This window comes from Pseudomonas sp. ADAK21 (assembly GCF_012935735.1).
Taxonomy (GTDB): Bacteria; Pseudomonadota; Gammaproteobacteria; order Pseudomonadales; family Pseudomonadaceae; genus Aquipseudomonas; species Aquipseudomonas proteolytica.
The window spans coordinates 687,742-745,412 of the sequence record NZ_CP052857.1 but is presented as its reverse complement, the minus strand read 5'-3'; the positions used below and the strand labels follow the sequence as shown (position 1 = coordinate 745,412).

51 protein-coding genes (1 of these 51 running past the window's edge) are annotated in these 57,671 nt (G+C 61.2%); 31 read left to right on the top strand and 20 right to left on the bottom strand.

Going from position 1 to position 57,671, the window contains the following annotated elements; translation table 11 throughout:
* Window positions 1-296 precede the first annotated feature (296 nt).
* From HKK57_RS03460 to HKK57_RS03450, 3 genes are all read right to left on the bottom strand, one after another.
* A complete protein-coding gene (locus HKK57_RS03460) occupies window positions 297-2,477 on the bottom strand; it encodes a hypothetical protein (protein WP_029297104.1) in 2,181 nt (726 codons plus the stop codon).
* A 209-nt stretch (window positions 2,478-2,686) separates the two neighbouring features.
* Window positions 2,687-4,912, bottom strand: a complete 2,226-nt coding sequence (locus HKK57_RS03455) for a putative bifunctional diguanylate cyclase/phosphodiesterase (protein ID WP_169389786.1) — start codon at window positions 4,910-4,912, stop codon at window positions 2,687-2,689.
* 141 nt (window positions 4,913-5,053) lie between these two features.
* Entirely contained in the window at window positions 5,054-5,422 is a 369-nt protein-coding gene (locus HKK57_RS03450; protein ID WP_169389785.1) for a YkgJ family cysteine cluster protein, read from the bottom strand.
* A gap of 247 nt (window positions 5,423-5,669) precedes the next feature.
* On the opposite strand from HKK57_RS03450, the gene HKK57_RS03445 reads away from it, so the two are divergent.
* Window positions 5,670-7,016, top strand: a complete 1,347-nt coding sequence (locus HKK57_RS03445) for a spinster family MFS transporter (protein ID WP_029297094.1) — start codon at window positions 5,670-5,672, stop codon at window positions 7,014-7,016.
* Between the two features lie 168 nt (window positions 7,017-7,184).
* On the opposite strand, the gene rapA is transcribed toward HKK57_RS03445, so the two are convergent.
* Entirely contained in the window at window positions 7,185-10,031 is a 2,847-nt protein-coding gene (rapA, locus tag HKK57_RS03440) for an RNA polymerase-associated protein RapA (protein WP_092234105.1), read from the bottom strand.
* A gap of 218 nt (window positions 10,032-10,249) precedes the next feature.
* Between rapA and HKK57_RS03435 the strand changes: the two genes are divergently transcribed.
* From HKK57_RS03435 to HKK57_RS03425, 4 genes are all read left to right on the top strand, one after another.
* Window positions 10,250-10,591, top strand: coding sequence for a hypothetical protein (locus HKK57_RS03435; RefSeq protein ID WP_029297088.1), 342 nt, complete (start codon window positions 10,250-10,252; stop codon window positions 10,589-10,591).
* 25 nt (window positions 10,592-10,616) lie between these two features.
* A complete protein-coding gene (locus tag HKK57_RS03430) occupies window positions 10,617-10,808 on the top strand; it encodes a hypothetical protein (protein WP_154906447.1) in 192 nt (63 codons plus the stop codon).
* A 143-nt stretch (window positions 10,809-10,951) separates the two neighbouring features.
* A complete protein-coding gene (ccoM, locus tag HKK57_RS27195; RefSeq protein ID WP_029297086.1) occupies window positions 10,952-11,068 on the top strand; it encodes a cytochrome c oxidase subunit CcoM in 117 nt (38 codons plus the stop codon).
* A 15-nt stretch (window positions 11,069-11,083) separates the two neighbouring features.
* Window positions 11,084-11,269 carry a hypothetical protein gene (locus HKK57_RS03425; RefSeq protein ID WP_154906446.1) on the top strand — a complete coding sequence of 62 codons (186 nt, stop codon included), beginning with the start codon at window positions 11,084-11,086 and terminating at the stop codon, window positions 11,267-11,269.
* A gap of 37 nt (window positions 11,270-11,306) precedes the next feature.
* Here HKK57_RS03425 and HKK57_RS03420 read toward each other — a convergent pair whose 3' ends face one another.
* Window positions 11,307-12,782 carry an inorganic phosphate transporter gene (locus HKK57_RS03420; protein ID WP_029297084.1) on the bottom strand — a complete coding sequence of 492 codons (1,476 nt, stop codon included), beginning with the start codon at window positions 12,780-12,782 and terminating at the stop codon, window positions 11,307-11,309.
* A 330-nt stretch (window positions 12,783-13,112) separates the two neighbouring features.
* On the bottom strand, window positions 13,113-13,313 hold the full coding sequence (locus tag HKK57_RS03415) for a hypothetical protein (protein WP_029297082.1): 201 nt from the start codon (window positions 13,311-13,313) through the stop codon (window positions 13,113-13,115).
* Window positions 13,314-13,850: 537 nt separating this feature from the next.
* On the opposite strand from HKK57_RS03415, the gene pcaR reads away from it, so the two are divergent.
* From pcaR to pcaC, 11 genes are all read left to right on the top strand, one after another.
* Entirely contained in the window at window positions 13,851-14,693 is an 843-nt protein-coding gene (pcaR, locus tag HKK57_RS03410) for a pca regulon transcriptional regulator PcaR (RefSeq protein ID WP_029297080.1), read from the top strand.
* Window positions 14,694-14,867: 174 nt separating this feature from the next.
* A complete protein-coding gene (locus HKK57_RS03405) occupies window positions 14,868-16,214 on the top strand; it encodes an MFS transporter (protein ID WP_029297078.1) in 1,347 nt (448 codons plus the stop codon).
* Window positions 16,215-16,445: 231 nt separating this feature from the next.
* Complete coding sequence (locus HKK57_RS03400; RefSeq protein ID WP_029297076.1) at window positions 16,446-17,303, top strand: CoA transferase subunit A; 858 nt, start codon at window positions 16,446-16,448, stop codon at window positions 17,301-17,303.
* On the top strand, window positions 17,303-18,082 hold the full coding sequence (locus HKK57_RS03395) for a CoA-transferase subunit beta (protein WP_029297074.1): 780 nt from the start codon (window positions 17,303-17,305) through the stop codon (window positions 18,080-18,082). The genes HKK57_RS03400 and HKK57_RS03395 overlap by 1 nt, the downstream gene beginning before the upstream one ends.
* Window positions 18,079-19,284: a 3-oxoadipyl-CoA thiolase gene (gene pcaF / locus HKK57_RS03390; protein ID WP_178121336.1), complete on the top strand. Its 1,206-nt coding sequence runs from the start codon at window positions 18,079-18,081 to the stop codon at window positions 19,282-19,284. The genes HKK57_RS03395 and pcaF overlap by 4 nt, the downstream gene beginning before the upstream one ends.
* Before the next feature lie 28 nt (window positions 19,285-19,312).
* A complete protein-coding gene (gene pcaH / locus HKK57_RS03385; RefSeq protein ID WP_169389784.1) occupies window positions 19,313-20,017 on the top strand; it encodes a protocatechuate 3,4-dioxygenase subunit beta in 705 nt (234 codons plus the stop codon).
* 1 nt (window position 20,018) lies between these two features.
* A complete protein-coding gene (gene pcaG, locus HKK57_RS03380) occupies window positions 20,019-20,585 on the top strand; it encodes a protocatechuate 3,4-dioxygenase subunit alpha (protein WP_029297068.1) in 567 nt (188 codons plus the stop codon).
* Between the two features lie 183 nt (window positions 20,586-20,768).
* Window positions 20,769-22,064 carry an MFS family transporter gene (locus tag HKK57_RS03375; RefSeq protein WP_029297066.1) on the top strand — a complete coding sequence of 432 codons (1,296 nt, stop codon included), beginning with the start codon at window positions 20,769-20,771 and terminating at the stop codon, window positions 22,062-22,064.
* A gap of 10 nt (window positions 22,065-22,074) precedes the next feature.
* A complete protein-coding gene (locus HKK57_RS03370; RefSeq protein WP_104911744.1) occupies window positions 22,075-23,439 on the top strand; it encodes a 3-carboxy-cis,cis-muconate cycloisomerase in 1,365 nt (454 codons plus the stop codon).
* A 10-nt stretch (window positions 23,440-23,449) separates the two neighbouring features.
* Window positions 23,450-24,241 (top strand): 3-oxoadipate enol-lactonase, encoded by a 792-nt coding sequence (gene pcaD, locus HKK57_RS03365; protein WP_092234121.1) that lies wholly within the window; start codon window positions 23,450-23,452, stop codon window positions 24,239-24,241.
* Window positions 24,242-24,482: 241 nt separating this feature from the next.
* A complete protein-coding gene (pcaC, locus tag HKK57_RS03360) occupies window positions 24,483-24,875 on the top strand; it encodes a 4-carboxymuconolactone decarboxylase (protein ID WP_029297061.1) in 393 nt (130 codons plus the stop codon).
* 47 nt (window positions 24,876-24,922) lie between these two features.
* Here pcaC and HKK57_RS03355 read toward each other — a convergent pair whose 3' ends face one another.
* From HKK57_RS03355 to HKK57_RS03330, 6 genes are all read right to left on the bottom strand, one after another.
* On the bottom strand, window positions 24,923-26,503 hold the full coding sequence (locus HKK57_RS03355) for a M91 family zinc metallopeptidase (RefSeq protein ID WP_169389783.1): 1,581 nt from the start codon (window positions 26,501-26,503) through the stop codon (window positions 24,923-24,925).
* Between the two features lie 167 nt (window positions 26,504-26,670).
* Window positions 26,671-27,570 carry a polysaccharide deacetylase family protein gene (locus HKK57_RS03350; protein ID WP_029297056.1) on the bottom strand — a complete coding sequence of 300 codons (900 nt, stop codon included), beginning with the start codon at window positions 27,568-27,570 and terminating at the stop codon, window positions 26,671-26,673.
* A gap of 84 nt (window positions 27,571-27,654) precedes the next feature.
* The gene (locus HKK57_RS03345) at window positions 27,655-28,905 is read right to left on the bottom strand and encodes an OprD family porin (protein WP_169389782.1); all 1,251 of its coding nucleotides are present in this window, start codon (window positions 28,903-28,905) and stop codon (window positions 27,655-27,657) included.
* 166 nt (window positions 28,906-29,071) lie between these two features.
* Window positions 29,072-30,529 (bottom strand): AdeC/AdeK/OprM family multidrug efflux complex outer membrane factor, encoded by a 1,458-nt coding sequence (gene adeC / locus HKK57_RS03340; RefSeq protein WP_169389781.1) that lies wholly within the window; start codon window positions 30,527-30,529, stop codon window positions 29,072-29,074.
* The gene (locus HKK57_RS03335; protein ID WP_029297050.1) at window positions 30,529-33,696 is read right to left on the bottom strand and encodes an efflux RND transporter permease subunit; all 3,168 of its coding nucleotides are present in this window, start codon (window positions 33,694-33,696) and stop codon (window positions 30,529-30,531) included. The genes adeC and HKK57_RS03335 overlap by 1 nt, the downstream gene beginning before the upstream one ends.
* A 3-nt stretch (window positions 33,697-33,699) precedes the next feature.
* On the bottom strand, window positions 33,700-34,839 hold the full coding sequence (locus HKK57_RS03330; RefSeq protein WP_029297047.1) for an efflux RND transporter periplasmic adaptor subunit: 1,140 nt from the start codon (window positions 34,837-34,839) through the stop codon (window positions 33,700-33,702).
* A 265-nt stretch (window positions 34,840-35,104) separates the two neighbouring features.
* On the opposite strand from HKK57_RS03330, the gene HKK57_RS03325 reads away from it, so the two are divergent.
* The gene (locus HKK57_RS03325; RefSeq protein ID WP_029297045.1) at window positions 35,105-35,737 is read left to right on the top strand and encodes a TetR family transcriptional regulator; all 633 of its coding nucleotides are present in this window, start codon (window positions 35,105-35,107) and stop codon (window positions 35,735-35,737) included.
* Window positions 35,738-36,071: 334 nt separating this feature from the next.
* Here HKK57_RS03325 and HKK57_RS03320 read toward each other — a convergent pair whose 3' ends face one another.
* Genes HKK57_RS03320 through HKK57_RS03310 form a run of 3 tightly spaced genes read right to left on the bottom strand, consistent with a single transcriptional unit; the run spans window position 36,072 to window position 38,646 of the window.
* Entirely contained in the window at window positions 36,072-37,127 is a 1,056-nt protein-coding gene (locus tag HKK57_RS03320; RefSeq protein ID WP_092234132.1) for an alkene reductase, read from the bottom strand.
* 26 nt (window positions 37,128-37,153) lie between these two features.
* Window positions 37,154-38,320 (bottom strand): MFS transporter, encoded by a 1,167-nt coding sequence (locus tag HKK57_RS03315; RefSeq protein WP_032858023.1) that lies wholly within the window; start codon window positions 38,318-38,320, stop codon window positions 37,154-37,156.
* 11 nt (window positions 38,321-38,331) lie between these two features.
* A complete protein-coding gene (locus tag HKK57_RS03310; RefSeq protein ID WP_029297039.1) occupies window positions 38,332-38,646 on the bottom strand; it encodes an ArsR/SmtB family transcription factor in 315 nt (104 codons plus the stop codon).
* Window positions 38,647-38,800: 154 nt separating this feature from the next.
* Between HKK57_RS03310 and HKK57_RS03305 the strand changes: the two genes are divergently transcribed.
* The gene (locus HKK57_RS03305) at window positions 38,801-39,382 is read left to right on the top strand and encodes an acyl carrier protein phosphodiesterase (protein WP_169389780.1); all 582 of its coding nucleotides are present in this window, start codon (window positions 38,801-38,803) and stop codon (window positions 39,380-39,382) included.
* Between the two features lie 27 nt (window positions 39,383-39,409).
* On the opposite strand, the gene HKK57_RS03300 is transcribed toward HKK57_RS03305, so the two are convergent.
* Both HKK57_RS03300 and olsB read right to left on the bottom strand, forming a co-directional pair.
* A complete protein-coding gene (locus HKK57_RS03300) occupies window positions 39,410-40,204 on the bottom strand; it encodes a lysophospholipid acyltransferase family protein (RefSeq protein WP_029297035.1) in 795 nt (264 codons plus the stop codon).
* Window positions 40,204-40,959, bottom strand: a complete 756-nt coding sequence (olsB, locus tag HKK57_RS03295; protein WP_029297033.1) for an L-ornithine N(alpha)-acyltransferase — start codon at window positions 40,957-40,959, stop codon at window positions 40,204-40,206. Before olsB ends, HKK57_RS03300 begins: the two co-directional genes overlap by 1 nt.
* Window positions 40,960-41,089: 130 nt before the next feature.
* Here olsB and HKK57_RS03290 point away from each other — a divergent pair, with 130 nt between their 5' ends.
* From HKK57_RS03290 to HKK57_RS03250, 9 genes are all read left to right on the top strand, one after another.
* On the top strand, window positions 41,090-41,965 hold the full coding sequence (locus HKK57_RS03290) for an acyl-CoA dehydrogenase family protein (RefSeq protein ID WP_169389779.1): 876 nt from the start codon (window positions 41,090-41,092) through the stop codon (window positions 41,963-41,965).
* Window positions 41,966-42,103: 138 nt separating this feature from the next.
* A complete protein-coding gene (locus tag HKK57_RS03285) occupies window positions 42,104-43,186 on the top strand; it encodes a serine hydrolase domain-containing protein (RefSeq protein ID WP_169389778.1) in 1,083 nt (360 codons plus the stop codon).
* Complete coding sequence (locus HKK57_RS03280; protein WP_029297027.1) at window positions 43,183-43,497, top strand: hypothetical protein; 315 nt, start codon at window positions 43,183-43,185, stop codon at window positions 43,495-43,497. Before HKK57_RS03285 ends, HKK57_RS03280 begins: the two co-directional genes overlap by 4 nt.
* A gap of 108 nt (window positions 43,498-43,605) precedes the next feature.
* The gene (locus HKK57_RS03275; protein ID WP_029297025.1) at window positions 43,606-44,781 is read left to right on the top strand and encodes a M20 aminoacylase family protein; all 1,176 of its coding nucleotides are present in this window, start codon (window positions 43,606-43,608) and stop codon (window positions 44,779-44,781) included.
* Window positions 44,782-44,841: 60 nt separating this feature from the next.
* Entirely contained in the window at window positions 44,842-46,152 is a 1,311-nt protein-coding gene (locus tag HKK57_RS03270) for a citrate-proton symporter (protein ID WP_029297023.1), read from the top strand.
* A complete protein-coding gene (locus HKK57_RS03265) occupies window positions 46,149-47,591 on the top strand; it encodes an amidase (RefSeq protein WP_169389777.1) in 1,443 nt (480 codons plus the stop codon). The genes HKK57_RS03270 and HKK57_RS03265 overlap by 4 nt, the downstream gene beginning before the upstream one ends.
* Window positions 47,592-47,654: 63 nt before the next feature.
* A complete protein-coding gene (locus tag HKK57_RS03260) occupies window positions 47,655-48,425 on the top strand; it encodes an IclR family transcriptional regulator (RefSeq protein WP_029297019.1) in 771 nt (256 codons plus the stop codon).
* Window positions 48,426-48,613: 188 nt separating this feature from the next.
* A complete protein-coding gene (locus HKK57_RS03255; protein ID WP_169389776.1) occupies window positions 48,614-49,204 on the top strand; it encodes a YceI family protein in 591 nt (196 codons plus the stop codon).
* 1 nt (window position 49,205) lies between these two features.
* A complete protein-coding gene (locus HKK57_RS03250; RefSeq protein WP_169389775.1) occupies window positions 49,206-50,363 on the top strand; it encodes a phospholipase D-like domain-containing protein in 1,158 nt (385 codons plus the stop codon).
* A gap of 119 nt (window positions 50,364-50,482) precedes the next feature.
* On the opposite strand, the gene bglX is transcribed toward HKK57_RS03250, so the two are convergent.
* Window positions 50,483-52,774, bottom strand: coding sequence for a beta-glucosidase BglX (bglX, locus tag HKK57_RS03245; RefSeq protein WP_029297015.1), 2,292 nt, complete (start codon window positions 52,772-52,774; stop codon window positions 50,483-50,485).
* A gap of 253 nt (window positions 52,775-53,027) precedes the next feature.
* Here bglX and HKK57_RS03240 point away from each other — a divergent pair, with 253 nt between their 5' ends.
* The 4 genes from HKK57_RS03240 (at window position 53,028) to HKK57_RS03225 (ending at window position 56,443) form a co-directional block, all read left to right on the top strand.
* Window positions 53,028-53,636, top strand: coding sequence for a LemA family protein (locus HKK57_RS03240; protein ID WP_029297013.1), 609 nt, complete (start codon window positions 53,028-53,030; stop codon window positions 53,634-53,636).
* Window positions 53,633-54,361, top strand: a complete 729-nt coding sequence (locus HKK57_RS03235) for a TPM domain-containing protein (RefSeq protein ID WP_371923397.1) — start codon at window positions 53,633-53,635, stop codon at window positions 54,359-54,361. Before HKK57_RS03240 ends, HKK57_RS03235 begins: the two co-directional genes overlap by 4 nt.
* A 28-nt stretch (window positions 54,362-54,389) precedes the next feature.
* Complete coding sequence (locus HKK57_RS03230; protein WP_029299129.1) at window positions 54,390-55,007, top strand: TPM domain-containing protein; 618 nt, start codon at window positions 54,390-54,392, stop codon at window positions 55,005-55,007.
* Window positions 55,008-55,225: 218 nt separating this feature from the next.
* Entirely contained in the window at window positions 55,226-56,443 is a 1,218-nt protein-coding gene (locus HKK57_RS03225; RefSeq protein ID WP_159906731.1) for a class I SAM-dependent methyltransferase, read from the top strand.
* A gap of 95 nt (window positions 56,444-56,538) precedes the next feature.
* On the opposite strand, the gene HKK57_RS03220 is transcribed toward HKK57_RS03225, so the two are convergent.
* Complete coding sequence (locus HKK57_RS03220; protein WP_070995791.1) at window positions 56,539-57,429, bottom strand: DMT family transporter; 891 nt, start codon at window positions 57,427-57,429, stop codon at window positions 56,539-56,541.
* A 175-nt stretch (window positions 57,430-57,604) separates the two neighbouring features.
* Window positions 57,605-57,671, bottom strand: partial view of a TonB-dependent receptor gene (locus tag HKK57_RS03215; protein WP_169389774.1) — the end only. The gene runs 2,501 nt beyond the window's last position; 67 of the gene's 2,568 nt are visible here — the last part of the coding sequence; its start codon lies beyond the right edge, outside the window; the stop codon is at window positions 57,605-57,607.

The window sequence follows — 57,671 nt, the reverse complement described above, 5'->3', positions numbered from 1 at the left end:
GTTCGCACTGAAATGGTGCGAGTTTTTCCCGGTGGGAAGTGTGTAGCGGAGTAACCGCTTTCCCCATGATGGCAACTGGCCGTGAAGAAAGGTCACAGGCGAGGGTGACGTAAACGTCATGGGAACAGTTTTGCGGGCCGCGAATGGCTCGGGGAATTGTTTCTTGGTGTGGCAAGGTTATGGATATTGTCGCCTGGCAGACCGCTTTCGCGAGCAAGCCCGCAGTCGACCGCATTCCAAGGGTGGACCTCGGTCAACTGTGGGAGCGGGCTTGCCCGCGAAGGCCGCGCCGCGGTCTAAGCCGTCTTCCCGGTATGGTTATTCAAGGAAATAACCTTGGTCTTGCCAATCCGGTGACGATAAATCTCACGCAGGTACTTGATCGCCTTCTTCACACAGTCCCGCGACAGGCGGATGTCGTTGATCGAGACAAACTTCTCTTTGTCATTGATCAGCTCGCGGTACTTCTTCTCATACATCGGCTTGATCGCGTACCAGTTGGTATCGAGGATTTTCGCCGGGTTCTCGAATTCGTTGAGCAACTCGTCAATACGGTCCTCGTCGAAGTCTTCATGGATGATGAAGTCCAGGATCGAGTTGTCCAGCGTCTCGTCGAAGCGGTACGGGTTGCGGGCAAAGCAGCGTTTGATAAAGGCCACGATCAACGTCAGGAAATCATCCGACAGGCACGGGCTCTTGGCGATCAGCGTGGTCAGCGACAGGTTGGCCGAGGCGCCGATCACCAGTGCGTAACGCTTGAGGGTGGTGTTGGGGAACAGGCTGTTGAGGTGCGTCTTGAGCCGGTTCAGGTCCATATAGGACAGTTTGTAGTCCTTGGGCAGGGAGACGATGGACACCACCGACGAGCAGTTCTTGAAGAAGTGCAGGTCATGCAGGGCCGCCGCGTCATAGCCGGAATTCTTGTACTGCTCCAGCGACGCCCGATAGCGCTTGGACTCGATCGGCAGCAGGCTGATGCCTTCGATGGCCTGGGTGACCTTGTTGAAGTGGGGCAGGTCGATGGAGCGGAAGAACAGGTCATCGATGTTCAAGCGCTGCGGTTCTTTTTCGAACACCTTGAACTTGTCATTCGACGGCGCCGGGGTTTCCGGGACCACAGACTCGGCATAGGCAATCGCCACCGGCCCCGCCAGGCTCATGAACAGGTCGTTGGCGTCCAGGCGAATGGTTTCACCGATATCAATGCCGGCCCGGCGGAAATAGTTCTGGTCGTAGTCGGTTGTCACCGCCTGGGCCGTCAGAATGTTGAAGATCTGCTGTGAGATGTACTGGTTGGCGTGTTTTTCCATGGCATTGACGTCAATGTTCTGGATGTTGCCATCGTCGCTTTCTTCGGCGTAACGCATGATGTCGTTGGAGATCAGCATCATGGCGTTCCACGGGCGAATACGCCCTTTGACGCTGGCCTCGCTGCTGTCTTCATTGTCGAAGTTGTACGAGAAGTCCCATTCCTCCGACAGGTACTTGCACAGCAGCCGCCCGGCGTTGATGTGCAGCGCCTCGGACATTTCGCTGCGGTGATCGGAGATATTCGGCAGCACGCAAATGCCGCTGGTGAAGATCGGCTCGAACACAAAGGCGTGGCCGCTCTTGCTGTCGTGCTCGTCGGCGGGCTTGGTGTCGAAGGTCTTGTTCATGTACGAGTGCTGTTGGGCCAGGCCAAATTCCGAGGCCATGCCCGAGCCGGTGCCGCCGCCGGCGCTGAAGATCGAGAAGTACAGGCGCGACTGGTTGGCCTTGATCCCGCAGGAATCGATCAGGTACGAATGGATCATCTTCCAGTCGGGGCTGGAAAAACGCTGGGTGTCTTTGTTGAGGATGATCTTGGCCAGGTACTGGCCGAGGATCGGTGCGTTACCGGCGCCACCGGCGTGCACTTCCGACAGGTCCATGATTTTCATCTTGCTGTAGTCGCGCAAAAAGCCGCTTTTTTCGCCCTTGCGGGAAAAACGGATGCGCCCGGCAATGTCTTTGTCCAGGTCGCCGAGCATCACCAACGGTTCTACCAGGAATACCGGCTTGCTGGCCTTGCTGGCGCCCAGGCGCAGGTTGTTGCGGATCCATTGGGCAGGGCTGTAGCCCTTTTCAACGTAGGATTTGTCTTCGGTGCTGAACTCGTTCAAGTAGAACTTGCGCGCGTTGTAGACCAACTCCGCGACATCCAGGGCAATGTTGGAACCGCAGCGCCCCAAGCCGATCAGGCAGACCGAGGGAAATTCCTGCTCGCTGCGTAACTCGCTGTCGCCCTCAAGGTGCGGCGGGCGTGGGAACACCATATCGCGCAGGCCGTCGAGGTTGTCGAGGATGCGGTCGGTATTGGTTTCGGTGAAGTACAGGTATTGCTGGGTGCCCAGCGCACGTTGACTGTTCAATGACTTTGAACCTGAGGGTTTTTCCGCAGGAGCTGTCAGCAACACGTCGGATACCGCAGTAACAGGATTATTTTTAGAAGTCATTGTGCGCCATGTGCCTGGACGGATGGCTGGAAAGCATCAAAGAGCCATCACCGAGTGAGAGTTCGCGACTTTTACAGTGCGTTTTAGGCCTCAGCGACCCGTCTTAACCCTATTTTTTCTAGGGAAAAGCGGCGCCGGACTCTCATGAATCGGCCGTTCGTCGGCGTTCTTTAATCAAAATGATGGCGATATGCCAAGGCTTTTGCGCGTCAACGGATGGGACGTACCACCGAAGAGGTGTCCTTGCCGCCTGCCTGGCTTAACGGTGTGAGCGGGTTGTGCTGATCCAGCGCGATGATCAAAGCGCTGACTTCATTGGCCGGCACTGCTGCACTGAGCAGATAACCCTGCACATAGTCGCAACCATGCTTGATCAGAAGCTCCAGTTGCTGCGCAGTTTCCACCCCTTCGGTGATGACCTGCAGGTGCAGGGTGTGGGCCATGCCGATGATCGCCTGGACAATCTCCATATCGGTGGTGGATTTGGGAATGTCCTGGATAAAGGACCGATCGATTTTCAAGGTGTTGAGGGGCAGGCGCTTGAGATAGGAAAGGGAGGAGTAACCGGTGCCGAAGTCATCGATGGACAGCGAAACGCCCAGCGCGCGGATTTGCCGCAGCAGGATCAGGGTGCTGCTGATGTTGCCCATCAGGGCATTTTCGGTGACTTCCAGTTCCAGGCGGCTGGCGGCGATACCACTGCTGCGCAGGGCGTATTCGATCTCGTCCGCCAGTTCGTCACGGGCCAGGTTCAGGGCCGAGCAGTTGACGGCCATGCTCAGGTCGGGGTGGCCCTGTTCCGTCAGCCAGCTCAGGTCGGCACAGGCCTGGCGTAGTACCCAGTTGTCCAGTTCGGCGATCAGCCCGTTGTTTTCGGCAATACCGATAAACCGGTCGGGCGCCAGCAAACCATGGACGGGATGTTGCCAGCGCACCAGGGCTTCAAGCCGGGTGACTTTGCCTTTGCGCAGGTCGAGAATCGGTTGGTAATGCAGGACCAGTTCTTTTTGGTTGCGTAGTGCGTTACGCAGTTCCTCTTCCAGTTGCAGTTCAAGAGAGGCCCGGGTTTTCAGGTTGGAGCTGAAGAAATTCAAGCTGTTGCGCCCGCCATCCTTGGATTGATAGAGCGCCAGGTCAGCGGTTTTCAGCAGTTCCTCGCTGGTGGTTCCATCCTCGGGAAACACGCTGATACCGATGCTGGTGGTCATCACCATGCGCCGGCCGGCCAGCTCGATGGGCTCTTTCATTTTCAGCATGATGCGCTGGGCCATGTGCCGCGCTTCGTCGCGATGATGGATATTGATCAGGATGCAGAACTCATCGCCGCCAAACCGCGCCACTACATCATTGTGGCTGCGTACCGAACTCTTGATATGCCCGGCCAGGACCGTCAGCAGCTCATCGCCGGCGTCATGGCCCAGGCTGTCGTTGATCCGCTTGAAGTGGTCGATGTCGAGGAAAATCACCGCCAGCATGCCCCCGTCGAGGGATTTCTGTGCGAGCTTTTCGGCGAAGATCTGATTGAAACCCCGGCGATTGAGCAGGCTGGTCAAGGCATCATAGTGGGCGACTTGCTGCAGGGACGCGCGCGCCTGGTCCAGTTCGGTCAGCAGGGTATTGACCCGACGCAGGTCGCGTTCCTTGTGCTGCAGTTTCTTGTCGGCGAGGGCCGCACTGATGCTGCTGCCGATCACCAGCAATGTGATGACGGCCACCGACAACCCCAGTTGCGTCGGGTTATTGTCGATTGGCAGTGGCGGCACAGCCCCTGTGGGCAGCAGCAGTTGCATGGCGGCCATGCCGGTGAAGTGCATGCTGAGAATGCCAGCGCCGAGCACCAGGCTGGCGCCGTACTTGAGCAGTTGGTGGAACATCCCGCTGCCACTGCGCAGGTAATGGGACAACAGCAAGGCTGCCAGGCTGGCGCCGATGGCGATGGCCACCGACAACCCGAACAGCGCGCCGGAAAAGTACACCTGGGCCTCGGAGCGCATGGCGGCCATGCCCACGTAATGCATCAGGGCGATGCCCAGGCCCATCCAGATGGAGGCGACCAGGTATTGATGAAAGTGCAGTTGCGCATGACTGAGGGTTTGCATGGCGAATAGCGACGCGACCATTGCGATCAACAAGGAGGCAACGGTCATGAACACTTCGTAATGGATGGCAATGGGCGCCTGGAACGCCAGCATGCTGATGAAGTGAGTCGACCAGATCCCGCCGGCCAGGCAAGCGGCGCCGATCCAGCGCCAGCGGCGTTTTGCCGTGGGGTTGTCAACGTGGCTGACCCGTTCAGCCATGTCCAGGGTGCCGAAGCCCGCTGCGCAGGCAACCAGGTACGCCAGTAGCACCAGGAAGGGGTTATGGTTGCAATCGAGTAATAAATGCCCGCTCTCGGGAAGGGGGGTAAAAAAATGCAGACCCAGCCATTCCATAGCATGTCCCGTTTGAGTCATCTCGTGTCACGGCGCGCGGCGATGACCTATGGATTCGAGTATAGAAGGCTCAACGGAATCGCAAGCGGTAATGGCATTTTGACTTCTTCGATTTTGGCATGCTGACCATAGCCAATTATTCTAAGCGCTGATCGGCAATTCGTACTCGTAAGGCGGTTGCCCAAGCGGCGCCAGGCCGAACGCGGCGCGGGCGGCGTCGCAATCGACGTTCACTTCGCCCTGGCTCCATGACGCTTCGAACTCCCGGCATACGCTGGAACGCTGGGCGTAGATCGAGCAGCGTGTGCCGCTGCCCACTTCGCCTTCCAGGCTGCAGCAGCGCGCCGGCTTTTGGTCGGTGCCGATCATCGCCACTCGGCTGGGGTTGATCTGTACCACCAGTTCATCGGGCACGGTGCCGCCTGATGAAGCGCATTCGCCCCAAAAGAAAGACACGCGAAAGTGTGAACAGCAGGCACCGCAATTCAGACACGGACTGGCATCGGACATGGCACGTCATCAATAAGAGGTAAGGGGGGGAACTGCGGAAGGCTCGCTATTCTATTCCTGCCAAGGCGCTTGGGAAGGGGGGCGCGTGCTTATTTTTTTACCGGGGAAAATCGGGCTGCCCTGGATGAAATTACGCCCTATCAGCTTTACGAATCATTACAGACAACCGCGCCGCGCCTGACTAGATTGCAGGTTCCGGGCAGGATGCGTCGGCATCGAGCCTCTATAACAATAAAGAGACGGACCCATGCAGAACTCGACCCAAGCGGCGAATGCCTGGCGCATTCTGTTCCTGCTGTTCCTGGCCAACCTGTTCAACTTCTTTGATCGCACGATTCCGGCGATCATCATCGAGCCGATCCGCATGGAATGGCACCTCAGTGACTTCCAGCTCGGCATCATCGGCACCGCGTTCACCATCGTTTATGCCATTGCCGGCTTGCCTTTGGGGCGCCTGGCCGATACCGGCTCACGCAGCAAACTGATGGGCTGGGGCCTGGCGAGCTGGAGTGCGCTGACGGCGGTCAACGGTATGGTTGGCAGCTTCTGGACCTTCCTGCTGGTGCGCATGGGCATCGGTATTGGCGAAGCCAGTTATGCACCGGCCGCCAACTCGTTGATCGGCGACCTGTTCCCGGCCCACCGCCGCGCCCGGGCCATGGGGATTTTCATGCTGGGCCTGCCCTTGGGCCTGTTGCTGGCGTTCTTCACCATCGGCGCGATGGTCCAGGCGTTCGACAGCTGGCGTGCACCGTTCTTTATTGCCGCGGTCCCGGGGCTGATCCTCGCGGTCTTCATGTTCTACATCAAGGAGCCCAAGCGCGGCGCCGCCGAAACCGTGCAAGTTTCCCAAGAGAAAGTCGACCGGCCGATTCGTCGCGTGCTGGCGGTCCCGACCTTCCTTTGGTTGGTGCTGGCCGGGCTGTGCTTCAACTTTGCCACCTATGCCTGCAACTCGTTCCTGGTGCCGATGCTGCAACGCTACTTCCTGATGCCGCTGCAAGAAGCAGCGGTGGCAACCGGGGTGATTGTCGGTGTGACGGGCTTGTTCGGCCTGACCCTGGGTGGGCTGGTGGCCGACAAGATTCACCAACGTATCCCCAACGGCCGCCTGCTGTTTGCCGCGTTCAGCCTGATTATTTCCACGGTCTGCACGGCCTGGGCCCTGCATGCGGGGCGCATCGAGATTGGGGTGTTTGTCGCGGTGTTCAGTGTGGGCTGGCTGTTTGCCTATAACTTCTATACCTGTGTGTACACGGCGATTCAGGACGTGGTGGAGCCACGCCTGCGGGCTACGGCCATGGCACTGTTTTTTGCCGGCCTGTATCTGCTGGGTGGTGGTATGGGGCCAGTGGTGGTGGGCGCATTGTCTGATCACTTTGCCCATGCGGCGATGTATGCGGCGGGTGCCGAACAAATGACCGAAGCGTTCAAGGCCGTGGGCCTGCATGACGCCATGTACCTGATCCCGGTGGCGTTGTTCCTGACCATGCTGTTTCTGTTCCAGGCTTCGCGGTGTTTTGTGCGCGATGCCAAGCGGATGAAGGATGGGTTGGGGGTGGTGGAGGTGCCCGGTCCGGCGGTTCCTGCTTGAGATCGAGGTGATGCCATCGCAGGCAAGCCAGCTCCCACAGTTAACCGAGTTGCCAACTGGAACACCGGTCAACTGTGGGAGCTGGCTTGCCTGCGATGAGGCCCTCAAGACCCCATAAAAAAGGCCCGCATTGCGCGGGCCTTCTTGTTTGACAGGGCAGGGCGCGGATCAACCCGCTACCAACACCCGAATCGCTTCCAACCGCAACGCCGCCTTGTCGAGCATGGCCAGACCTTGCTCGCGTTGTTGGCGCAGGGCAACCAGTTCGCTGTCGCGCACGGTTGGGTTGACCGCTTGCAGGGCTGTCAGGCGCGCCAGCTCTTCGTCGGTGTCTGCTGCCAGGCGACGTTGCGCCTCGGCCACACGTTCGGCGTGGCGCGGGGCGATTTTCTCTTCGCCGGCGTTGATCCGTGGCGTCAGCTGGTCACGCTGGGCCTGCACGAACTTGTTGGCGCTGGCCCGTGGCACGCTTTCCAACTGGTCGTTCAGGGTGGTGAATGACACACGGCCCGACAAGTCATTGCCATTGGCATCCAACAGGCAACGCAGTGCCGCTGGCGGCAGGTAGCGACCCAGTTGCAGCGAACGCGGCGCCACCACCTCACTGACGTAGAGCAGTTCCAGTAACACGGTGCCCGGCTTGAGCGCCTTGTTCTTGATCAGCGCCACGGCGGTGTTGCCCATGGAACCGGACAGCACCAGGTCCATGCCGCCCTGGACCATCGGGTGCTCCCAGGTGATGAACTGCATGTCTTCGCGAGACAGCGCCTGGTTGCGGTCGTAAGTGATGGTCACGCCTTCGTCGTCGCCGAGGGGGAAGCTGGCGTCGAGCATTTTTTCGCTGGGCTTGAGGATCAGCGCGTTTTCCGAATGGTCTTCGCTGTCGATGCCAAATGCATCGAACAGGGTTTCCATGTAGATCGGCAGGGTGAACTGATCGTCTTGCTCCAGGATGTCTTCGACCAGCGCATCACCTTCACCTGCGCCGCCGGAGTTGAGTTCCAGCAGGCGGTCGCGGCCGGTGTGCAACTCGGCTTCCAGGCGCTCGCGCTCGGCGCGGGCTTGGTCGATCAGGCCTTGCCATTCGCCGTCGTCGGCGTTTTCCAACAGCGGCAGCAGGCGCGGGCCGAACTGGTGCTGCAAGGCGTTGCCGGTCGGGCAGGTATTAAGGAAGGCATTCAGCGCTTCGTGGTACCACTGGAACAGCCGCTCTTGCGGACTGGTTTCCAGGTACGGCACATGCAATTCGATCACATGCTTCTGGCCGATCCGGTCCAGGCGCCCGATGCGTTGCTCCAGCAAGTCCGGGTGCGACGGCAGATCGAACAGCACCAGATGGTGGGCGAACTGGAAGTTGCGGCCTTCACTGCCGATTTCCGAACAGATCAGCACTTGGGCGCCGAACTCTTCATCAGCGAAGTAGGCGGCGGCACGGTCCCGTTCGAGGATGTTCATGCCTTCGTGGAACACCGTGGCCGGGATGCCGGAGCGCACGCGCAGGGCGTCTTCCAGGTCCATGGCGGTTTCGGCATGGGCGCAGATCACCAGGACCTTGGTGCGCTTGAGCATTTTCAGCTGGTCGATCAGCCACTCGACGCGCGGGTCGAAGCGCCACCAGCGGTTTTCTTCTTCAATATCCGGCTGCGACTGGAAGCTGACTTCCGGATACAACTCGGCATGCTCGCCCAGCGGCAGTTCCAGGTACTCGTCCGGGCATGGCAGCGGGTAGGCGTGCAGCTTGCGCTCGGGGAAGCCTTGCACCGCGGCGCGGGTGTTTCGGAACAGCACGCGGCCGGTGCCGTGGCGGTCCAGCAGTTCACGCACCAGGCGCGCGCTGGCTTCGGTGTCGCCATCGTTGACGGCGGCCAGCAGGGCTTCACCTTCGTTGCCAAGGAAGCCTTGGATAGTCTTGTGCGCAGCCGGTGAAAGACGGCCCTTGTCCATCAATTCCTGGACGGCTTCGGCCACTGGGCGATAGTTCTCGCTCTCGGCGCGGAAGGCTTTGACGTCGTGGAAACGGTTCGGGTCCAGCAGGCGCAGACGGGCGAAGTGGCTGTCCTGGCCCAGTTGTTCAGGGGTTGCGGTCAGCAGCAGCACGCCGGGAATGGTCTCGGCCAACTGCTCGACCAACTGGTATTCGGCGCTGGCTTTCTCTTCATGCCAGACCAGGTGGTGCGCTTCGTCGACCACCATCAAGTCCCAGCCGGCGGCGAACAGCGCGTCCTGGGCTTTCTCGTCATCCACCAGCCATTCCAGGGCCACCAGCGCGAGCTGGGTGTCTTCGAACGGGTTGCTGGCATCGCTTTCGATAAAACGTTCTTCGTCGAACAGCGCAACCTGCAGGTTGAAGCGCCGGCGCATTTCTACCAGCCATTGGTGCTGCAGGTTTTCCGGGACCAGGATCAACACGCGATTGGCGCGGCCGGACAGCAACTGGCGATGGATCACCAGGCCGGCTTCGATGGTCTTGCCCAGGCCTACTTCGTCGGCCAGCAGGACCCGTGGTGCGATACGGTCGGCCACTTCACGGGCAATGTGCAATTGGTGTGCAATCGGCTGCGCACGTACGCCACCCAGGCCCCAGAGCGAGGACTGCAATTGGCGGCTGGTGTGTTCCAGGGTGTGGTAGCGCAGGGAGAACCAGGCCAGCGGGTCGATCTGCCCGGCGAACAGACGGTCGCTGGCGAGGCGGAACTGGATGAAGTTCGACAGTTGGGTTTCAGGCAGAGTGACCTGCTCGTTCTGCCCATTGAGACCGTGGTAGACCAGCAGGCCATCGACATCGTCGACCTCGCGCACGGTCATTTTCCAGCCTTCGAAGTGGGTGATGGTGTCACCCGGCGAAAACCTCACGCGAGTGAGGGGCGCATTCCGTAGCGCATACTGGCGGGTGTCGCCAGTGGCCGGATAGAGCACGGTCAACAAGCGGCCGTCCTGTGCCAGAACGGTGCCTAACCCCAGCTCTGCTTCGCTGTCACTAATCCAGCGTTGCCCCGGTTGATACTGCTGCGCCATGCTGCCTGACTCCCGCCGTGAAAAAGCCGACTATTCTAACGGAACAAGGGCCCCAGCCAAAGGACTCTGACAAAAACTACTCCGCTTGCAGGGATGAAAGAGGGCGATTCGACGGGTGCCAGGGCACGGGTGACTGACGACTGGGTCACAAGTTGGCGAGCCTGGGCTCAAGTCGCTGGTGCGCCAGCCGACAGCCTGCTGACAGGAGACTAATAATTATGCTGCCACCGATCTTGCCCTTGAGTGTTGTGCCGGTCACGTCGCAACTCGACCCCGTGCGCCCAAAGCCCGATATTCCACCGGTGGTCCCCGCGCAGCCGAGCTCCAACGAAAGCACCATCGACCTCAAGCACCGCGACGCCGAACAATCGACGCTGATGCTGCGCGAAGAACAGCGGCGCCAGCAGGAACAGCAGAAACGCCGGCGCGAAGCCGACGAGGATCCCGAGCAGCACCTGGCCATTCCTGGTGATGAGCTCAATGCTGATAACACCGTGCCAGTCGCGCCGCTGATCGAAGACGCGCCCCGCCAGGGTTTGTGGGTGGATGTCGAGGTTTGACCCCCGGGCGGGCCAGGACGCATTATTGAGTCACTCCAGCCACCACGTAAGCCATGCCATGAGTGACGACAAGCTGATCGACCTGAATGCCGAACGGGCCAAACGGGTACATGACCTCAACGACAAGCGCCTGAATGACGTGCGCCAGGCATTCGAGCAGGCCATGCCGTTGGGCAAGACGAAGAAAAAGTCGAAAAACAAACCGAAAAAACGCTGAAATGCTCTGAATCTGTTGATTCAGGTCAGTTATTTCCCTTCTTTACGCCCCGTCGCGGGCGACATTGATCCCCGTCAATTTCTCCTCCCGCCTTCTTGGTTAACTTAGCCCCATCGCAACAGGGCAAGAGCAGGAGGCCGGTCATGTTTTTCGATAATGTGGTTTTCGCCGGGGTGCTGACTGTCGGCCTCATGGTGCTGTTTTTTGTAGGGTTTGGTTTTTTTATCTGGAAAGACGCGAATAAGCGTAAAAAACCATAGGTTTTTCCGGGTTACATGAGCACGCAAGGCATTTTGGGCGACTTCGGTCGCCCTTTTTTTTGCCCGGATTTTGACGCAGTTCTTGTAGGAGCCGGCTTGCCGGCGAAAATCGCCAACGATAACGCGGTGGGCCTGGTGCCCGTGCTGCTCTCCAGTTTTTCGCCGGCAAGCCGGCTCCTACAAGGACAAAAAAAGGCGTGACCCTCGCGGGTCACGCCTTTTTCAGTTGCGCGGGCTGTTAACTGCCCAGCGCCTTGGATGCCAGCCAGAACAACCCGGCCGACAGGCTCACCGTGGCCGGAAGGGTCAGCACCCAGGCCATCAGGATGGTCTTCACGGTGCCGCCTTGCAGGCCGCTCTTGTTCGCGACCATGGTCCCGGCCACGCCCGAAGACAGCACGTGGGTGGTGGAGACCGGCAGGGCGAAGATGTTGGCAAAGCCAATCATGGTGGCGGTGGTGATCTGCGCCGACATGCCCTGGGCATAGGTCATGCCCTGCTTGCCGATCTTCTCACCGATGGTCAGTACCACACGCTTCCAGCCCACCATGGTGCCCAGGCCAAGGGCCAGTGCCACGGCGAGGATCACCCAGAACGGGGCGTACTCGGTGGTAGCGGTCAGGTCTTTACGCAGTTTTTCCAGGTCCGACTTCTCGCGGGAATCAAGGCCTGGCAGCTTGCCGACTTTCTTCGCGGTATCGTCCAGGCACAGCAAGTAGCGACGGACTTCAATGCGCTGGTCGGAGGTCAAGGAGTGGTAGTCAGAGACACCCTTCAATGTGCCGAGGAGGGCGTTGATGGTGGGTTCGGTCTGTTGCGGATTGCAACGGAACTTGCCTGGCAGGTCGTCTCTGACACTTTTGCCCAGGGCAAGGAATTCGCCGAGGGTTTCGTGGTTGCGCTGGTAGAACTGGTTGAGGTGCAGGGTGGCGTCGCGGGTTCGCTCGATCTGGTAAGTGGTGCTGCCCAGATCGAGTACGAACTGCGCGGGCACGATACCAATCAGCACCAGCATGATTAGGCCGATACCTTTCTGGCCGTCGTTGGAACCATGCACGAAACTCACGGCCATCGCCGAAATCACCAGTACCAGGCGGTTCCAGAACGGCGGGTGTTTCTTGTCGTCGAGCTTGCGGCGCTGGTCCGGTGTCTTGTGCATCTTGGACAGCGGACGCCACCATTTAAGACCAATCAACACCAGGGCTGCGACCAGGAAGCCGGCCATGGGCGAGAACACCAGCGAGGCGCCGATATCAATAGCCTTCTGCCAGTTAACCCCGTCGGCCAGCGGAATATCGTTGATCAGGGCATTGGCCAGGCCGACACCGAGGATCGAACCGATCAGCGTGTGGGAGCTGGATGCCGGGATCCCGAAATACCAGGTGCCGAGATTCCATGTGATGGCGGCGGCCAACAATGAGAACACCATGGCCAGGCCATGTCCGGTGTTCACATTGATCAGCAACTCCACCGGCAGCAAGTGCACGATGGCATAGGCAACGCCTACCCCGCCGAGCAACACGCCGAGGAAGTTGAACACCCCGGAAAAGAATACGGCCAGGTGCGGCGGCATCGCTTTGGTATAGATGACTGTGGCCACCGCGTTAGCGGTGTCATGAAAGCCATTGATGAACTCGAAGGCGAGGACAAAGGCGAGGGCGAGCAACAGGCTCACAAGAACCCAGGCATCCAGTCCGCTGAATAAATCGATCATGAAGGTTTTATGACCCGGTCGTAAGGGGGCGCGATTATGCCAGAAAACCTCAGTAATCGATGCACTAGCTGCTCGCCGGTAACATTCTTCAACGAATTAGTTTGGAGGAGGGGTGCGGCTACCAGATATTCCGGTGGTTTGGCAACTCATTGATTTGTAAAGAATAGAGGGTGCGGAGTGGGGTGCGACAATTAAGGTAAGGCGGCTGAAACGGCTGTATGAAATTTCGTAATGGCGTCGAAACTGACGATTGGAGGGCATGCCCAAGGCGCCCCTGCCAGAAGGTGCTGGCAGGGCGGTGACTGGCCAGGGGGCTCAGTCCAGCAGAGCTTATGGCTCTTCGGCCTTGAGGTCCTTTTCGATCTTTTGGATTTCCTGGGCAAACGCCTGGTCGAGCAGGCTGGCTCGTTTGCGCCATGGTTTGCGTTCCGGCTCCGGTTGGGCGGCGTAGGTGGTGACTTCCCCGCCGTAAACATCCTTGTAACGTTGCTCCTGGCGCTCAAGTTCCGCGCGCAGTTCGTCTTTCGTCACATTGCTACCTAATTGAGTTGAGTTTGATTCCGGTGAAGCGCGATATCACGAAGAGGCATACGACTCACCACTTCTGAATTGCGCGCGGCCACGGCACCGGGGAAGTACAACTGTCGTAGCAACAGTTTTCTTTTTCAGGCTGGGTACATGCGGCCAAGGCCTGGATAAGGCAAGGGCTGGGTTCAGCGGGATCAAAGATCGCGCGGCAGGCCCACTTCACATTGTCGCAGAGTGCATTATAGCGGCGCATTTGAATAAGACTATCGTCAACAAGTTAAAAAGCGTCAACTTGGCCTGGTGAGAGGGTAGTTCAATAGTGTCGAGAAGTTGGCGCCACTTGCTTAATAACCGGCATGTGACAGTTGAAAGTAAAATTGGCATTAATTAAGTCAACACTGCTGCGCCTGATCCAGGTAGCCAACAAATTGCGATTATCGAATGATCGTCCGATAATCGCCCAATCTTGGCGCCCCTGCCTTGTACATCTGCCGCGCGGCAGCTTGTAATGGCGCTTGAAAATAAGAGAAAGGACCTGAAATGAACGATCAATTGCGCAACTCCTTTGCCTCAGTGGCGCCGCCGATCGTTGCGTCACCGGCCAAACGCATCCAGGCGTTTACCGGCGACCCGGATTTCATGACCTCCCTGGCACGCGGGCTGGCCGTGGTGCAGGCGTTCCAGGAGCGCAAGCGTCACCTGACCATCGCGCAGATCAGCCATCGCACAGAAATCCCCCGCGCTGCCGTCAGGCGTTGCCTGCATACCTTGATCAAACTCGGCTACGCCACTACCGACGGGCGCACCTACTCGCTGTTGCCCAAGGTCCTGACCCTGGGGCATGCCTACCTGTCGTCCACACCCCTGGCGGTTTCTGCCCAGCCCTACCTGGACCGCATGAGCGAGCAGCTTCATGAAGCCTGCAACATGGCGACCCTGGAAGGTGACGACATCCTCTATATCGCCCGCTCCGCCACGACCCAGCGCCTGATCTCGGTGGATCTGTCGGTCGGTGGCCGGCTGCCGGCCTATTGCACGTCCATGGGGCGGATCTTGCTGGCCGCCCTGGATGATGCGTCGCTGCAGGACTACCTCGATCATGCCGACCTGCAAACCAAGACCAGCCGCACCCTGACCACGCCCGAAGCGTTGCTGGAATGCCTGCAACAAGTGCGGCAACAGGGTTGGTGCATCGTTGACCAGGAACTGGAGCAGGGCCTGCGCTCCATTGCCGTGCCGGTGTATGACGCGTCTGGACAGGTGCTGGCTGCGCTGAACGTCAGCACCCACGCCGGCCGGGTCAGCCGTAGCGAGCTGGAGCAACGCTTCCTGCCGAGCATGCTTAGCGCCAGCCAGGAGCTGAGTGCCCAGTTGTTTGCTTAAGCTGTTCGGTGACCGCACAGATCCCGGTTTGATGAATTGACGGTGTTTCCCCTGGCTTATTAATGTCGCGGCAGCGTAATTGACCGCGACGGCGTACGCCGCAAGTCCGATTTCGCTCCAATAATAATGACGACTCACCGTCGTCCGCCCGCCATCGGTGTGGAAATAAAAACAATGAATCAGCCTTCGCCTTCTGTTGGTACATGTCTGGACGTGCAGTCCTTTATCAACGCCCAACCTTTGTCCCGCTATCAATGGCGGGTGGTGATCCTGTGTTTCCTGATTGTCTTTCTCGATGGCCTGGATACTGCGGCCATGGGCTTCATTGCGCCGGCGCTGTCCCAGGATTGGGGGATCGACCGCGCCAGCCTCGGCCCGGTGATGAGTGCGGCGTTGATCGGCATGGTGTTTGGCGCCTTGGGCTCGGGGCCCTTGGCCGACCGGTTCGGGCGCAAGGTGGTGCTGGTGGGGGCCGTGCTGGTGTTCGGCGCCTTCAGCCTGGCCTCGGCCTACAGCACCAACGTTGATCAGCTACTGGTGTTGCGGTTCCTGACCGGCCTGGGCCTGGGCGCCGGTATGCCGAACGCGACGACATTGCTGTCTGAATACACCCCGGAGCGACACAAGTCGTTGTTGGTGACCAGCATGTTCTGTGGTTTCAACCTGGGCATGGCCGGTGGCGGGTTTATCTCGGCCAAGCTCATACCGCTGTTCGGCTGGCACAGCTTGCTGCTGATCGGCGGCATCCTGCCCCTGATCCTGGTGGGGGTGCTGCTGCTGTGGCTGCCGGAATCGGCGCGCTACCTGGTGGTGCGCAATCGCGGCACCGACAAAGTGCGCAAGGCCTTGGCACCCATCGACCCGGCCACCGTCGCCCAGGCCGCCAGCTTCAGTGTCCCGGAACAGAAAACCGTCAAGGCGCGCAATGTGTTCGCGGTGATCTTTTCCGGCACTTACAGCACCGGCACCTTGTTGCTGTGGCTCACGTACTTCATGGGCCTGGTGATTGTGTACCTGCTGACCAGTTGGTTGCCGACCCTGATGCGTGACAGCGGTGCCAGCATGGAACAGGCGGCATTCATTGGCGCGTTGTTCCAGTTTGGTGGCGTACTCAGCGCCGTGGGCGTGGGCTGGGCCATGGACCGGTTCAATCCGCACAAGGTCATCGGTACTTTCTACCTGCTGGCTGGGGTGTTTGCCTACGCCGTGGGCCAAAGCCTGGGCAATATCACCCTTTTGGCCACCCTGGTGTTGATCGCCGGGATGTGTGTCAACGGTGCGCAATCGGCCATGCCTTCGCTGGCCGCGCGGTTCTACCCGACCCAGGGGCGCGCCACGGGTGTCTCGTGGATGCTGGGGATTGGGCGTTTTGGCGCGATCCTCGGCGCATGGATGGGCGCCACCTTGCTGGGGTTGGGCTGGAACTTCGAGCAGGTGCTGACGGCGTTGGTGATTCCGGCTGCATTGGCCACCACTGCGGTGTTGATCAAAGGCCTGGTTAGTCATGCGGATGCCACCTGAGATTTAAGGCCGGCACGCTTCAAAAGTGTGGGAGCAAGCCCGCTCCCACATGGACGGTGCTCACATTGAATTCAGGGGTGTTTGGCGGAATGTTAGCCAAGCAACAATCTGTTCGATTATCGAACGGATAGTCGATTATCGGATTGTTTGGCTCCAGGCCCCGGCTTACTCTTCAAGCACTTCGGCGCTGCCTCCAGCGCTTTTTTCGACCTACATCGGGAGCCCAACCCCATGGCTGAAATCCTTTCGCTGGCTGATGCGGTAAAGCAGTTCGTCAATGACGGTGATACCGTCGCGCTCGAAGGCTTTACCCACCTGATCCCTACAGCGGCAGGTCATGAAATCATTCGTCAGGGCAAGAAAGACCTGACGCTGGTACGCATGACGCCCGACCTGATCTACGACCAACTGATCGGTGCCGGCTGTGCGCGCAAGTTGATTTTCTCGTGGGGCGGCAACCCTGGCGTGGGTTCCCTGCATCGCCTGCGGGACGCGGTCGAGAAGCAATGGCCGCAACCGTTGGAGATCGAAGAACACAGCCATGCGGACCTGGCCAACGCCTACGTGGCCGGCGCTTCCGGCTTGCCGTTCGCGGTGTTGCGGGCGTATGCCGGTTCCGACCTGCCCAAGGTCAACCCGTTGATCAAGACCGTGACCTGCCCCTTCACTGGCGAAGTGCTGGCGGCGGTGCCGTCGGTGCGCCCGGACATCACCGTGATCCATGCGCAAAAGGCCGATCGCAAGGGCAACGTGCTGTTGTGGGGGATCCTTGGGGTGCAGAAAGAGGCGGCATTGGCGGCCAAGCGTTGCATCGTCACTGTCGAAGAGATCGTCGATGACCTCAACGCGCCGATGAACGCCTGCGTACTGCCGACCTGGGCCCTGACCGCCGTGTGCCATGTGCCGGGTGGCGCGCATCCGTCCTACGCCCACGGTTACACCGAACGCGACAATCGCTTCTATCAAGCCTGGGACCCGATCGCTCGGGATCGTGGGACGTTTACCGCCTGGATCGATGAATACATCCATGGCACCGCCGACTTCAGTCAATTCCAGGCCAAGCTGGCTGCCGCCCAGGAGGCCAAGTAATGACTTACTCGACCAATGAAATGATGACCGTCGCCGCTGCGCGTCGCCTTAAAAACGGCTCGGTATGCTTCGTCGGTATCGGCCTGCCGTCCAAGGCCGCCAACCTGGCGCGCCTGACGTCTTCGCCAGATGTGGTGTTGATCTACGAGTCCGGCCCGATTGGCGCCAAACCCTCGGTACTGCCGCTGTCCATTGGTGACGGCGAACTGGCGGAAACCGCCGATACCGTAGTCCCCACCGGTGAGATTTTTCGCTACTGGCTGCAGGGCGGGCGCATTGACGTCGGCTTTCTAGGCGCGGCCCAGGTCGACCGTTTCGGCAATATCAACACCACCGTGGTCGGTGACTATCATCAGCCCAAGGTGCGCCTGCCGGGCGCCGGTGGCGCGCCGGAAATCGCCGGTTCCGCCAAGAGCGTGCTGATCATCCTCAAGCAGTCGTCCCGTTCGTTTGTCGACAAACTGGACTTCATTACCTCGGTCGGCCATGGCGAAGGCGGCGATTCGCGCAAGCGCCTCGGTTTACCAGGCGCAGGCCCGGTAGGGATTATTACCGACCTGTGCATCATGGAACCGGAAGAGGGCACCCACGAATTTGTGGTCACGGCTTTGCACCCAGGCGTGACCCGCGAGCAAGTGATCGCCGCCACCGGCTGGGCGGTGCGTTTTGCCGATCAACTCGGAACCAGCGCCGAGCCCACCGACATTGAACTGAACGCCTTGCGCGACCTTGAAGCCCGTACCGCCGCCGCCCATGGCCAAACCCCAGGAGAAGCCTGATGCGCGACGTGTTTATCTGTGATGCGATCCGCACTCCCATCGGCCGCTTCGGCGGTGGCCTGTCCACGGTGCGCGCCGATGACCTGGCGGCCTTGCCGATCAAGGCACTGATGGCGCGCAACCCGTCGGTGGACTGGACCGCGGTCGACGAAGTGTTCCTCGGCTGCGCCAACCAGGCTGGCGAAGACAACCGCAACGTGGCCCGCATGGCTTCGCTGCTGGCCGGCTTGCCATCGAGCATCCCTGGCGTGACCCTCAACCGTTTGTGTGCCTCGGGCATGGACGCCATCGGCACCGCGTTCCGCGCCATCGCCAGTGGCGAAATGGAGCTGGCGATTGCCGGTGGCGTCGAGTCGATGTCCCGTGCGCCGTTCGTGATGGGCAAGGCCGATGCCGCGTTCTCGCGCAACATGAAGCTGGAGGACACCACCATCGGCTGGCGTTTTATCAACCCGTTGATGAAGGCCCAGTACGGCGTCGATGCCATGCCGCAGACCGCTGACAACGTGGCGGATGACTATAAAGTCTCGCGCGCCGACCAGGACGCCTTCGCCTTGCGCAGCCAGCAACGCACGGCCGCTGCCCAGGCTGCCGGGTTCTTCGCTGAAGAAATCGTGCCGGTGCGGGTCGCCCATAAAAAAGGCGAGACCCTGGTGGAGCATGACGAGCATCCACGCGCCGACTCCAGCCTCGAGGCCCTGGCCAAGCTCAAGCCCGTCAATGGTCCGGGCAAGACCGTCACCGCCGGCAACGCCTCCGGCGTCAACGATGGCGCAGCGGCCTTGATTCTGGCCAGCGCCGAAGCCGTGAAAAAGCACGGCCTGACTGCCCGCGCCCGGGTGTTGGGCATGGCTAGCGCCGGGGTCGAACCCCGTGTGATGGGCATCGGCCCGGTGCCTGCGGTGCGCAAACTGGTTGAGCGCCTGGGCCTGGCCGTCAGCGACTTTGATGTGATCGAACTCAACGAAGCCTTCGCCAGCCAAGGCCTGGCGGTGCTGCGCGAGTTGGGCCTGGCGGACGACGCAACCCAGGTCAATCCCAACGGTGGCGCAATTGCCTTGGGCCATCCGCTGGGCATGAGCGGTGCGCGCCTGGTGTTGACCGCGCTGCATCAACTGGAAAAAACCGGCGGCAGCAAAGGCCTGGCGACCATGTGTGTTGGCGTCGGCCAAGGCCTGGCCCTGGCGATTGAACGCGTTTGAGACTGACAAGAATAAAGAGGATGACTCCATGAGTGACAAGCCCGGATACCGGCGCCCGCAAGCGGGTACTCAGCCTGATTACCTGCACCCGGCGTACCAGTCGACGAACCTGCGTTCGCCGTCCAAGCCGTTGGTGTTTCTGCCCCATTCGCTATCGGAAATCACCGGCCCGACCATCGGCGCCGAACGCGTCGCCGAGCACGACAACGACCTGACTGCCCAGCACGATGGTGAACCCCAAGGCGAGCGCATCATCATTCACGGTCGGGTCCTGGATGAAAACGGCCTGCCTGTACCGGGCATCCTGGTCGAGATCTGGCAGGCCAACGCTGCCGGTCGCTACAACCACAAGCGCGACTTGCACGATGCGCCCCTGGATCCGAACTTCACCGGCACCGGTCGCACCGTTACCGACGCCGATGGCTGGTACCAGTTCCAGACCATCAAGCCTGGGGCCTATCCGTGGGGCAACCATCACAACGCCTGGCGTCCGGCGCACATTCACTTCTCGCTGTTCGGCCCCAGCGTGCTGACGCGCTTGGTGACCCAGATGTACTTCCCTGGCGACCCGCTGCTGGCCTATGACCCGATCTACAACTGCGTGCCCGACACTTCGGCCAAGGAACGCCTGATCGCCAGTTTCGACCTGGAAAAGACCGTGCCGCACTACGCCCTCGGCTACCGCTGGGACATCGTCCTGCGCGGCCGTGACGCCACGCCGATGGAGAAATGACATGACCCTTAACGCAACCACGTCCCACACCGTCGGGCCGTACTATCACATCGGCCTGACCTGGCTGAACCGCGAAGACCTGGCCAACGCCGGTACCCTCGGCGAGCGCGTGGCGATCACCGGGCAAGTGGTGGATGGCAATGGCGATGTGGTCAACGACGCCATGCTGGAAGTCTGGCAGGCCAACGCCGCCGGCAAATATGACCACCCCGAGGATGACCAGGACAAAGCCCTGGACCCCAACTTCGAAGGGTTTGGCCGGGTCCCGGTGGATGGTGAAGGGCGTTTCCGTTTCAGCACCATCAAGCCCGGCAGCGTGCCGGGCCTCAAGGGCACAACCCAGGCGCCGCATTTGGTGGTGTTGGTGTTTGCCCGTGGTTTGGTGAAGCACTTGCTGACGCGGATTTATTTCGAGGGCGAGGCGGCCAATGGCGATGACCCGCTGCTGGCGTGTGTGCCGGCAGAGCGGCGGCGGACCTTGGTGGCCAAGGCGGATGCGGCGGGGGTTTATCAGTGGAATGTGGTGCTGCAGGGGACAGATGAAGAAACGGTGTTTTTCGATTACTGAGTAGTCTGAAAGGGCCCCATCGCGGGCAAGCCCGCTCCCACATTGGAATGCGATCACCTGTGGGAGCTGGCTTGCCTGCGATGAGGTCGGTACAGGCGCCCGCAATCCAAAGGTCTGCTTGCGGAACGAGGTTGTTGCAAAGTATGTCTAGACTCTAACCCGTTCCCCTCGAGTGAAAACAACATGACAACGAATACCAGTCACTACACCGGAGAAGAACGCAGCAAAAGGATTTTTGCGATTGTCGGGGCCTCTTCCGGCAACCTGGTCGAATGGTTCGACTTCTACGTGTACGCCTTCTGCGCCATCTATTTTGCCCCGGCGTTTTTCCCCTCCGACGACCCCACGGTGCAACTGCTCAACACCGCGGGCGTGTTCGCCGCAGGCTTTCTGATGCGCCCCATCGGTGGCTGGCTGTTTGGCCGGGTCGCCGACAAGCACGGGCGCAAGAACTCCATGATGATCTCGGTGCTGATGATGTGTGCCGGCTCGCTGGTCATCGCTTTCCTGCCCACCTACAAAGACATCGGCGCCTGGGCGCCGGCGCTGCTACTGATGGCGCGCTTGTTCCAGGGCCTGTCGGTGGGCGGCGAGTACGGCACCACGGCAACCTACATGAGTGAAGTTGCACTCAAGGGCCAGCGCGGCTTCTTCGCGTCGTTCCAATATGTGACATTGATCGGCGGGCAACTGCTGGCGGTGTCGGTGGTGGTGATCCTGCAACAACTGCTCACCGAAGACGAACTGCGGGCCTGGGGCTGGCGCATTCCGTTTGTGATCGGTGCGGTGGCGGCGGTGATTTCGCTGTTGCTGCGCCGCTCCCTGAAAGAAACCACCAGCAAGGAAATGCGTGACAACAAGGACGCCGGCAGCATTGCCGCGCTGTTCCGTGATCACAAGGCCGCGTTTATCACCGTGCTCGGCTACACCGCTGGCGGCTCGCTGATTTTCTACACCTTCACCACCTACATGCAGAAGTACCTGGTGAACACCGCCGGCATGCACGCCAAGACCGCCAGCTACATCATGACCGGCGCGCTGTTCCTCTACATGTGCATGCAGCCGCTGTTCGGCATGCTCTCGGACAAGATCGGCCGCCGTAACTCGATGCTCTGGTTCGGCGCCCTCGGCACCCTGTGCACGGTGCCGATCCTGCTGACCCTGAAAACCGTGACCAGCCCGTTCCTGGCCTTTGTACTGATTACCCTGGCGCTGGCGATTGTGAGTTTCTACACCTCCATCAGCGGCCTGGTAAAAGCGGAAATGTTCCCGCCACAAGTACGCGCCCTTGGTGTAGGCCTGGCCTATGCGGTGGCCAATGCGATCTTCGGTGGTTCGGCGGAATACGTGGCCCTGGGCCTGAAGTCCATCGGCCTGGAAAACACCTTCTACTGGTACGTGACCGGCATGATGGCCATTGCGTTCCTGTTCAGCCTGCGCCTACCGAAACAGGCTGAGTACTTGCACCACGATCTGTAAGGGATGAGTTATGACATTGCGCACGAGCAACCAATTGTTCGACGCTTACTTCACCGCCGATAGCATGGCCGAGGTGTTCTGTGACCAGGGACGCTTGCAGGGCATGCTGGATTTTGAAGCCGGATTGGCCCGGGCGCAGGCCCGGGTCGGGTTGATCCCGCCGGCCGCCGTGGCACCGATTGCCCAGGCCTGCCTGGCCTCGTTGTATGACGTGGATGCCCTCGGCGTAGCGATTGCCACGGCGGGCAATTCGGCGATTCCGTTGGTCAAGGCCCTGGGCAAGTTGATTGCCAGTGAAGACGCCGGCGCCGAGCGCTATGTGCATCTGGGCGCCACCAGCCAGGATGTGATGGACACCGGCCTGGTACTGCAACTGCGCCAGGCGCTGGTGCTGATCGAGGCAGACCTGGCCCGGCTGGGCGCGGTGCTCGCCACCCAGGCGCAGCGTTATGCCGATGTGCCATTAGCCGGGCGCACCTGGTTACAGCACGCCACGCCGGTCACCCTGGGGATGAAAATCGCCGGTTGGCTGGGGGCGGTGACGCGCAGTCGCCAACGGCTGCAGGAGTTGAAGCCACGCCTGCTGGTCCTGCAATTCGGCGGGGCGTCCGGCACCTTGGCGGCGTTGGGCGAACAGGCGATGCCGGTGGCGCAAGCCCTGGCGGCGGAGTTGCAACTGACGCTGCCGGAACAACCCTGGCACACCCAGCGTGATCGGTTGGTGGAGTTTGCCAGCGTCCTTGGCCTGATCGCCGGCAGCCTCGGCAAGCTCGGTCGGGATATCAGCCTGTTGATGCAGACCGAAGCGGCGGAAGTGTTCGAGCCGTCGGCACCGGGCAAGGGCGGTTCCTCGACCATGCCGCACAAACGCAACCCGGTGGGCGCCGCTGTACTGATCAGTGCGGCCACCCGTGTGCCAGGCCTGGTATCGACGATGTTCAGCGCCATGCCCCAGGAACACGAACGCAGCCTGGGCCTGTGGCATGCCGAGTGGGAGACCTTGCCCGAAATCTGCCGCCTGGTGTCCGGCGCCTTGCATCAGGCGCTGCTGGTGAGCGAAGGCCTGGAAGTCGACGCGCAACGCATGGGCAAAAATCTCGACCTGACCCAGGGGCTGGTGCTGGCCGAAGCCGTCAGTATCGTGCTCGCGCAGCGCCTGGGACGTGAAACCGCCCATCACTTACTGGAGCAGTGCTGCAAACGCGCCGTCGCCGAGCAGCGCCATTTGCGCGCGGTGTTGGCCGATGAGCCGCAAGTCACCGCCGAGCTGTCGGCGCTGGAGTTGGATCGCCTGCTGGACCCGGCGCATTACCTGGGCCAGGCACAGACCTGGGTCAGCCGCGCCGTGGCCGAACACTTTGCATTTTCTGCCTGAGGAGGCTGCTGTGGGATCTGTACAACTCGCCGATGGCGAACTGAATTACCAACTGGAAGGCCCCGAAGGTGCGCCGGTATTGGTGCTGTCCAACTCACTGGGCACTGACCTTAGGATGTGGGACACGCAGATGCCGGCGTTCACCGAGCACTTTCGGGTGCTGCGCCTCGATACCCGTGGCCACGGCAAATCCCTGGTTACCGCAGGCCCCTACAGCATCGAACAGCTAGGGCGGGATGTGCTGGCGCTGCTGGATGCGCTGAACATCGAACGCGCGCATTTCTGCGGCTTGTCCATGGGCGGCCTGATTGGCCAGTGGCTGGGCATCAATGCTGGCGAACGCTTGCTCAAACTGGTGGTGTGCAACACCGCAGCGAAAATCGGTACTGCGGATATCTGGAACCCTCGAATAGAAATGGTCCTGCGCGATGGCCCGGCGGCCATGGTGGCGCTGCGCGATGCGTCGATTGCGCGCTGGTTTACCGCAGACTTTGCCCAGGCCCATCCCGAGCAGGCCCAGCGGATTACCGACATGCTGGCCGCCACCGATCCCGCCGGTTACGCCGCCAACTGTGGCGCGGTGCGCGATGCCGATTTGCGCGAGCAAGTGTCGTTGATCAGCGTGCCGACCCTGGTGATCGCCGGTACTGAAGATGCGGTGACACCGCCGTCTGGCAGCCGCTTTATCCAGGAGCAGGTACGGGGGGCTGAGTACGCCGAGTTCTACGCGGCGCACCTGTCCAACGTACAAGCCGGGGCTGCGTTCAGCGATCGGGTGCTGGCCTTTTTGTTAGCTGATTGATGGGGTTTGGGTTTGGTTGTGGTTGTGGTTGTGGTTGTGGTTGTGGTTGTGGTTGTGGTTGTGGTTGTGGTTGTGGTTGTGGCGAGCGGGCTTGTCCCGCGTTGGGCTGCGCAGCAGCCCTAAAATCAGTCACCTCGGACTATCTGATAAAACACTGCGATCTTGTTGGGGCTGCTACGCAGCCCAGCGCGGGACAAGCCCGCTCGCCACAACAACCCCGCAGTCAATATAGGAGAATTTTGTGGACGAGAAACAACGTTATGCCGATGGCCTCAAGGTCCGTCGTGAAGTGCTGGGCGATGCCCATGTCGATCGCAGCCTCAATGCCCTGACCGAGTTCAACAGTGAGTTCCAGGAAATGATCACCCGCCACGCCTGGGGTGACATCTGGACCCGCCCGGGTTTGCCCCGGCACACTCGTAGCCTGATCACCATCGCGATGCTGATCGGCATGAACCGCAACGAAGAGCTCAAGCTGCACCTGCGGGCCGCCGCCAGCAATGGCGTGACCCGCGCCGAGATCAAGGAAGTGCTGATGCAGAGCGCGATCTACTGTGGGATCCCGGCGGCCAATGCGACCTTCCACCTGGCGGAGTCGGTATGGGATGAGTTGGGGGTTGAGTCGCGCGGTTGAGGGCGGCTTCTCCCCCTCATGCATCGCTCAGGGCGGCTGATTATTGCTCAGTCAATGTGAGAGTAAGACTTGCGCAGGGGAAAGCCCATTTCTTCACGCAGCGCATTTTCGGTAAAGGTCTTGGGGTTGGTTGTCGTGGGGGGAGTGGCGCGGTCGTTGTCAAAATCAAAGGCCGGTGCATCGGTCTCCACGCCAACGGCTTGTCGCTCTGAGTTGGGCTCTGGAACCTCCAGATCAGGTCTAGTGGTTGTACCCGGTAAGAAAGTGCCAGTGGCGCCGTTATAGGCATGTGCCATTTCATGGTAGAGCTCGACTATCGGCGTTATCAGGGTGGGAGTGAATATGATGCGCGGGTTGCTGTGTATCGTCGCGCTGGTCGCCACCGAACCCTTGGTATTGTCGTGGATGAAACCTAACTGTGCGGACTCGCTGATATCGTCATAGTCCTTGAGTTGTTTGTCGGTTTCTCTTGTGAACGCGTTGGCGAACGAATAGTTAGAGCGGTTCAAGGTTTCTTTGATCGTGACGGGAGCACCATTGCGCTCGGCGGCCTGGTCTAACTCGGTGAGCATCTTTTGCGCAGTCGGCGAGTTTCTAAAGAACTCAAGATCATCTTCTGTACGCTGTCGGAACTTATCTGTGCCTTCGATATTCAAGCCCTTATTGCCGGCATCGCTTATTGTGACTGGTCTTAATGTAGAACCGGGAACCCGGCACACACGATCCCCGGCATCGGCATAGACTTTGTCGCGGGCATCGTTTGCAAAGACGGTGTCCCGGCCCCGCCCGGTATAAAAGGTGGTAGGGCCTTTTCCGTACATAAAGTCCTGGCCGGGGCCACCGTGCATCACGTTAAAGGGGCTTTCGCTGATCATGAAGTCGTCGTCTGCGCCCCCATCCATGTAGCTGAAAGTACCTTTGCTCCCGGCGCCAGAAAATATCTGGTCTCTGCCGGTATTTCCATACATCACGGATTTACCGGTCCCGCCTTTCATTTTGTCATCGCCACTGTTGCCTTCGGCATAACCGGCCCCGCTGCCCAAGGTGATGTCATCATTTCCAGCCCCGCCATAGACTGCAGTCAAACCACTGCCAAGGGCTTCAATCTGGTCATTGCCTCTGCCACCTTCAATGGTGATGGGTACGGTGACGCTGGGATCAACCTTGATTTTGTCATAGCCGCCTTTGGATTTTATGTGCAGTTCTTCAGGGTAGTCTTCATGGTTGTTGAGCTTTAAAGTGTAGTGAGCGCCATTGACTTGCAAGTTGATTTCGTTGGCTGAAGGTTGGCTGACTTTTATAGTGTCTGCTTTGTCTCCGGTTTCTATTTGAAGAACGTTGTTGATATTGCTATAGCCATCCTCTTTTTCAATTGTCCAGGAGGATTTATGGATGACTTTTATGTTGTTATCGCTAAAGAGTAGCGCCGAGTTTGTGTAGTTTGGGTATTTCTCGACGTAATTCTGCTCGGGTAGGAGTTTTGACTTTGATGTAAGGCGGGCGGTCGCTTCTTGTATGTGGGGGCTTTGAATTACGGTAACGGCGGGAGTGGTTTTTTGGCCGGAAGTTTCGGAGGGTGGGGTAGAAAGGATGACGTTGGGATATGTTGAAGCAGGTAAGTTCACCATTACAGACTCTCGCTAGGACGTATGCACTTTGAGAGTCGGTGGTGGGTTGTTGGGTAAACGTTCCTGAAGAAAGTAATACCGGTTTTTTTAATGACTTAAAGTATCTGGCTCAAGATAGTCGACAGATACTCATGGAGAAGGAGTGTTTTATTCCGGGTTCACGCGCCTCATCGGGCGTCCGCGTCCCACACCCAATTCCACATACCGGGCAACTGCACCACCTCGTGGAGGTCTTTTACGGTGCGGGCCAGGGCGCCACGTTCCAGCGCCGAGCGGTCGCTGTAGAACGGTTCAGCGGCAGTTTTCAAGCCATTGGCCTGGGCGCTGTCCATCAGGATCTGCAGGTATTCCTGCAGGTGCCGGGCGGTATAGCGGTTGATGTCGTGAAAGGTGACGACCACGGGAATCACCCCGTCGACGGTCGGCAACTGGCCCAGGGCAATGCGTTCGCGCACTAGCGACAGCTGCCGCAACAGGTTGGCGCGGCGCTGGGGGCTGGCATTGAAGCCCCAGATCTTGCCGTCATTGGCACTTAAATCGGTCAACAGAATATGCATACCGTGGCGCTGGTACGCGGCGAAGGTCCGTCGGTCGTAGTTCCAGAACGGTGGGCGTACCAGCCTCGGTGCGGCGCCAGTGATCGAGGCGATGCTCGCGGCGCCCTGGCGCAGGGTCTGTTCCAGGTCGTTGTCATTGAGCAGACGGTGATTGCTGTGCCAGCGCGTGGCAGTGTGAAACGCCAGGATATGGCCAGCAGCGTGCTCACGCGCCATGGTCTTGCGCCCGCGCGGGCTGCCACCGGCGCGCCAGGCGTCGGTCTGTAAAAAGAAGATCGCCTTGATCCCCGGTTGCACCGGGTTGTCGGCCAGATCCTGAATCACCGAACGGCTGGGGTTGGCGTAGCCCGAAGCGCTGGGGCCATCATCGAAGGTCAGCAAAAAGCGGATCGGCGCCTGGGTTTGCAGGCGTTGTTCGGTCAGTGGCGTCAACGCTACGGGCGCGCCGATGCAGCCACTGAGGCAAAGTGCCAGGGCGAACAGGGCGGTAGCGAGGACGGCGGGCTTCATGGTGTGCGCGGGCTCAGGTAAAGGCCGCTACTGAGTGGGATCAGCAGCGGCAGGCGCGCACCATACAGCAAGATTGTCGCCGGTTTACAGCAGACTTATCGGATAGCTGACGATCAACCGGTTTTCATCAAATTCGTTGTTGCTGTAGTCCCTACGCATGCTGGAATTGCGCCAGCGCAGGGTAAGGTTTTTCAGGCTGCCGCTTTGCACGGTGTAGCCGACTTCGCTTTCCCGGCCCCATTCCTTGCCGTCGCTGACGGTGGCGGTATGCACGTTGCTGCCGCTGATGTAGCGGTTCATCAGGGTCAGCCCGGGCACGCCGAGCGCGGCGAAGTTGTAGTCATGGCGCAGCTGCCAGGATTTTTCCTCGGCGTTGTCATAGCTGGCATTGAAGCTGTCGTTGGCCAGGGTGCCGCCGCTGGTGCCATTGACCCGCATCCACGCGCTATTGCCGCTGAGTTTTTGCAGGCCGACGTAGAAGGTGTTGCCGCCGTACTTGGCCGAGAACAGGCCGGACCAGGTCTTGTTGTCCAGGTTGCCGGCACGGGCGCTGCCGTCCTCCTTGCCGTAGAAGAAGCCCAGGTTGGCGCCCAGGGTCCAGTCGCCCATGGGCTGGCTGTGGGTCAGGTTGAGGTATTGCTGGCGGTAGATGTCCTTGAGTTGGGCATTCCACACGCCGACCTGGGTGCGCTTGTCGTTGAATGCATATTCGGCGCCCTGGAAGTTGAAACGATCGGAGGTGAAGGCGGTTTTACCGAACATCGACATGTCGGTCATGCTGCTGTCATCACGCGGGCTGTTGGCGCGGAACTGGCCGCCATACAGGCTCAGGCCGTCGATCTCTCTGGAGGTGATCTGCCCGCCGCGCAGGGTTTGCGGCAGGGAGCGACCGTCGTCCGAACGCAGGATCGGCAACACCGGCATCCACTCGCCGACTTTCAGCTCGGTCTTGGAAAACCGCGCCTTGAACGCCACCCCCAGGCGACCGAAGTTGTCCGCTGGTTTGCCGTCGTGATCCAGGGGCAGCAGTTGAGTGCCGCCAGAGCCGCCGCCGCCGTCGAGCTTTTGCGAGTACATACCCAGCACGTCCACGCCAAAACCCACGGTGCCCTGGGTGAAGCCGGACTTGGCGTCGAGGATGAAACTCTGCGTCCACTCCTGCGCACCGCCCTGGGTCTTGGTCGGGTCGGTGAAATTGCGGTTGAAGAAGAAGTTGCGCAGGTTGAGGTTGGCGCTGGCATCTTCGAGAAAGCCGTGTTCTTCGGCGACAGCGGGAAGGGCAAGGCTGGCGACAGCGGTAGCCAGCAATAGCCGGCGAGGGTGCAAAGTGCTCATGGCGTGGGACCTGTTGTTATTGGTGGTTTTCAGGTGCGGGCCATGGTGCGTGGCGTTGCCGGGGCGATTCAATTGGGGGAGGGCGGGTTTTGGGCGGTGATCGCACGAAACTGTGCGCCCATGAAAAAGCCCACCAAAAGGTGGGCTTCGTGTGTCGCTACGCCGCTCAGAACAACTTGAGTTTCGGCGCTTCTTCTTTCACTGGCTCATTCTTCGCTGTCTGTTCATTCCAACCGCCACCGAGGGCCTTGTACAAGGTCACTTCGCTGGTCAGTTGGGCCAGGCGGTCGGTGATCAGCGTTTGCTGGGCAGCGAACAGCTGGCGTTGGGCGTCGAGGAAGGTCAGGTTGCTGTCGACACCAATGCGGTAGCGACGCTCTGCCAGACGGTAGTAGTCCTGGTTCGCCGAGACGAAATCACGCTGGGCCTGCAACTGTTGGTTGTAGGTCGCACGTGCCGCCAGGCCGTCGGAGACTTCCTGGAACGCGGTCTGGATCGACTTCTCGTAGGTCGCGACGTTGATCTCTTTCTGGATCTTCGAGTAGTCCAGGCTTGCGCGCAGGCTACCGGCGTTGAAGATCGGGATGTTGATCTGTGGCGCGAACGACCAGGTACCCGAGCCGCCCTTGAACAGGCCGCCGAGGTCCGGGCTCAACGTACCGGCATTGGCGGTCAGGCTGATGCTCGGGAAGAACGCAGCCCGTGCCGCGCCGATATTGGCGTTGGCAGCCCTGAGGTTGTGCTCGGCCTGCAGGATGTCGGGACGACGTTGCAGCAGGTCTGAAGGCAGGCCAGCCGGTACTTCGCTCAACAGGTCGTCGGACAGCGGCTGAGTCACGAGATTCGCCGGCAGGCCGGTGCCCAGCAGCAGGGTCAGGTTGTTTTCGTCCTGGGCCACCTGGCGGGTGTAGCGGGCCAGTTGCACACGGGCGCTTTCAACCGAGGTGCGCGCCTGGCTCAAGTCCAGGGCCGAGGCTACGCCGACTTCGTTGCTGCGCGAGGTGAGCTTGAAGCTCTGCTCGTAGGCGGCCAGGGTGTCCTGGGTCAGCTTGAGCAGTTCCTTGTCCGCTTGCCAGGTCAGGTAGGCATTGGCCACGCTGGCCACCAGGCTGATCTGCGTGCTGCGGCGCGCTTCTTCAGTGGCGAAGTATTTCTGCAACGCTTCTTCGCTCAGGCTGCGCACCCGGCCGAACAGGTCCAGCTCGTAGGCGTTGATCCCGAGGGTCGCCGAGTAGGAGCTGGTGATGTTCGATTCGCCGGTTTGCGAGGCCCGTGCCGGAACGCGCTGGCGGCTGCCGCTGCCATTGGCGCCGACGGCCGGGAACAGGTCCGCACGCTGGATGCGGTACTGCGCGGCAAAGGCGTCGATGTTCAGCGCGGCGACGCGCAGGTCACGGTTGTTGACCAGTGCAACCTGGATCAACTGTTGCAGGGCAGGGTCGTGGAAAAACTGCTTCCAGCCCTGTTCGGCCGCGGCCTGGCTCGGCGCCTGGGCCGACGAATACGCCGGCCCCTGCGGGAATTGGGCGGCAACCGGCGCTTCAGGCTGCTGATAGTCAGGGATCAGCGAGCAGCCACTGAGCACAAATGCCGTGACTGCCAGGGAAAGTAGCGACTTGCGCATTAGCCAGCCTCTTTAGGAGTTTGCGGTGTATCGGACTTGTCAGTTTTTTTCCGGCTGCCAATGGCGGACACGGTCACGAAGAACAGTGGCACCCAGAAGATCGCCAGGACGGTAGCGGTGATCATACCGCCAATTACCCCGGTACCGATTGCGTGTTGGCTGCCCGAACCTGCGCCCGAGGAGATCGCCAGCGGCAGTACACCGAGGACGAACGCCATGGACGTCATGATGATCGGACGCAGACGCATGCGGGACGCTTCGATGGCCGCCTCGACGATGCCCTTGCCCTGTTCATGCAGCTCCTTGGCGAACTCCACGATCAGGATGGCGTTCTTCGAGGCCAGGCCCACGGTCACCAACAACCCCACCTGGAAGAACACGTCGTTGGACAGTCCCCGCAGGCTGGTAGCCATCAGTGCACCGATTACACCCAGCGGCACAACCAGCACCACCGCAATCGGGATCGACCAGCTTTCGTACAGCGCTGCCAGGCAGAGGAACACGACCAGCAACGACAGGGCGTACAGCGCAGGCGCCTGGGAGCCGGACAAGCGTTCTTCATAGGACAGGCCGGTCCAGGCATAGCCCACACCCGCTGGCAGTTGCTTGGCGATACGCTCGACTTCTGCCATCGCGTCACCGGTGCTGTAGCCCGGCGCCGGGGTCCCGAGGACTTCCATTGCCGCTACGCCGTTGTACCGCGACAGTTTCGGCGAACCGAAGATCCAGTTGCCAGAGGCAATGGCTGATAACGGCACCATTTTCCCGTCGTCGGCGCGTACGTACCATTTGTTCAGGTCTTCCGGGGACATCCGGCCAGCGGCATCGCCCTGGATATAGACCTTCTTCACTCGACCACGGTCGATGAAGTCGTTGATGTAGCTGCCACCCAGGGCAATCGCCAGGGTCTGGTTGATGCTCGACAGGCTGATGCCCTGGGCGCTGGCCTTCTCGTCGTCGATGGTCAACTCATACTGCGGCTCATCGTTCACACCGTTTGGACGCACGCCAGCAAGAATCTTGCTTTGGGCCGCCATGCCGAGGAACTGGTTACGGGCGTTCATCAAGGCATCATGACCAACACCGCCCTGATCCTGCAGGAACACGTCGAAACCCGTTGCGTTACCCAGCTCCAGTACCGAAGGCGGCACGATGGCGAACACCATGGCGTCCTTGAAGGTCTGGGAGAAGTAACCCTGGGCCCGCTTGGCCACCTCGAATACCGACATCGAGGCATCCCGCTCGTCCCATGGCTTGAGCATCACAAACGCCAGGCCCGAGCTTTGGCCACGACCGGCAAAGTTGAAGCCGTTGACGGTAAACACCGACTTCACGGCCGAACCTTCACCTGGCTCGCCTTCCTTGTCGTTGAGCAGGTAGGCACGCATGTCGTCGATCACGGTTTGCGTACGCTCGGCGGAAGAACCGACCGGCGTCTGCACCTGGGCGAAGATCACACCCTGGTCTTCCTCGGGCAGGAACGCGCTCGGAATACGGGTGAACAGCCAGATCATGCCAGCGAAGATGATCAGGTACACCAGGAACGAAGGCGCCTTGTGCTTGATCATGTTGCCCACGCCACGCTCGTAGCTCAGTACGCCACGGTCGAAGGTGCGGTTGAACCAGCCGAAGAAACCACGCTTGGGTTGCCCGTGTTTCTCGGGGTCGATCGGCTTGAGCATGGTGGCGCACAAGGCCGGGGTGAAGATCAGTGCAACCAGCACCGACAGGGCCATCGCCGACACAATGGTGATGGAGAACTGTTTATAGATCACACCCGTGGAGCCGCCAAAGAATGCCATCGGCAGCAGTACCGCCGACAGTACCAGGGCAATACCCACCAGGGCGCCCTGGATCTGGCTCATGGACTTGACCGTCGCCTCCTTGGGCGACAGGTGTTCCTCGGCCATCACCCGCTCGACGTTTTCCACCACCACGATCGCATCGTCCACCAGCAAGCCGATGGCCAGGATCATGCCGAACATGGTCAAGGTGTTGATGGTGAAGCCGAAGGCCGCGAGGATGCCGAATGTACCCAGCAATACCACCGGTACCGTCATGGTGGTGATGATGGTGGCGCGGAAGTTCTGCAGGAACAGGTACATCACCAGGAACACCAGGATGATCGCCTCGACCAGGGTATCGACTACCCCGGAAATCGATTCGGTCACCACGGGGGTGGTGTCATAGGGAACCACGGCTTTCATGCCAGGCGGGAAGAACGGCTCCAGGGACGCGACCGTGGCGCGGATGGCCTTGGCGGTGTCCAGGGCGTTGGCGCCCGAGGCCAGTTTGATCGCCATGCCGGAAGCCGGCTTGCCGTTGAACTGGGCGCTGATGCTGTAGTTCTGACCACCCAGCTCGACCCGGGCGACATCGCCCAGACGCACTTGGGAGCCATCGCTGTTCACGCGCAGCAGGATCTTTTCAAACTGCTCGGCGCTTTGCAGACGGGTCTTGCCGATGATGGTGGCGTTCAACTGAGTGCCGGGCAGAGCAGGCAGGCCGCCCAGTTGGCCGGTGGCCACCTGTACGTTCTGGGCCTGCACGGCGGCGCTGACATCCACCGGGGTCATCTGGAAGTTGTTCAACTTGGCCGGGTCCAGCCAGATACGCATGGCGTACTGGGAACCGAAGACCTGGAAGTCACCGACGCCAGACGTCCGCGAAATCGGGTCCTGGATGTTGGAAACGATGTAGTTGGACAGGTCATCCTTGGTCATGGTGCCGTCTTCGGACACCAGGCCGATCACCATCAGGAAGTTCTTCACCGACTTGGTTACGCGGATCCCTTGCTGCTGCACTTCTTGCGGCAGCAATGGGGTCGCCAGGTTGAGCTTGTTCTGCACCTGGACCTGGGCGATGTCGGGGTTGGTCCCCTGGTTGAACGTCGCGGTGATGGTCATGCTGCCGTCGGAGTTACTGTCCGAGGCCACATAACGCAGGTTGTCGATACCGTTGAGCTGTTGCTCGATCACCTGCACCACGGTGTCCTGCACGGTTTGTGCGGACGCGCCTGGGTAGGTCACCTGGATATCAATGGCGGTTGGCGCGATGGCCGGGTATTGGTTGATGGGCAACTTCAGGATCGACAGTGCCCCGACCAGCATGATTACCAGGGCTATTACCCAGGCAAAAATGGGACGGTCGATAAAAAATTTCGACATGTATTACTCCCCTTTGCCAGCGGCGGCAGGAGCAGTACCGGCGGGCTTGGCGTTGGTGGCTTCCTTCGCTTCAACCGTGATGCCCGGCTTGATGAACTGCAAGCCTTCGGTGATCACACGGTCACCGGCATTCAGGCCTTTTTCCACCAGCCAGTAGGCACCAGCGGTACGGTTGGCCACCAGCACGCGCTGTTCAACCTTGTTGTCGGCAGTCACCACCAGCGCCGTCGGGATACCCTTGATGTCGCGGGTCACGCCCTGTTGAGGGGCGAGGATCGCCTTGCTGTTCACACCGGCCTGCAATTGCGCGTGGACAAACATGCCCGGCAGCAGGGTGTGGTCAGGGTTGGGGAACACGGCGCGCAGGGTTACCGAACCGGTGGTCTGGTCGACCGACACTTCGGAGAACTCCAGGCGGCCTTGCTGGCTGTATTCGCTGCCGTCTTCCAGGGTCAGCTTGACCATGGCCGCGTTTTCACCGGCTTTTTGCAGTTGGCCGCTTTCCAGGTCGCGACGCAGTTTCAGCATCTCGGTGGACGATTGCGTGACGTCGACGTAGATCGGGTCCAACTGCTGGATCACGGCCATGGCATCGGCCTGGCCATTGCTGACCAGTGCGCCTTCAGTGACCGAGGAGCGGCCGATACGTCCGGAAATCGGGGCGAATACCTTGGTGTAGCGCACGTTGATCTGGGCGCTCTGCAGGTTGGCTTCCGAGGTCATGCGGTTGGACACGGCGGTGTCGTATTCCTGGCGGCTGACGGCCTGCTCGTTGACCAGTTGCTTGTAGCGGTCCGCAATCGACTTGGTCTGCTGCAGGTTGGCCTGGGCGCTTTTCAGGGTGGCCTCATAGACCGACGGATCGATCTGATAGAGCTGCTGGCCTTCCTTGACGTCGCCGCCTTCCTTGAACAGGCGCTTGAGAATGATGCCGTTGACCTGCGGGCGCACTTCCGCGATGCGGAACGCAGTGGTGCGCCCCGGCAATTCGGAGGTCAGGGTATAGGCTTGAGGTTGAATGGTGACCACGCCGACCTGAGGGGTTTGAGCGGGCGGCGCCGCTTCTTCCTTTTTACATCCGCTGAGCAGCGATGCCAGGGCGACGGCAGTGACCAGAGCGGTAACAGCTGGCTTAAGTTGCATGAAGATCCTCGGGTCAGGCGCGCTTGATGCGCACAAGAAGTGTGGAAGGGTAAAAAACAGGCATTGAGTAGATAAGTAGCTTGCTAGGCAATATACTTACGTTCATGGTTGTTTGTAAACTCTTGACAGGCTTCGCGGATTCCTTACAAGGCAGCGCTGAAAGCCTCGATTCTATTACGTTCGGCGCCCATGAAGGTGTCGTCCCATAATTATTCAGAAGGTGGTTATCAACCACCGCTCGTGTCCTGATTGAGGTGTTACTGCCATGGTTCGTCGTACCAAAGAGGAAGCTCAGGAAACGCGTAGCCAAATACTTGAAGCCGCCGAGCAAGCCTTTTATGAGCGCGGCGTTGCGCGCACTACGTTGGCAGATATCGCGGCCAGGGCAGGGGTGACGCGGGGCGCGATCTATTGGCACTTCAGCAACAAGTCGGACCTGTTGCAGGCACTGCTCGACACGCTGCACGAACCGCTGGACGAATTGGCCAGGGCCAGTGAAAGCGAGGATGAGGTAGATCCGCTGGGCTGCATGCGCAAGCTGCTGATCCATCTTTTTCATCAGGTGGCCCTGGACCCGAAGACTCGGCGCATAAATGAGATCCTGTTCCATAAGTGCGAATTTACCGATGAAATGTGCGACATGCGCCGTCAGCGCCAGACCCACAGCCTTGAGTGCAACCTGCGCATCGGCCTGACGCTGCGCAATGCAGTCCACCGCGGGCAACTCCCGGAAAACCTCGACACCGCTCGCGGGGCGGTGTGCATTCACGCTTATATCAATGGGCTTATTGGCCAGTGGCTACTGGTGCCTGACAGCTTCGAGCTGTATCAGCAGGCCGAGCGTCTGGTGGATATAGGGCTGGACATGCTGCGCCTGAGCCCCGGCCTGCGCAATTGATACAAAATGCGTAATTACGTTCGTTTGTGTCAACAGTAAAGCCCAAGGACGGTCAATCGTCCTTCCGACTTATTTGTGGGGTGACTTTATATACGCGCTGGCGCCGGGTTGAAAGGTAGCCGGCTAAGTATTTTGTAGCGATATTGTTGCATTGCTGTGAAGGAGTGTTTCCTACAACGGATGGCTCACATAAAAAGCCCCGGCTCTCACGAACCGGGGCTTTTGCGTTTCTGCTTTTGTGTAGGAGCGAGCGTGCTCGCGAAGAACGTAAACGATAACGCAGTGCATCTGGTTTATTGCAGCGTTCTCAGGTTTTTCGCGAGCAAGCTCGCTCCTACAGTGGCAGGGTCGGGTAGTCGATGTAACCGACCGGGCCCTTGGCGTAGAAGGTCTGTGGGTTCGCTTCATTCAGCGGTGCATCGGCCTGGAGGCGCGCCGGCAGGTCCGGGTTGGCGATAAACGGTACGCCAAAGGCCACCGCATCCGCCTTGCCCGAAGCCAGCCAGGTGTTGGCGCTGTCCTTGGTGAAGCGCTCGTTGACGATGTACGGGCCACCGAACGCGGCCTTCAGTTGTGGGCCCAGGCTGTCACCGGCTTCCTTTTCCCGGGCGCAGATAAAGGCGATGCCACGCTTGCCCAGTTCACGGGCGACGTAAGTGAAGGTTTCTGCCAGGTTGTCATCGCCCATGTCGTGGAGATCGCCCCGCGGCGACAAATGCATGCCCACGCGGCCGGCGCCCCAGACTTCGATCACTGCATCGGTCACTTCCAGCAACAATCGTGCACGGTTTTCCAGGGACCCGCCGTACTCGTCAGTGCGCTGGTTGGTACTGCTTTGCAGGAACTGGTCGAGCAGGTAACCGTTGGCGCCGTGCACTTCCACCCCATCAAAACCGGCAGCCTTGGCGTTTTCGGCACCCGCGCGGTAGGCGTCGACGATATCCGCGATTTCTGCGGTTTCCAGGGCGCGTGGGGTCGGGTAGTCCGCCAGTGGGCGCACCAGGCTGACATGGCCTGCCGGCTGGATGGCGCTCGGTGCCACCGGGGCTTCGCCGTCCAGGTAGGACGGGTGCGAGATACGCCCTACATGCCACAGCTGCAGGAAAATCTTGCCGCCTGCGCCATGCACGGCCTTGGTGATGTTGGTCCAGCCGCGCACCTGGTCGTTGGACCAGATGCCCGGGGTGTCCGGATAACCCACGCCCATCGGCGTCACCGAGGTGGCTTCGCTGAGGATCAGCCCGGCGGAGGCCCGCTGCACATAGTATTCAGCCATCAGCGCATTGGGTACGCGGCCGGCATCGGCACGGCAGCGGGTCAGTGGCGCCATGATGATGCGGTTGGACAGTTGCACATCGCCCAGTTTGATCGGATCGAAAATAGTCGTCATCGCAAACGCTCGTCTGTTCCAAGTGATTAATTAGTGGCCGGCGCCAGGTCGGCATCGCCGCTCTGGCGGAACGTGATCAGCGTGACCACCAGCGCCAGGATCGCCAGGGCCGCAGCTGCCAATGGCACGCTGGTCAGGCCGAAACCGTGGGCAATCACGCTGCCGCCAACCCAGGCGCCCAGCGCGTTGCCGATGTTGAAAGCGCCGATATTGAGGGTCGAGACCAGGTTGGGCGCGGCCTTGCCGAACGTCACCACGTTGATCTGCAGCGCCGGCACGGCGGCAAACGACGCGGTGGCCCAGAGGAACAGGGTGATTTCGGTGGGAATAATGGCGACGCTGGTCCAGGTCAAGGCGGTGGACACCACGGCCATGCTGATAAACACGCCGATCAGGGTGGCTGCCAGGCGCTTGTCCGCCAGCTTGCCGCCAATGATATTGCCCACGGTCAGGCCCAGGCCGATCAGCAGCAGGGTCCAGGTCACGCCTTTGGGTGAGATACCGGTTACATCCCCCAGCAGCGGCGCGACGTAGGTGAAGAGGGTGAACATCGACGCGGCAAACAGCGCAGTCATGCTCAACGACAACCAGATGCCGGCACCCTTGAGGGCCGCCAGTTCGGCGCGCATGTCGAGTTTTTCTTCATCACGCTTGGCCGGCAGGAAGCGGATCAGGCCGATCAGCGCAATGACGCCAATCACCGTCACGGCCCAGAAGGTCGAGCGCCAGCCAGCTTCCTGGCCCAGCGCGGTGCCCAGGGGCACGCCGAGTACGTTGGCCAGGGTCAGGCCGGTAAACATCAGGGCCACCGCCGACGCGCGCTTGTTGGCCGGTACCAGGTTGGCGGCCACTACCGAGCCGATCCCGAAGAACGCGCCGTGGCACAGGGCAGTCACCACACGGGCAAACATCAGCACGTTGTAGTCACTGGCCAGGGCACAGAGCAGGTTGCCGATGATGAAAATGCCCATCAGCGCTACCAGGGCTGCCTTGCGCGGCAGCTTGGCGGTGGCCAGTGCCATGAACGGGGCACCGATGGCCACGCCCAGGGCGTAGCCGGTCACCAGCCAGCCGGCGCCTGGAATCGACACACCGAGGTCGGCCGCCACATCGGGCAACAGGCCCATGATGACGAATTCGGTGGTGCCGATGGCGAAGGCGCTTAGGGCCAGTATGAGTAGCGAGAGAGGCATCGAGGGGTCCTTTACAGCGGGGGGCTGAGTTCTTCGGTGATGGCTTGGATAAACGCTTGGATCACGTCTTCATTGCGGCGGAAAAAGTGCCATTGCCCGGCTTTCTGGCTGCTGATCAAGCCTGCGCGTTGCAGGGTGGCCAGGTGCGCCGACACGGTGGATTGCGACAGGCCGCAGCGCTGGTCGATCTGGCCGGCGCAGATGCCGTACTCGTGGTTGTGCACTTGCTCGGGGAACTGCACTTTCGGGTCTTTCAGCCAGTTGAGAATGTCTCGCCGTACTGGGTGTGCCAGGGCTTTTATTATTTCGTCGAGGTCAATGGACATGGCAGGGCTCGGTATTGGTAAAACGTTATATCGCGATGAGGCGAACTTTAAATCGCTATATTCCGATATACCAATACGATTTTGATCTTGTTACCAGATAAATCTGTATATCGGGTTATAACGATACGTTGATGGCAGTGCTAAACTGCGCGCCATGAATTATCTCGCACATCTGCACCTGGGCGGCCAACTTCCTGCACAACTGCTGGGTAGCCTCTATGGCGATTTCGTCAAAGGCCGCCTACAGGGCCAGTACAGCCCGCAAATCGAGGCAGCCATCCAACTGCATCGCTCGATCGACCGCTTTACCGACAGCCATCCACTGGTCGGGCAGGCATTGTCACGCTTCACCCTGACCCGGCGGCGCTATGCGGGGATCGTCCTCGACGTGTTCTTCGACCATTGCCTGGCGCGGGATTGGGCCCAGTATGCCGACCAGCCGCTGGAGCGCTTTACCTCCCAGGTGTACCAGGTGCTGGCGGCAGAGCCGCAGTTACCGGGGCGCCTGGCGCAGATTGCGCCGTATATGGCGGCTGATGACTGGCTGGGCTCCTACCGCGAGTTCGCGGTAATGGAGCAAGTGCTGCGGGGGATTTCCCGGCGCTTGAGCCAACCCCAGGAACTGGGGCAGGCGATGCAGGAACTGCGGCTGTTGTATGAGCCGTTGAGCGAGGACTTCCGGGTGTTCTATCCCCAACTGCAGGTATTTTCCGCCCAACACACCACCTCTATGTAGGAGCCAAGCTCGCTCCTACAGGGAGGCTCAGGCAGCGGCCAGTGTGCCTATATGTCTTGGTTCGGCTGGCAGGACCACCTCGCCGAACAACGCCTTGTGCACCGCCTGCTGCGCCTGATACGCCAGCGCTGCACGCTCCTGGCCGGCGCAGGCAATCGGCTTGAGCAGATGAATCTCAACGTCGCCCTGATCATTGCCAAACAGGCGCATCAGGTGCGAGAGCAAATCATCATCACCAATAAACGGTGCGAGCGGATCAATCTGCCCATCGCGCAAATACCGGATAGCCACCGGTTGCAGCGCTACATCGGCATCAATCGCACTGGCCAGTAGCCGGCCATGGAAGGTGCGCAGGCTGCGGCCATCGGTGGTGGTGCCTTCAGGGAACATCAGCAGCGGGTGTTTTTGCTGCAGATGACGGGTCATCTGCTTGCGGATCAATTGGCTGTCACCCGAGCCACGGCGGATAAACAGACTGCCGGCCTTGGCCGCCAGCCAACCGGCCACCGGCCAGGTACGCACCTCGGCCTTGGATAGGAACGACAGCGGCGTCACCATGCCCAGCAGCGGGATGTCGGTCCAGGACACATGGTTGCTGACCCACAGCATCGGCTGTTGCGGCATTTCGCCATGCACGCTCACGCGAAAGGGCAGGGCATTGCTCAAGCGCGCCATGAAAAACCGCGACCAGCGCTGGCGCCGCACCATAGAGTTGGCAACCCCCAGGCGCTCGAACAGACCAAACACCCCGGCCATGCTCAAGCCCAGGCTTACCACCAGCAGCACGCGGGCGATCCGCCCGTAGACCCGCAGGCGCCCCATCACATGGCCGCCTTGAAGTGGCGGGCATAACGCGGGCACAACTCGTCGCGCTTGAGCAGGATGAACACGTCAGCCACCTGGAAATCCTCGTCCCAGCATGGCTCACCGCAGATCTTCGCGCCCAGGCGCATGTAGGCCTTGAGCAGCGGCGGCATTTCGGCGATGACGTTGGACGGCAGGTCCAGGCTCGGCAGCGGTTTTTTCGGTTCGGCGCGCAGGTGTTCGTTGCACAGATAGCGTTCGCGCAGGCGCTGCATGATTGCGTGGGCCTGGATGCCACCGTCGTGCATCGGGATGCTGGCGCAGCCCATCAGGTAGCTGTAGCCGCCCTGGTTGAGCACTTCGGCCAGTTCGCCCCACAGCACCGCGATGGTGCCGCCGTTGCGGTAGGCCGGGTCGACGCAGGTACGACCGATCTCCAGGATCGGCCCTTGCAGATGCAACAGGCCGTGGAGGCTGAATTCTTCTTCGCTGTAGAACCGGCCCAAGGTGCTGGCCGCCTGGTGATCCAGCAGCCGGGTAGTGGCAACCAGTCGCCCGGTGTTCAAGTCCCGTACGCCAATGTGGCTGCAGTGAACATCATAGTCATCCATGTCCAGGCCCAGCTCCGCGCCTTTCAGCTTGGCATTGAACTCGCCGCTGAAAACGGTGAAACGCAGGGCCTGGGCTTCCTGCAAAGCCTGGGCGCCGATCAGGCGTTCGGCTTGCAGACGGCGTTCATTGCCGGTGTCACTGATGCGGGCGATCTGAGTCATGGCGAGTCTCCAGGTGCCGGCCAGGGTTGCGGCCAGTCGACTTTGTTGTGCAAAGTCAGGCTATGTACCCCCGGTGTCATCTCCATGAATCTACGGTGACGCTTAGATGACAGCCCCCAAGGAGCCCTCCATGCCCTGGCACGCTTTGCTCGATCGACCCGACCGACTGCCCGTCCACGCCAACCTGGCCGAGGGCTACAGCGTTTTATTGCAACGCCTGGGGCAGGTGACGCCCTTCGAATTGGCAACCCAGGGTGCGCGCCTGATGGCCACGCCCGGCCTGGCGTTTCTGGTGGGTTATCAAGCAGCTTTGCGCGCGTTATGGCCCAGCGCGCCCCACAGCCTGGGCGCCTTGTGTGCGACCGAACAGCGCAGCCTGCGCCCAGTGGACATGCAAACGCGCCTGGACGACTTGCGTCTGAGCGGGCGCAAGGACTTCGTCACCGCCGGCGATGCCGCCGACTGGCTATTGATCGCCGCGCGTTGCGAGGCCGCCGATGAAAAACCGCGCCTGAGCCTGGCAGTAGTGCTGGCCGGCGAACCCGGCGTACGCGTCGAGCCCTTGCCCGCGATCCCGTTGATGCCCGATATCAGCCACGGGCGCATCCACCTCGACCATGCCGCCTGCGAGCGTTTGCCAGGGGATGGCTGGGACGACTACGTCAAACCCTTCCGCACGCTGGAAGACACCTATGTCTTGAGCGCGATGACCGCCTGGCTGCATGGCATCGGCCAGGAGTGTGATTGGCCCCAGGCCCTGCGTTTGCAGTTATTGGCGTTGCTGGCCGGCTGCGCCGAAGTCATTCGCCAGCCCACGGCCTCGGCGGCAGGGCATGTGTTGTTGGGGGGACTGTTTGCGCAGTTCGAGGCGCTGAAGCCGCAGGTCAATCAAGCGATGAGTGAAGGGGCGTGGGCCGCCATGTGGCAGCGCGACCAAGCCGTGCTGGACCTTGCCGCCAGCGCCCGGGCCAAGCGCCTGGAAAAAGCCCTGAACCCATCCCCTTGAGCTTATGTGGCGAGCCCGCTCGCCACGACAGCTTTAGCTGCTTGGGTTTATGCGGCGCGGCAAACCGATGGCCTTGTCGCCAAACCGTCATTTATCTGCATTAGGCTCGCGGGTTTGAATGCCCCCGAGTGCTTGTCCATGGTCAAAGGCCTGCTGTGCGTCGCCATGCTGCTGTTCACCGCTACCGCACACGCCCAGGCCTGGCCGGCGAAGGATTGGGCCCAGGGCGCGCAATTGACCGGCCCCGCCGTGAAGGCCCTGGAGGACTATGCCTTCCCGGCCCGCAATGACCTCACCCGCCAAGGCATCCGCACCGACGCGTTGCTGGTGATCCGTGACGGCGAAGTCATTTATGAACGCTACGCCGCGCCCACTACCGCCAGCACGCCGCACCTGACCTGGTCCATCAGCAAAAGCCTGATGGCCACGGTATTGGGCGTTGCCTACGGCGAAAACCGCTTCAAGCTCAGCGACCCGGTCGCGCGTTTCTATCCGCCGATGAAGCAACACCCGAGCATCACCCTGGCGCACCTACTGAACTGGACCTCGGGCCTGGACTGGCAGGAAGACTACGAATACGCGCCGCTGAAATCCTCGGTGGTGGCCATGCTCTATACCCGTGGCCATGCCGATATGGCGGAGTTTGCCGCCGACACTCCTACCTTCGCTGCAGCGGGCCAGGCGTTTCGCTACTCCAGCGGCGACAGCAATCTGGCGTCCGCCGCCCTCAAGGGCATGCTTGGCCATAAGGCGTATGTCGATTATCCGTGGACCGCGCTGTTCACGCCCTTGGGAATTGGCAGCGCCACCTGGGAAAGTGACGCCAATGAAACCTTTGTCGCCTCGTCCTATGCCTATATGACTGCCCGCGATCTGGCGCGCATTGGCTTGTTGATGGCGCGGGACGGGCGCTGGGGCGAGCGGCAATTGCTGCCCAAGGCGTGGGTCGACTTCAATCGCCAGCCCCTGGCGCAGTACATCGCGGGCCAGGACGAAGCGGTGCCCGGCGGCCACTGGTGGCTCAACCGTCAAGTGCAGGGCGCTGCCCGGCCCTGGCCGGATGCGCCCGACGATACCTTCGCGGCCCTGGGCCACTGGGGCCAGGCGTTGTATGTGTTGCCCCAGGCAAGGTTGGTGATCGTGCGCTATGGCGATGACCGCGATGGCAGCTATCGCCACAATGAACTGCTCAAGCGCGTGCTTGCGGCGGTGCAGCCATGATCCGTCGTCGGCCGTTTATCAGCCTGTTTCTCCTGTTGTTGCTCGCGGTGCTGGGTTGGACCTGGCACGAGCGCGTCAACCTGCAAGCCTTCCCCGACATCATTGCCGCCTACACCGCCAAGGAGTACTGCTCGTGCCGGTATGTGGCGGGCAACCCGGCTGACTATTGCCTGGGCTATGTGAAGCAATACATCCCCACCAGCGCCTTTGCCGATCACCCGGATACGCGCCTGGTCACCGCCAGTGGCCTGGGCCGCAGCCACAGCGCCCAATGGCTGGGCGAGCGCCAGGGCTGTCGCCTGCTGCCCTGAGGTTCCACAGGGTGGAACCACCTTTGATTGTCCTCGCACGCCCATCGCGGTTATCTGTGGCGGTGCCACAAAAAAGAACGGGAATACCCGCCTGCGAGGAGAGTCACCATGAGCCCACACCAGCACATCCTGGATTGGCTGAGCGATGTCGCCAGCGACCTGCACGCCGTGCGCCAGGATATCCACGCCCACCCCGAACTGGGGTTTGAAGAAAACCGCACCTCGGCCTTGGTCGCCCAATCCCTGAAAAACTGGGGTTATGAAGTGCATACCGGCATCGGCCAGACCGGCGTGGTCGGCGTGCTGCGCAATGGCAGCAGCTCGCGCACCCTGGGGATTCGGGCCGACATGGACGCCTTGCCGATCATCGAAAACACCGGCGTCGCCTACAGCAGCCAACACGCCGGCTGCATGCATGCCTGCGGTCACGACGGTCACACCACCATGCTGCTGGGCGCCGCGCGCTACCTGGCGGCGACGCGTCAGTTCGACGGCACCCTCAACCTGATTTTCCAGCCGGCCGAAGAAGGCCAGGGCGGCGCCGAAGCGATGCTCGCCGATGGCTTGCTGGAGCGCTTCCCCTGCGACGCGCTGTTCGGCATGCACAACATGCCCGGCTTGCCTGCCGGCCACCTGGGCCTGCGGACCGGGCCGATGATGGCTTCCCAGGACCTGCTCACCGTGACCCTCGAAGGTGTCGGCGGCCACGGCTCCATGCCGCACCTGACCATCGATCCGCTGGTCGCCGCCGCCAGTACGGTCATGGCCTTGCAGACGGTAGTGGCGCGCAACATCAATGCCCAGGAAGCGGCGGTGGTCACGGTCGGCGCCCTGCAAGCGGGGCAAGCGGCCAACGTGATCCCCCAGCAGGCCGTATTGCGCCTGAGCCTGCGCGCCCTCAATGCACCGGTGCGCGAGCAGATGCTGGAGCGGGTCAAGGCGATCATCCAGACCCAGGCCGAGAGCTTTGGCTGTACCGCGCAGATCGAACATCGCCCGGCCTATCCGGTGCTGGTCAACCATGCCGACGAAACCGAGTTCGCCCGCCAGGTCGGCATTGCCTTGCTCGGTGAAGCGGCGGTCGACGCCAATACACCCAAGCTGATGGGCAGCGAAGACTTCGCCTGGATGCTCCAGCGCTGCCCCGGCAGCTACCTGTTTATCGGCAACGGCGTGTCGCGGCCGATGGTCCACAACCCTGCCTATGACTTCAACGACGAGATCCTGCTGACCGGTGCCGCCTACTGGGGTGCCTTGGCCGAGAGCTGGCTCAAACCGGCCTGAACCCCCTGCCTTTTTCCTGCCGCTGGACCTTTTGCTCAACAGGTTGAATGGAGTGTTCTCATGCAGACTTCAATAAAAGGCGTGTCCCGCACCCGGCAAGTGGTAGCGGCGGTGGTCGGCAACGCGCTGGAGTGGTACGACTTTATCGTCTACGGCTTTCTGGCCAGCATCATCGCCCGGCAGTTCTTCCCCTCGGACGACGAATACGCCTCGCTGTTGATGGCCCTGGCCACCTTCGGCGTGGGTTTCTTTATGCGCCCGGTGGGCGGCATCCTGCTGGGCATGTACGCCGACCGCAAAGGCCGCAAGGCCGCCATGCAACTGATTATCCGCTTGATGACCGTGTCTATCGCGCTGATCGTATTTGCCCCCAACTACGCCGCCATTGGCATGGGCGCGCCGCTGTTGATCGTGGTGGCGCGCATGCTCCAGGGCTTTGCCACGGGCGGTGAATATGCCAGCGCCACGGCATTCCTGGTGGAAAGCGCGCCGGCCCATCGCAAGGGCCTGTACGGCTCCTGGCAATTGGTCGGGCAGTGCCTGGCGGTGTTTGGCGGCGCGGCGATGGTCGCGTTGGTCACGCACTTTTTTACTCCAGAAACCCTCGACTTGTGGGGCTGGCGCCTGCCGTTTGTGTTCGGCCTGCTGATCGGCCCGGTGGGCTTGTGGATTCGCCGGCATATGGAAGACCCGGAGGAATTTATCGAGGCGCGCAAACAGGCCACCGGCCCGGCGCCGAGCCTGATGACGGTGCTGCGTGAGCATCGGCGCAGCATCCTGGTGAGCATGGGCCTGGCCTGTGGTGCGACGGTGTCCTTCTACGTGGTGCTGGTGAATATGCCGACCTTCGCCCACAAGAACCTGGGCCTGCCCCTGGACCAGGTATTGATGGTGCAGATGTTCGCCGTGGCGCTGATGACCGTGGTGATTCCGCTGTCTGGCCTGCTGTCCGATCGCCTGGGGCGGCGGCCGGTGTTGATGGGCTTCACCCTGGCGTTTTTCGTGATGGTTTACCCGCTGTACGTGTGGGTCGCGGCGGCGCCGTCCATTGAGCGGTTGCTGGTGATGCAAGTGATGTTGTGCATCGCCATTGGCGGCTTCTTCGGCCCGGCGCCGACGGCCCTGGCCGAGCAGTTTCCCATCGAGGTGCGCTCCACCGGGGTGTCAGTGGCGTACAACGTGGCGGTGATGGTGTTTGGTGGCTTTGCTCCGCTGATCGTCACCTGGCTAAGCAAAGAGCTGGGCACCCCGGTGGCCCCGGCGTTTTATGTGCTGTTCGCTTGCGTCCTGACGCTGCTGGGCACTTACTGCATGCATGAGGCGCCGAGGGCCGCAGCACCGGCGCGCTTTACCAAGGGAGTGAAACCTTGAACATTGTTGAGCTCGATGCAATTGCGTTGTCCCAGGCGATCCACGCTCGGCAGGTGTCGTGTCACGACGTGATGCAGGCTTATCTGGCGCAGATTGCGCGTTTCAACCCGTCGGTCAATGCCCTGGTGTCGTTGCGCGACGAAGAGCACGTGCTGGCCGAGGCCCGGGCCTGTGACCGAGAGCTGGACCAGGGCCGCTACCGTGGCTGGATGCATGGCATGCCCCAGGCGATCAAGGATCTGGCGGCAACCAAGGGTTTGCGCACGACCATGGGCTCGCCACTGTTCGCCGAACAGGTGCCCGCTGAAGACGCCATCGCCGTGGCGCGGGTGCGGGCCAGTGGCGCGATTATCATCGGCAAGAGCAATGTGCCCGAATTCGGCCTGGGCTCGCAGACCTACAACAGCGTGTTCGGCACCACCGGCAATGCCTACGACCCCGCCTTGGTGGCCGGCGGCAGCAGCGGCGGGGCGGCGGTAGCCTTGGCGTTGCGCATGCTGCCGGTGGCCGACGGCAGCGACATGATGGGCTCGCTGCGCAACCCGGCGGCGTTCAATAACGTGTTTGGTCTGCGCCCGTCCCAGGGCCGCGTGCCCCATGGGCCGGCGCCGGAGCTGTTTGTCCAGCAGTTGGCCACCGAAGGCCCGATGGGCCGCAGCGTGGCGGATGTGGCGCGGTTGTTGAGCATCCAGGCGGGCTTCGATGCGCGGGTGCCGTTGTCGCTCAAGGACGATCCGAGCGTATTCGGCGCGCCGCTGGCCCGCGACTTCAAGGGCGCGCGCCTGGGGTGGCTGGGGGATTACAACGGCTATCTGCCGATGGACGATGGCGTGCTTGGCCTGTGTGAATCAGCCCTCGGCGATTTCAGTGCGTTGGGCTGCGAAGTAGAAGGCTGCCAGCCGGACTTTTCCATGGAGCGCCTGTGGCACACCTGGCTGGTGCATCGTCATTGGCTGGTGCAGGGCGCGCTGGGGGCTGCGTATGCCGACCCGCAAAAACGTGGGTTGCTCAAGCTGGAAGCACAGTGGGAAGTGGAGGGCGGCCTGCAGCTGAGCGCAGCGGATGTGTATCAGGCCTCGTTGGCGCGCAGCGAGTGGTACCGCGCCCTGGCCAAGTTGTTCGAGCGTTACGATTTTCTGCTGTTGCCCAGTGCCCAAGTGTTCCCTTTCGATGCACAACAGCACTGGCCGCGCGTCGTTGGAGGGCGAACCATGGACACCTATCACCGCTGGATGGAGGTAGTGATCGGCCCGACATTGGCCGGCCTGCCGAGCATGAGTGTGCCGGTGGGCTTCAACCTCCAAGGCTTGCCCATGGGCCTGCAAATCATCGGCCCGGCCCAGGCGGATCGCGCCGTACTGCAACTGGCCTACGCCCATGAGCAACTGACGCATTGGGTCCAGCGCCGCCCTCCGCAATGCTTGAGGGCGAACGCCTGAGGGGAGGGCGGCCTGTATCTTGCTGTGAAATTCGATCATCCATCAGCAACCGGGAGATCAGCCATGGGCAGCAACGCCGACACGGGGACTGTGCGTTCAGTGGAGCGGGCACTGGCCATCATTGAGTTGCTCGGCGAGCACCAGGCCCTGGGGCTTGAGGAGCTGCATTACCTGACGCGCCTGCCCAAGGCCACGGTGTCGCGGATGTTGCTGACCTTGCAGGAGCAGGGCTGGATCTACCGTGGCCTGAGCGACCGGCGTTATCGCATCAGCGCCCAGCGTTTGTTCGGCGATACCCAGCAACGTTTCAAGCGCCGCCTGGTGGAGTGTGCGGCGCCGTGGCTGCTGGAACTCAGCGAGCGCACCGGGTTGGTGGCGGACTTGTCGAATTTCGACGGCGAGCGCCTGGAAGTCATGGAAAGCGCGATCCCCACGGTGCTGCGCAAGCTCTACCCCAACAACTGCCAGATCGTCGGCCAGCATGCCAGCCTGTTCCATTCGGCCATGGGCAAGGCGTGCCTGGCCGAGTTGGCGGCGGATGAAGTCCAGCGCCTGGCCAGCCGCGAGCATGTGCCGGCCGACGATCAGTACCGTGCGTGCGAGCAATCCCAGCATCAGGGGTTTGGCCAGCGTACCGAAGGGTACTGGGAGTATCCGGTGCGCTTGCCGTTCCTGATCCGCGCGGTGGCGCTGCCGGTGCGGGCCAATGGGCGGCTGGTGGGGAGCATGGCGTTGCATTGGCCGATGCACCAGGCGCCGGTGGAACGGGTGTTGAGTCTGCATCTGGCTAGCCTGGAGGCGACCGTGCAAGGCGTGCAGCACGCATTGGCCTGACGCCGGATCGGGCTTGTGTGGGAGCGGGCTTGCCCGCGATAGCGGTGGGTCAGTCAACTATCTATTAACTGACCCTCTGCTATCGCGGGCAAGCCCGCTCCCACATTTAAATTGCCGGGGCCGTTAGATTGCGTGCGGCAAGCCGGCCAGTTAATGTTCGGGCAGGTTTTTCTCCGTGCGAGTGTTCAATGTTCAACACATCCATCCTCAAGCCCCTGGCGCTCTTGCTGCTGGCCGCTGCCGCCGTGCCTGTGCAGGCCGCCTGGTACCTGGATAACGAATCCTCAAGGCTGTCGTTCGTCACCACCAAAAACACTGACCTGTCTGAAGTCCAGCGCTTCCTGGTGCTGCACGGCAAGGTCGACGACAAAGGCGCGGCACAGTTGGAAGTCGAGCTGGAGTCGATCAACAGCGGCATCCCGCTGCGCGACGAGCGCATGCGCAACGACCTGTTCCAGATCAAGACCCACCCCGATGCGCTGATCAACGCACAAATCAACCTGCAACCTATCAACGACCTGGCCACCGGCGCGCAGTTGGAGTTGCGCCTGCCGCTGTCGGTCACGCTGCATGGCAAGACCCAGACCTACAACGCCGAACTGCTGGCGACACGCCTGGATGACCGGCGTTTCCAGGTGGTGACCCTGGAGCCGCTGGTGTTGCACGCCAAGGATTTTGACTTGCTCTCTGGCGTAGAGACTTTGCGCAAGGCTGCCGGGCTGGACGCGATCAGCCTGTCGGTGCCGGTGGGTACGGTGCTGATTTTCACGGCGCGCTGACATGAGCGGCGCGGTGTTCCCCTGGCGCAGCGCCAACCGCTTCGAATTGCTGATCGACGGCCCGAACTTTTTCCCGCAGATGCTGGTGGCGATCGCCCGCGCCGAACGCCAGGTGGAGCTTGAGCTGTATCTGGTGGAGGCGGGCGCCTGTGCCGAGCAGATGGTCAAGGCGCTGGTGCACGCGGCCGAGCGTGGGGTCCAGGTGCGCTGCCTGTTCGATGACTACGGCAGCCTGGCATTTACCCTGGGCCTGCGGCGCCGCTTGACCGATGCCGGCGTGGAGCTGCGCTTCTACAACCGCCTGCGCTGGCGCCGTTGGATGCGCAACCTCTACCGCGACCACCGCAAGCTGCTGCTGGTCGACCAGAGCATCGCCGTGGTGGGCGGCACCGGGGTCACCGATGAGTTCTGGACGCCAGGGCAGGACACCTGTGAGTGGCATGAAGTCATGGTGCAAATCAGCGGCCCGCTGGTGCTCGACTGGCAAGCCCTGTTCGACCGCCAGTGGCGGGTCAACGACCACCGCCGTGCCTGGAAGCCGGCCACGCATTTTGGTTTGCCGCGCCTGCCCAAAGTACCGGCGACCGGCCCGGGCCTGGGGCGGGTGGCGTATGCCGACGCGGACCAACATCGGGACATTTTGCAATCGCTGATCCGCGCCCTGAACAGCGGCCAGCGCCGTATCTGGCTGGCCACGCCGTACTTCTTGCCCACCTGGGGTGTACGCCGGGCCCTGCGCCGTGCGGCCGGGCGCGGTGTGGATGTACGCCTGCTGCTGACCGGGCCGCGCACCGACCATCCTTCGGTGCGCTACGCCGGGCACCGTTATTACCCGCGCCTGCTCAAGTCCGGGGTGCAGATCTTCGAATATCAGCCCTGTTTCCTGCACCTGAAGATGGTGCTGGTGGACGATTGGGTGAGCATCGGCTCGTGCAATTTCGATCACTGGAACCTGCGCTTCAACCTGGAGGCCAACCTGGAAGCCTTGGATCCGGAGTTGACGCTGGCGGTGGCGGGCAGCTTCGAGCGCGATTTTGCCCAGAGCCAGGCGGTCAGCCTGGAGGCATGGAAGGCCCGGCCATTGTGGCGGCGGGTCAAACAGCGGGTGTGGGGCTGGATTGATCGGTTGGTGGTCAACCTGCTGGATCGAAGAGGTTAGGGAGCACACCGCCAATCCAATGTAGGAGCTGGCTTGCCTGCGATGGCGGCACCTCGGTCTATCAGTGCCACCGAGGTGTTGCCATCGCAGGCAAGCCAGCTCCCACATACCGCTTCAAATCACAGCAGTTCGAAACTCTGCTGCTGCACGTCCTGGGAGTCCAGGCCGATCTGCACATTGAACTGGCCAGGTTCGGCCGCGAACTTGAGCTGGGTGTTGTAGAACTTCAAGTCATCCTCGGTAATGCTGAAGTGCACCACCTTCGATTCGCCGGCCTTGAGCAGGATCTTCTGGAAGTTCTTCAACTCCTTGATCGGGCGGATCATCGAGCCGGCCACGTCCTGGATGTACAACTGCACCACGGTTTCGCCATCCACCTTGCCGGTGTTTTTCAGGGTGACACTGGCGTCGAGCTTGCCGGTCTTGTTCAGGGTGGTGGACGACAGCGCCATGTCCGACAGGCTGAAGCGGGTGTAGCTCAGGCCATAACCAAACGGATACAGCGGGCCTGTGGTGTCATCGAAGTACTGCGAGGTGTAGTTGCCCGGTTTGCCCGGCGTGAATGGCCGGCCAATGGTCAGGTGGTTGTAGTAGGTCGGAATCTGCCCCACGGAGCGTGGGAAGGTGATCGGCAGCTTGCCCGAGGGGTTGTAGTCACCGAACAGCACGTCGGCAATCGCATTGCCGCCTTCGGTACCGGCGAACCAGGTTTCCAGGATCGCGTCGGCTTGCTGGCTCTCGTCGAGGATCGACAGCGGCCGGCCGTTCATCAGCACCAGGACCAGCGGCTTGCCCGTGGCTTTCAAGGCCGTGATCAGGTCGCGCTGGCTTTGCGGGATGTTCAGGTCGGTACGGCTCGATGACTCGTGGGACATGCCACGGGACTCGCCCACGGCGGCTACCACCACATCGGCGTTTTTCGCGGCCTTGACCGCTTCGTCGATCAGCACCTGGGCCGAGCGCGGGTCATCCACCACTTCCGGGGCATCGAAATTGAGGAAGTTGAGGTAGTCCACCACCGCCTTGTCGCTGGTGATGTTGGCGCCACGGGCGTAGATCACTTTGCCCTGTTCACCGATCACCGCGTTCATGCCGTCCAGCAGGGTCACCGATTGCGCAGGTTTACCGGCGGCGGCCCAACTGCCCATCATGTCGATGGGCGCCTTGGCCAGCGGGCCGACCAGGGCGATGGTCGCGGATTTCTTCAGGGGCAGGGTGTCGTTCTGGTTTTTCAGCAACACCAGGCTGCGCCGCGCAACGTCGCGGGCTTCGCTGCGGTGCAGGCGGCTTTCGGCATAGGTGTCGGCCGGATCGTCCTCGGCCTTGCCGATACGCAGGTACGGGTCGGCAAACAGGCCCATGTCGTACTTGGCACCGAGCACTTCACGCACGGCGTTGTCGATGTCTTTTTGCTCGATCTCGCCGGATTTCAGCAGCCCTGGCAATTCCTTGCCGTAGAGCTGGTCGTTCATGCTCATGTCGATGCCGGCCTTGATCGCCAGCTTGGCTGCTTCGCGGCCGTCCTTGGCGACGCCGTGCTTGATCAGTTCGAAGATCGCACCGTGGTCGCTCACGGTCAGGCCCTTGAAGCCCCACTCTTTACGCAGCAGGTCGTTCATCAGCCAGGTGTTGGCGGTGGCGGGCACGCCGTTGATCGAGTTCAACGCCACCATCACGCCGCCGGCGCCGGCCTTGATCGCTGCGTGGTAGGGCGGCAGGTAGTCCTGGTACATCTTGACCGGGCTCATGTCGACCACGTTGTAGTCGCGCCCGCCTTCCACCGCGCCGTACAGGGCGAAGTGCTTGACGCTGGCCATGATGCTGTCGGCCTGGGCCGGGCTCGGGCCCTGGAAGGCCTTGACCATCACTTCGCTGATGCGCGACACCAGGTAGGTGTCTTCGCCGAAACCTTCTGAGGTGCGGCCCCAGCGGGCGTCGCGGGAGATATCGACCATCGGCGCGAAGGTGATGTCGAGGCTGTCTGCCGCCGCTTCTTTAGCGGCAATGCGCCCGGAGCGGCCGATGGCGTCCATGTCCCAGCTCGAGGCCAGGGCCAGGCTGATCGGGAAAATGGTGCGGTGGCCGTGGATCACGTCATAGGCGAAGAACATCGGGATCTTCAAGCGGCTGCGCATGGCCGCGTCCTGCATCGGACGGTTTTCCGGGCGGGTGATGGAGTTGAACGTGCCACCAATGCGCCCGGCGGCGATTTCCTTGCGGATCATCTCGCGCGGCATTTCCGGGCCGATGCTGATCAGGCGCAATTGGCCGATCTTTTCATCCAGGGTCATCTGCCCGAGCAGGTCGCTGACGAACGCGTCCTTGTCCTTAAGCGCAGCGGGCTTGGTCTCGGCAACGACGGAGTGACTGGCCAGAGTGGCAACAAGGCCCAGCAAACACAGCTTTTTCATGAATATCCTTTTTCGGCGTACTGCGCAGCGTCACGTAGACACTGCTCGGCCAAAATGTGGGGAGCGACTATTGTTGTTCGGGTGTTGTGTGGGTAAATACCGCACACTTGCGGGCTCTTTATGAACTATCCATAAAGAAGGGCATCTTTTAGCTGATTGGCTCGCTGTAATCCAGTAGTGGCGGATTATGCCCCAAGCGCGTGATGTATAGGGTCAGTCGTCAAATTCCATAAGGTTGGTCAGGAGACACACCATGCAAGCAGCACAGACTATTCGATGGGGCTGGAAAGCCGCGGCCCTGCTACTGATCAGCAGCGTGCTGAGCGGTTGCGGCATCAACAAGATCCCGACCCTGGACGAACAGGTCAAGGCGGCCTGGGCCCAGGTGCAGAACCAGTATCAACGGCGCGCCGATCTGATCCCCAACCTGGTGGAAGTGGTCAAGGGCTATGCGGCCCATGAGCAGGACACTCTCACCGCCGTGATCGAAGCGCGCGCCAAGGCGACCTCGATCCAGGTCGATGCCAGCACCCTCGACAACCCGGAAAAACTCAAGCAGTTCCAGCAAGCCCAGGAAGGCCTGAGCGGTGCCCTCAGCCGCCTGATGGTGGTGTCTGAACGCTATCCGGACCTCAAGGCCAACCAGAACTTCCTGGCCCTGCAATCGCAGCTTGAAGGCACCGAAAACCGCATCAGCGTGGCCCGTCGCGACTTTATCGCCGCCGTGCAGGCCTTCAATACCGAGATCCGCACGTTCCCTGGCCGCCTGTGGCACAGCGTGATGTACAGCGACTTGCCGGTGCGCGCCAACTTCGAGGCCACCAGTGCCGATGCCGATAAAGCGCCACAAGTGAAATTCTGATGACCCTGCGTGCTGGGTGGCTGGCGGCGCTGCTGCTGGCCGTGAGCCTGACTGCCCAGGCGGCGCCGGATTTTCCGGCGCTGACCGGACGGGTGGTCGACAACGCGCAGATGATCGACCCGCCGGTGCGTGCGCAACTGAGCCAGCAATTGCAGGCGCTGGAGCAGACCAGCGGCGACCAGATCGTGGTGGTCACGGTGCCCGACCTGCAAGGCCTGCCCATTGAAGACTTCGGTTATCAACTGGGTCGGCACTGGGGCATCGGCCAGAAGGGCAAGGACAACGGTGCGCTGTTGATCGTGGCTCGCGACGAGCGCCAGTTGCGCATCGAAGTGGGCTACGGCCTGGAAGGCGTACTCACCGATGCGCAGTCGTGGGTGATCATCAACCAGGTGATTGCGCCCAAGTTCAAGGCGGGCAATTTCACCCAGGGTATCAGCGACGGCGTGGCCGCCATGATCCAGGTGGTTGGTGGCGAGCCGCTGGCCGTGCCGGCCCATGTGGCTGATCCCAACTTCGCCAAGGACAACCCGGTATTCTCCATCGGCTTGTTCATTCTGTTGCTGGTGGTGTTGTGGCTGTGCAACCGCATGGGCCTGCCGGTAGGCGCCATTTTGCTGGCGATTCTCAGCAGCAGTGGGCGCGGTGGCGGCGGTGGCGGGGGCGGTGGCTTCAGGGGCGGCGGTGGCGGTTTTGGCGGCGGCGGGGCTTCGGGTGGCTGGTAATGACAATAACTAAAGAGCATCTACAACCATGGCTTTACTGACAGAACACGAGCAGCGCCAAGTGGCCGAAGCGATCGCCAGGGTCGAGCAACAGACCGACGCCGAACTGGTGACCGTGCTGGCCGCCCGCGCCGACGACTACGCCTACATCCCGCTGCTGTGGGCCAGCGTGGTGGCGTTGGTGGTGCCGGGGATCGTGCATTACCTGTCGGGCTGGTTGACCATGCACACGCTGCTGCTGGCGCAATGGGCGACGTTCATTGTGCTGTGCCTGGTGTTCCGCCTGCCGGCCATCACCACCCGCCTGATCCCGCGCTCGGTGCGGCATTGGCGCGCGTCGAACCTGGCACGCCGGCAGTTCCTGGAGCAGAACCTGCACCACACCCTGGGCAGCACCGGGGTACTGATTTTTGTCAGCGAGGCCGAGCGTTACGTGGAGATCCTGGTGGATGACGGGATTTCCCAGCGCCTGGATGACAGCAGTTGGGATGCCATCGTCAAGACGTTTACCCAGCAGGTGAAACAGGGGCAGACGTTGACCGGGTTTATCACCTGCATCGAGGCCTGTGGCGAACTGCTCAAGGTGCATGTGCCGCAGACCCACACCCGTAACGAACTGCCCAACCGCCTGATCGTCCTCAAGTAACCGGTGGGGGCTGCCGTCTGTGGGAGCTGGCTTGCCTGCGATAGCATCACCGAGGTGTGACTGACACACCGAGGTGCCCGCATCGCAGGCAAGCCAGCTCCCACACAAGCCAGCCCCCACATTTTGAATTGTGAGGACCGTTGGGCAAATAACTCCGTGCCCTGAGCCCCCATCCCCCCTAAAATGCCCGGCATTCCCTGCCCGAGGCGTTTTTGTTCATGTCTGTCACCCCTAAACCTGCCACCCCCGCGCCGGATCATCACGCCCAGTTCATCGAACTGCTGCGCGCAAGCCTTGAGCAGAATGCCTTTATCAAGCTGGTGCTGGCCAAGTACGTGGGTGAAGAAGCCGAGTTGCAACGCCTGATCATCAAGCCGGTGACGGTCAAGGAGCAGGCGTGCCTGTCTTTTGTCTATCGCTACAAGACCCGTGATATCACCAAGAATTTCCCCCTCGAAGACGGCGTCGCGACGCTTGCCGCGCTGTTGCCAGCCTCGTTCAAGAACGCCCATCTGCTGTCATTGACCGACGAGGCGCAGCTGGAATACAGCAAGAAGAACAAAAGCTCGCTGTTCAAGAGCAAACCCCAGCAACTGCGTGAAGCACCGTCGGCCGAACACAACCGCGAGAAAAACCGCTTCCTTGACCTGACGCGGCCGTTTCTCGCCGACCTGGGCGTGACCAACGCCAAGCACGAGCTGATCCCGGCGATGTCGCGCAAGTGGAAGCAGATCAACAAGTTCATCGAGGTGTTCAGCCATGCGCTGACCTCATCCCCCTTGCAACTGGACCGGCCAGTGCGGGTCGCGGATTTTGGTTCGGGCAAGGGCTACCTGACGTTCGCCATCCACGACTACCTGCGCAACACCCTCAAGGCCGACGGCCAGGTGACGGGTGTGGAGTTGCGCGAAGACATGGTGACCCTGTGCAACAACGCCGCCGCCCGCCTGGAACACCCGGGGCTGGTGTTCAAGTGCGGTGATGTGCGCAGCGTGGCGCCCAGCGAGCTGGACGTGATGATCGCCCTGCATGCCTGCGACATCGCCACCGACTATGCGATTCATACCGGCATCCGCTCCGGGGCGTCGATCATCATGTGCTCGCCGTGCTGCCACAAACAGATCCGCTTGCAGATCCAGAGCCCGGCGCTGCTCAAGCCGATGCTGCAATATGGCCTGCACCTGGGCCAGCAGGCGGAAATGGTCACCGACAGCTTGCGCGCGTTGTTCCTGGAAGCCTGTGGCTATGAGACCAAGGTGTTCGAGTTCATCTCCCTGGACCACACCAACAAGAACAAGATGATTTTGGCGGTCAAGCGTGCCGAGCCTTCGGATAACGCGCAGTTGCTGGAGAAAATCCGCGAATTGAAGGCGTTCTACCAGATCAGCGAGCACTGCCTGGAAACCCTGCTACGCGCCGATAGCTACCTGCCCTGAAGACAATGTAGGAGCGGGCTTGCCCGCGATGACGGAGTGTCAGTCGATATAGTGGGCGGCTGAACCACCGCTATCGCGGGCAAGCCCGCACACATTTAGAGTGTGTGCGGCTTGGCCGGCTGCACAGCCGTCTTGCGCCCCAGCATCACCGTCACGATCACCCCGCAGGCAAACAGCCACGTAATCGGCTCGATGTGCTCACCAAAAAACAGCGCGGAAAAGGCGATGGTGAAGAAGATCTGCAGCAGCTGGATCTGGCTGACCCGCGCGATTCCGCCCATGGCCAGCCCGGCGTACCAGGCAAAGAACCCCAGGAACTGCGAAAACAGCGAGACGTAGCCAAACGCCCACCAGGTGCGGGCCGAAATCGCGCCTTCGTGCTGCAGCGCCAGGTACGCCACCGGCCCGATCAACAGCGGCGTCGACAGCACCAGCGCCCAGCAGATCACCTGCCAGCCGCCCATCTCCTTGGCCAACCGGCCGCCTTCGGCATAGCCCAGGCCACCCACGGCAATTGCCCCAAGCATCAGCAAATCACCGGCCTGGATGCTACCGGCGCCGCTGATCAGCGCATAACCAAGCACCAACGCACTGCCCAGCGCCGCGCAGGCCCAGAAGGCTTTTGATGGCCGTTCATGGGACAACCACGCCGCATACAACGCCACGCACAGAGGTTGCAGGCCGTTGACCAGGGCGCCGTGGGAGGCGGGCAGGGTTTGCATGGCCCAGGCCGACAACACCGGGAAGCCGAGGATCACCCCGGCAATCACCAGGCTCAGGCCGCGTACCTGGCGCCAGGTCGGCCAGGCTTCGCGACGCCACAGCAACAGCAAGGCTGCCGGCACCGCCGCGAACAGCGCGCGGCCCAGGCCATTGAGCAAAGGATGGATTTCCTGCACCACGATGCGGGTAAAGGGCAGGGTCAGGCTGAAGATGATGACGCCGAGCAGGCCTAAGGCCATGCCGGTGTTTTCGCGCGAGTTCATGGGAACAACCGGATCGAATGGGCAGGAGGATGCTGCCCATCTAGCCACAAAGCCCGCACGGCGCGGGCTTACAGCTGGGTGCAGATTGAACCGTACAGTTCCCGTAGGAGCCGGCTTGCCACAACAGGCCTGTCTGCTTGGATTTATGAGTTTCGGCAAGCCGGCTCCTACAGCGTTAGAAGAACCGCGTTACGCTGATCTTGGCATTGCGTCCGACGCTGGTGGCGCTGTCGCCACTCAAG

Bases quoted from the DNA above. Each gene is read 5' to 3' on its own strand.
- HKK57_RS03335 (WP_029297050.1), bottom strand. From the start codon at position 33,696: ATGTCGAAATTTTTTATCGACCGTCCCATTTTTGCCTGGGTAATAGCC.
- HKK57_RS03300 (WP_029297035.1), bottom strand. From the start codon at position 40,204: ATGGGGCGCCTGCGGGTCTACGGGCGGATCGCCCGCGTGCTGCTGGTG.
- HKK57_RS03330 (WP_029297047.1), bottom strand. From the start codon at position 34,839: ATGCAACTTAAGCCAGCTGTTACCGCTCTGGTCACTGCCGTCGCCCTG.
- ccoM (WP_029297086.1), top strand. From the start codon at position 10,952: ATGTTTTTCGATAATGTGGTTTTCGCCGGGGTGCTGACTGTCGGCCTC.
- HKK57_RS03350 (WP_029297056.1), bottom strand. From the start codon at position 27,570: ATGAAGCCCGCCGTCCTCGCTACCGCCCTGTTCGCCCTGGCACTTTGC.
- HKK57_RS03375 (WP_029297066.1), top strand. From the start codon at position 20,769: ATGACAACGAATACCAGTCACTACACCGGAGAAGAACGCAGCAAAAGG.
- HKK57_RS03240 (WP_029297013.1), top strand. From the start codon at position 53,028: ATGCAAGCAGCACAGACTATTCGATGGGGCTGGAAAGCCGCGGCCCTG.
- HKK57_RS03320 (WP_092234132.1), bottom strand. From the start codon at position 37,127: ATGACGACTATTTTCGATCCGATCAAACTGGGCGATGTGCAACTGTCC.
- HKK57_RS03270 (WP_029297023.1), top strand. From the start codon at position 44,842: ATGCAGACTTCAATAAAAGGCGTGTCCCGCACCCGGCAAGTGGTAGCG.
- HKK57_RS03255 (WP_169389776.1), top strand. From the start codon at position 48,614: ATGTTCAACACATCCATCCTCAAGCCCCTGGCGCTCTTGCTGCTGGCC.
- rapA (WP_092234105.1), bottom strand. From the start codon at position 10,031: ATGGCGCAGCAGTATCAACCGGGGCAACGCTGGATTAGTGACAGCGAA.
- HKK57_RS03250 (WP_169389775.1), top strand. From the start codon at position 49,206: ATGAGCGGCGCGGTGTTCCCCTGGCGCAGCGCCAACCGCTTCGAATTG.
- HKK57_RS03435 (WP_029297088.1), top strand. From the start codon at position 10,250: ATGCTGCCACCGATCTTGCCCTTGAGTGTTGTGCCGGTCACGTCGCAA.
- HKK57_RS03355 (WP_169389783.1), bottom strand. From the start codon at position 26,503: ATGGTGAACTTACCTGCTTCAACATATCCCAACGTCATCCTTTCTACC.
- HKK57_RS03345 (WP_169389782.1), bottom strand. From the start codon at position 28,905: ATGAGCACTTTGCACCCTCGCCGGCTATTGCTGGCTACCGCTGTCGCC.
- HKK57_RS03425 (WP_154906446.1), top strand. From the start codon at position 11,084: ATGAGCACGCAAGGCATTTTGGGCGACTTCGGTCGCCCTTTTTTTTGC.
- bglX (WP_029297015.1), bottom strand. From the start codon at position 52,774: ATGAAAAAGCTGTGTTTGCTGGGCCTTGTTGCCACTCTGGCCAGTCAC.
- HKK57_RS03275 (WP_029297025.1), top strand. From the start codon at position 43,606: ATGAGCCCACACCAGCACATCCTGGATTGGCTGAGCGATGTCGCCAGC.
- HKK57_RS03225 (WP_159906731.1), top strand. From the start codon at position 55,226: ATGTCTGTCACCCCTAAACCTGCCACCCCCGCGCCGGATCATCACGCC.
- HKK57_RS03290 (WP_169389779.1), top strand. From the start codon at position 41,090: ATGCCCTGGCACGCTTTGCTCGATCGACCCGACCGACTGCCCGTCCAC.
- HKK57_RS03315 (WP_032858023.1), bottom strand. From the start codon at position 38,320: ATGCCTCTCTCGCTACTCATACTGGCCCTAAGCGCCTTCGCCATCGGC.
- HKK57_RS03305 (WP_169389780.1), top strand. From the start codon at position 38,801: ATGAATTATCTCGCACATCTGCACCTGGGCGGCCAACTTCCTGCACAA.
- HKK57_RS03280 (WP_029297027.1), top strand. From the start codon at position 43,183: ATGATCCGTCGTCGGCCGTTTATCAGCCTGTTTCTCCTGTTGTTGCTC.
- HKK57_RS03230 (WP_029299129.1), top strand. From the start codon at position 54,390: ATGGCTTTACTGACAGAACACGAGCAGCGCCAAGTGGCCGAAGCGATC.
- olsB (WP_029297033.1), bottom strand. From the start codon at position 40,959: ATGACTCAGATCGCCCGCATCAGTGACACCGGCAATGAACGCCGTCTG.
- HKK57_RS03260 (WP_029297019.1), top strand. From the start codon at position 47,655: ATGGGCAGCAACGCCGACACGGGGACTGTGCGTTCAGTGGAGCGGGCA.
- HKK57_RS03400 (WP_029297076.1), top strand. From the start codon at position 16,446: ATGGCTGAAATCCTTTCGCTGGCTGATGCGGTAAAGCAGTTCGTCAAT.
- HKK57_RS03370 (WP_104911744.1), top strand. From the start codon at position 22,075: ATGACATTGCGCACGAGCAACCAATTGTTCGACGCTTACTTCACCGCC.
- HKK57_RS03460 (WP_029297104.1), bottom strand. From the start codon at position 2,477: ATGACTTCTAAAAATAATCCTGTTACTGCGGTATCCGACGTGTTGCTG.
- pcaR (WP_029297080.1), top strand. From the start codon at position 13,851: ATGAACGATCAATTGCGCAACTCCTTTGCCTCAGTGGCGCCGCCGATC.
- pcaG (WP_029297068.1), top strand. From the start codon at position 20,019: ATGACCCTTAACGCAACCACGTCCCACACCGTCGGGCCGTACTATCAC.
- HKK57_RS03325 (WP_029297045.1), top strand. From the start codon at position 35,105: ATGGTTCGTCGTACCAAAGAGGAAGCTCAGGAAACGCGTAGCCAAATA.
- HKK57_RS03220 (WP_070995791.1), bottom strand. From the start codon at position 57,429: ATGAACTCGCGCGAAAACACCGGCATGGCCTTAGGCCTGCTCGGCGTC.
- HKK57_RS03310 (WP_029297039.1), bottom strand. From the start codon at position 38,646: ATGTCCATTGACCTCGACGAAATAATAAAAGCCCTGGCACACCCAGTA.
- HKK57_RS03450 (WP_169389785.1), bottom strand. From the start codon at position 5,422: ATGTCCGATGCCAGTCCGTGTCTGAATTGCGGTGCCTGCTGTTCACAC.
- HKK57_RS03445 (WP_029297094.1), top strand. From the start codon at position 5,670: ATGCAGAACTCGACCCAAGCGGCGAATGCCTGGCGCATTCTGTTCCTG.
- HKK57_RS03420 (WP_029297084.1), bottom strand. From the start codon at position 12,782: ATGATCGATTTATTCAGCGGACTGGATGCCTGGGTTCTTGTGAGCCTG.
- HKK57_RS03395 (WP_029297074.1), top strand. From the start codon at position 17,303: ATGACTTACTCGACCAATGAAATGATGACCGTCGCCGCTGCGCGTCGC.
- adeC (WP_169389781.1), bottom strand. From the start codon at position 30,529: ATGCGCAAGTCGCTACTTTCCCTGGCAGTCACGGCATTTGTGCTCAGT.
- HKK57_RS03405 (WP_029297078.1), top strand. From the start codon at position 14,868: ATGAATCAGCCTTCGCCTTCTGTTGGTACATGTCTGGACGTGCAGTCC.
- pcaH (WP_169389784.1), top strand. From the start codon at position 19,313: ATGAGTGACAAGCCCGGATACCGGCGCCCGCAAGCGGGTACTCAGCCT.
- HKK57_RS03455 (WP_169389786.1), bottom strand. From the start codon at position 4,912: ATGGAATGGCTGGGTCTGCATTTTTTTACCCCCCTTCCCGAGAGCGGG.
- HKK57_RS03285 (WP_169389778.1), top strand. From the start codon at position 42,104: ATGGTCAAAGGCCTGCTGTGCGTCGCCATGCTGCTGTTCACCGCTACC.